Genomic DNA, 46,484 nt, shown 5'->3' on the forward strand with positions numbered 1-46,484 from the left:
GCCGGAACCGGACGGGCCGATCACGACGACGACCTCACCGCGGGCGATGCTCAGGTTGATGTCCTGGAGCACGTGCAGCGCGCCGAAGTGCTTGTCGACGTTGCTCAGTACGACCAGGCCGTCAGTCGCCCGGACCGCTCCCGGGTCGTTCTTGGTCATTGCCACCACGTTCATGGCCTTTTCGCTCCGTCCTGTCGGGAATCAGGACCCTAGGAGGAGACGGGCCGGAAGTCATCAGAGCTGAGGATAAATTGAGCTTCATTTCGGAGGTCTACCCTTTGGGGCAGTTCTGATCTCCGAAGTTACTAGTACCTTTCTCGAAGCCATCGCCCGTGCTTTTCACAGGCCTGTGAGGACCGCGGGGCCGGCGGCCGAGCCGATATGCCCCGGCACCGGCCGGGGCATATCGGAATCCGTATCACCCCTCGAACCAGAAGGTGTCGTTGCAGTCGAGGTCCTTCTGGCCGTTGGCGCGGTTCCAGAAGGCCACCTGGAGTTTCACCAGCTCCGGCGCGTCCGCCTTGGCGGTCCGGACGTACTCCACGCCCGATCCGCGGGTTGTGGTGGCGTCCGACCAGGCACCCACCAGGTCGCACAGGGCGGGCCACTGCTGGTGCGTCTGGTCGGTCAGCTCGATCTTCTTTTCCGTCGCGATCTTCAGGAACTGGGCGTCCAGCGCCTGCTGCATGTCCGCCCACTGCCGACAGGCCTCGTCCACGCCCTTGGCGTAGTGATCTGACGTCCAGTCCACGCGGCTGAAGTACCGGGGGAAATTCGGGTCACGAGCCACCAGCTCCAGCTGGTACGCCTTCGCGACGATCTTGCGGAAATCGTCACCGGCGTTGTAGATGAGCATGCTGCGCCGGGGGCTCAGCTCGAAGTTCTTCGGAGCGCGCCAGTTGTCCTCGACGCCTTCGATCTGGACGAACCTGCCTTCCACCGTGCACGTCCAGACCATCCGCTTGACGATCCCGTCGGTGGTGTACTTCCCCAGGCTTCCGCCGCCCTCGTTGCACTGGACGTCGTGGCTGGCGAAGACGAAGTGGTCCCCCTTCCTCCCCACGCACTCGGGCCACGCCTCGCGCGCGACCAGGGCCCGCAGGTCGGTCACGAAGAGGATCTCGCCCCTGCGGAACCTGGCCTCCGGGTTGATCTGCTTGTCCAGACCCGCGCGGACGCTGGCCAGTACGCTGGCGCCCGAGTCGACGGCCGCCTTCGCCCGCTTCAGCTGGTCGACACGGGTCGACTTCCTCTTCTCGCCGCTGCTCCTGGCCAGATCCGCGACCCGCCGCTTGACGTGGTCGGGGAACTTCTCCTCCGTGGTGAAGTCGACCGCGGCCCCGTAGATGCTGTTGGCCATGCCGGCGACGCCGCTGATGGCCGCGAGCGGGAGGCTCGCCTCCCCCAGCACCTGCCCGATGGGACCGACGGCCTGGGCGCCCTGGGTCATCGTCGCCGCCATGTGCCACTGCTCGGCCTGGGTGAGCAGCCCCTCCGCCTTGTTCGTGGCCGCTGCGCCGATCTTCGTGGCCTTGAAGGCGTTCTTGATGGGGTCGACCCTCTTGATCTTCATCGTCACCCCCGTGTCGATCCAGGCGTCTCGGTCCTTGAGGGCCTGCTTCGCGCCCTTCTTCTCGACCTTCGCCGCGCCCTTCTCCAGGGCCGCCGCGCCGAGCCCCACCAGCATGGAGAAGGGGCCGATGATCGGACTCACGGTCGCCGCGGTGACGCCGGTCGCGGCGGCCGCACCGTGCAGGGCCAGTGCGGCACCCGCGTACGTCGGATTGACCTTTCCCAGGACCTTCACCACCTGCTTGGTGGCGATCTTCTTGAGCTCCTTGTCGTAATCCTTGGCGAGGGCATCCGCCTGTGCCACGAACACGTTCATGGATCCCTGCATCAGGTCGTACCAGTCCGGCAGCTTCGGCATGTGGACCTTGATCAGCTTCTCGTACTGCTCCGGCAGCACCTTGCCCGCACTCTTGAGGTCGGCCTCCTTGTGCAGCTGCCACACGCGCAGGCCGCCCTCCTCGGCCCGGTACAGCCCGTCGAGCAGCCTCCCCTGCTCAAGGGAGATCTTCCTGAGGGCGTCCGCGATCGGCACCAGGTTCCTGAAGTGCTTCAGTTCGGCCGACTTCAGCGAGATGCCGTCGTCCGGCTGCGTGGAGTCACCACCACCGAGGCGGTCCCGGAGCGTCTTCTTCTGCACCACGTGGTCCAGCACTTCCTGGGGGACCTTGCCCAGCTGGTCGGCGAGCTGCAGGTACTGGACCACGTACGCCTTCGCGATCAGATGGCTCTCCTTGTGGAAGGAAAGCTGCTCCCAGACGCGGTCGCCCTGGTCGGCCATGCGCCGGGCCGGGGAGATGTCCGTGTAATTCCGCTTACAGAACTTGGCGAAGTCTTCGATGAGAGCCGAGACCCGGTCGTCCGCCGCGCTGTACATGCGGACGAACTCCTTGTCCTCGCCTTCGGGCTTTCCGGCGCACAGTTCGTCGAACAGCCGCCGATAGGAGATCAGCCAGTTGATGTCCACGGTGAGCCCGGGAGCGAAACCCGGGTTTCCGGACTCTATCTGGCCCTCGACCCATTCGGCGAAGATGGGGTTCCAGTCGGAGCAGACCAGATCCCGGCCGTGCTTGAAGTCGGTGGGCTTCCCGGCGGGAACCTTGTTCCCTCCGATCCATCGAGCCCTCTCGAATTCCATGGCTTCCATTCACGTCCCTTTCCTTGGAGACGTCATGCTCCCCTGCCCGCGCACCCCCTCGTATCCCAAAGGGGCGGACCTTGGCACAGGGGTGAGTGAACGCCCGGCCGCCCCGCGCGCCGCTTCCGTCGGCACGACGCGGGGCGGACGGACGGCCGATAATGAGGGTTCCCGACCGGGGAGGTCACATGGCGGGCAACGGCCACTCCATTCGGTTCGCGCCGCCGACGTTCCGGCGCCCGGACGTGCCGTCCGGGGCAACGGTGTCCACCCTGATGCGCGACAACGCATGGCTCGCGCTGCGCATCCAGAGCGCCGTACGGATCGGGGTCACGCTCGCGCTCTTCATCATGAACATGACAGTCTTTCCGCCGCGCGACCATCCGTCGATCGTCTACGCGATCATGTGGTCCTACGTGGCGGTCAACGTGTTCCTGCTGTTCGCGCAGTGGGACCGGATGACGCCGTTCCGCGCCGCGCTCTGGCCGATGGTGCTGGACCTCACCGCGATGACCACCGTCCTGGTGCTCTCCGGCGGGTTCCCCAAGGACACGTCGAACTACATCACGCTCTTCGACGACCTCTATTTCCTCGTTCCCATCGTCGTCGCCTTCCAGCTCGTCCCCTACGTGACCGCGTTCGCAGGCATCGCCTCGGTGGCCGTCTACATCGGGGCCGCGGTCAGCGCCGCCCCCGCCCCCAACTGGGTGTACCTGATCACACACGCCTGCTTCATCGCCATGGTGTCCCTGTGCTGCGTGCTCTTCTCCGCCCTCCAACGGTCCAGGGTCTCCACCATCGGAGCCCTGGTCCAGCAGCGGTCGGTGCTGCTGAGCCAGGTGATCACCGTGGAGGAGGACGAGCGGCGGAAGATCTCGGAGGTCCTCCACGACGGCGTCCTGCAGAGCGTCCTGGCTGCCAAGCTCGACGCGGAGGAGATCAGCCAGGCCGCACCCGGCGAGGACGTCACGGAGCACCTGCGCCGCCTGGAGTCCGCCCTCGCCGATGCCGCCCGCCGGCTCCGTTCGTCGGTGACGGAGCTGCACCCCGAACAGGTGGAACTGGCCGGGCTGGAGCGCGCCCTGCGGTCGCTGTTCGAGGAAGGGGCGCGCAGGGGTGGCTTCGTACTGGACTTCGCCTGCCGGCACAACGGCCCCACTCCCGTGGACGAGCTCGTCTTCCGGGCGGCCGGCGAGTTCCTGTCGAACATCGTGAAGCACGCGGAGGCGCAGCAGGTACGGGTCCGGCTGGACATGTCCGGAGAGGTGGTGCGGCTGGAGGTCACCGACGACGGCAAGGGCATCGCGCCGGGCCTGCTGGACACCAAGGCCAGGGAGGGCCACATCGGGGTGTCGTCGCAGCGGGTGAGGGTGGAGGGAATGGGCGGACGCTTCACTCTGGAGAACGTGCTGCCCCACGGAACGTCCGCCGTCATCGAGCTGCCGGCGCACCCGGCGGACGCACCGTGAGCGGACGTCCGCGCTGCTTCTCCTCGCCGACGTCTCCGGGCCTCCGGCGCGGCCGGCCGCGCCGGAGGCCCGGCGCCTCAGGACGGGGACACGGCCGACACGGCCCTCAGTCGCCCGGAGAGCGGAAGGCGACCTCCCGGCGGGTGGCCTCGTCGATCTCGGCCAGGGTGAGCAGAGGGGTGGCCTGGGTCAGGAGACCGCCGCTGGCCTTGACGGCGAGGCTGACGGCTGCCATGGAGACCAGGTCGGGGAAGTCGAGCACGATGACGACGTCGTGTTCCCCGAAGGCGAAGTACATGGCCTCGACGGTCCCGCCGAGGTCGGTGACGACCTGCTCGACAGCGGCCCACCGGCCGCTCCCGCCCTCCTTGAGCAGACCCGTGGCGCCCTCGGGCGTGTAGGTCGCCTGGATCAGGAATTTCGGCATCAGGACGCTCCTTGGCCTTGCCGGTCCGGTACGTACGAGGTCCTTCCCGCCGTCGCGGCCGCTGCCGTCCGCCGCGGTGCGGATTCACCTGTTCGCGCGCGGACGGGGCACCGACCGGTACGCGGCACTAGGTCGTCCGAAGGACCGGAAGTCCGTCCTCGGCGTGACCGGAGGCAGGAGGCCGGACAGGGAAGCGGGTGAAAGGCTCGCGGTCCACCCAGTAAGGAATGTGAAGATGAGCCTTCCCAGGATCGTTCTCGTACACGGGGCCTTCGCCGACGCCTCCAGCTGGAGCGGCGTGGTGCGCAACCTCCAGGACGCCGGTTACGAAGTGACCGCCCCCGCCAACCCGCTGCGCGGCCTCGCCCAGGACTCCGCCTACCTCGCCGGGTACCTCAAGGCGCTCGACGGCCCGATCGTCCTGGTCGGCCACTCCTACGGCGGCGAGGTCATCACCAACGCCGCCGAGGGCCTCGACCACGTACGCGCCCTGGTGTTCGTCGCGGCCATCGCCCCGGAGGTGGGTGAGAGCGCGAACGACATCCTGGAGCTCTTCCCGGGCAGCGAGCTGCCCGCGGCGCTCGACGCCCTGCCCTACGCCCGGGGAGGCGGCGAGGAGGGCACCGACCTCTCCATCAGGCCGGGCTCCTTCCGCTCGGTGTTCGCAGCGGACGTCGACCCCGCCACGGCCGCCGTACTGGCCGCGGTGCAGCGCCCGGTGGAGGCGGCCAGCCTGTCCGACGACAGCACCGGCGCGGCCTGGAAGGACATCCCGTCCTGGTACCTGGTGGCCACGCAGGACCGGGCCATCCCCGCCACCGCACAGCGGTTCCTGGCGCGGCGGGCCGGTGCCGACACCGTGGAGGTGGACGCCTCGCACGCGGTGGCCGTCTCCCGCCCGGACGAGGTCGCCGACCTCATCGTGACCGCCGCGAAGGCGGTCGCGTAACCCCTGGCGGCGATGCGCAGGAGCGTCGCCAGGCACCCGGCGACAGCCCACCGCACCCGACGCGCGGTGTCACTCGGCGGCCGGCCGGGCAGGCGGGCGGGGCGGAGCCTGGCGCGGCACGCACCGAGCGGCCAGCCCGGCCGCGACGAGGTACGCGGCCGCGCCGACGGCCATGCTGAGACGCACGCCGTCGGTGAAGTCCTGGGCGGAGGCGAGCAGTGACCCGCCCAGCGCGACTCCGGCCGCGCTGCCGATCTGGCGCGTGGTGTTGAACAGGGCGGAAGCGGTGCCGGCGTGGCTCTCCGGCGCTGCCGCCATCACGGTGGAGGTGGCCCCGGTGAGGGCGAACGACGTGCCGAAGCCCGTGGCCATCATGGGGACCACCAGCAGGAGGTACGGCGGGTCCGCCCCGGCCGCCACCCAGCCGGCCAGGCCCGCCGCGCCCACCAGCATGCCCGTGATCACCAGGGGGCGGTGGCCGGTACGGCGGGCAAGCCGTCCCGACAGCGCCGAGGCGAACATCGACATCGCGACGGCGGGGAAGAGCGCCAGGCCGGTGTGCAGGGCGCTCAGGCCCCGCTCGTGCTGGAAGTACAGGCTCGCGGTGAACACCATGCCGTAGAAGGCGAAGTTGAAGAGCAGGCCGATGGCGGCCCCGCCGGCCAGCGGCCGGGAGGCCAGCAGCGGCAGCGGCAGGGCCGGCGAGCGCGCCAGGTGCTCGCGCAGGGCGAACAGGGCGGCCGCCACCGGGCACAGGGCGGCGGCGGTGAGCACCAGGGGCGCCGTCCAGCCCAGGCGCCCGGCCTCGTTGAGTGCGGTGGTCAGCAGGGTCACGAAGGCGACCAGCGCGCACTGGGCGGGCCAGTCCACGGAGCGGCCCGGGTTGCGCGGCGAGGCGGGCACGTGACGCAGTGTCAGCAGAATGCACAGGACCCCGACCGGCAGGTTGACGAAGAACACCCAGCGCCAGCCCACCGTGCTGACCAGCAGGCCGCCCAGGAGCGGCCCCGCCGACGCGGCGATGCCCGCCATCGAGCCCCAGAGTCCGAACGCCCGGGCCCGGTCGTCCGGCGAGCGGTAGACCTGCTGGAGGAGGGCGAGGGAACCGGGCACGATGAGCGCGGCCCCGACCCCCTCCAGAAGCCGGGCCACGGTCAGGACCACCACGTCGGGGGCCAGGCCGCAGGCCGCCGACGCGGCGCTGAAGAGCACGACTCCGGCGCAGAACACCCGGCGGTTGCCCAGCCGGTCTCCCAGTGCCCCTCCGGTGAGCAGGAGGGCGGCGAAGGTGAGGGTGTAGCCGTTGGTGACCCATTGCACCGCGGTGAGGGAGGTTCCCAGGTCCCGTTCCAGCACCGGTACGGCGACGTTGACGGCGGTCACGTCCAGGATGACCATGAAGTAGCCCACGCAGACCGCGAAGAGCGGTGCCAGCCTGCTGTTCCCGGGGGGCCGGCGCTGCGCCGGCGGGCTGGTTCCACGCGTCATTGGGGCATGGTAGGACGATCACCGGCCCGCATCCGAGCACGCCACATGGCGCCGGCCGTTCGCCTTCGGTACGGATCACGGCCCCCGGTCGGCGGTCGCCGCGGGGCCGACAGCCATCCGGCCGCGGAAGGCCCTCTCCCCGGTCCGCGCGGGAAGCCGATCACGCTTCCCGCACAGACCGTCCGACCCTACGGAGGAGGCGGCGTCGGGTCGGCGGGGGTGTACGCGGCGTCCCGTCCCACCGGTTCCGCGTTCTGCCTTCACGCTATCGACGCCCGTACCGCCGGGCGAGGGGGAGCCCCGGAGTCCGGCCGAAGGGGGGACGGGCGGGTCCGCGTACCGCGTCGTCCCTGCGGCCGCTCGGACGGGGTGCCGCGTCCGTACCGGCCGCCGGGACGGTCAGAACTTCTCCCCCGGCGTCGCGGGTACGGCCTGGCGGCCGGGCTGGAGGAGCAGTCGGTAGCTCTTGGGCACGTGGGTCTTCTCGTCGACCGTGTACGCCGGGGAGATGACGAGGAGACAGGGGAACGTCCACATCTGGCCCCCCATCACTCCTCTGAGGTCCTCCATCCCGAACGCCAGCGTGCGGTCCTGTGTGGGCCAGGCGACGGCTTCGGTGCGCATGCGCTCCCACCCCTCGGCCGGGACTTCGACGTCCCCGAGATAGTCGGTGCCGTCCCACATCTGCACCTGGAGCCGGCTCGCCAGGAAGGTGACCGCGGCGGCGAGCTCGCCCTCCGGGGTGGCGGGCGGACAGGCGGGCGCGGGGTTCTCCCGGGTGGCCGGGGGCCGGTTCCGCATCTGCACCTGGAGCCGGCGCGCCGGGAAGGGGACCTCGGCGGCCGCCTCCCGGGTGGCGGACGGGCGGGCGACCGCGGGGTGCCCCGGCGTGGCCGGGTACCGGTCCCGCCCCGGCTGCACGTACAGCCCGGCCGTGACGGGTACCGCTTCCGGACGGATCACGAGCAGACAGGGGAACGTCCACATCTCACCGCCCATCGAGCCCCGGAGGTCCTCCATCGTGAACACCAGCTCCTGCCCCGACGTGACGAGGGTCGCCGTCGTGCGAAGGCGCTCCCATTCCTCGTCGGAAACGACGACGCCCTCCAGGACCTCGGAGTTGTGTCGGATCCGCACGCCGGCCCGCTTCTTGAAGGCGTTGACCGCTGTGTTCAGCGCGGTCCGAGCCCCGTCATCCGCGCTGTCCGCGGTGCGCTGCCACTTCGTCGGCCCCCTCTCCTCTTCTTCCGGCCGGCTCTGGCCCCGCTGCGCCCGGAGTGCCTCGCGGACGGCGCTGATCTCCCGGAGTCCGTCGATGCCCTGGTAGAAGGCGCACCGCCGGTGGAAGGATGCCCAGTTCTCCTTCACGGGGACGCGCTTGTACTCCACCGCCGCCTCGATCACCTGGAGGAGGTCCTTGTAGGGCTTCACCAGGTCGGGGACGTTCTCGTCCAGGAAGCTCCAGAGCGCTGCCGACGGCTTGTGGCGCTGCTTGCGCTTCTCGTAGCAGAGGCGGAAGGCCACGTGCGCCTCGGGCATGTGCCAGGGCACCTGCCGGACGGCCTCCATCAGGGCGTTGCGGGCCGTGACCGCCGCCGTGCGGATGTCCGACCTCACGTCGTTGTCCTCGGCACCGCCCAGGATGCAGAGCACGGCGCGCTCCTCGGCGTGCCATATCGCGTCGGCCACCGACCACAGGTGCTCCACGCCGCTGCCTTTGATCGCGGCGACCTGTTGGGCGGTCACCGCGATCGATATGTTCTTGAACCCCATCAGCCCGTCCGGATCCTTGGAGTTCTTCACCAGTTCCAGGGCGGCGTCGGGATCGAGCGCGTACTGCTCCATGATGCGCTTCTCCTCCCGGGCGAGCTGCACGTCCTCCACGGAGCGGATCTTCTTGTCGGTCCGCCGTCCCGTCGACGAGCAGCAGATCAGACGGAGTTCGATGTCGTCCTTCGCGCGGGCCAGCTTCGTCACGAGCTCCGCGAGGCTGCACTCCGTGTCGAGGAACAGGGTGCCGCAGCCCTTGGTCTTGGTCCGGGCCTCTGTGCGGAGGGTTCCCCTGAGCGGGACCAGCCGCATGTTCGGAAGAGGCGCTGCCGGAGGGTAGGTGTGCGGCAGCCCGGAGGCGTCCTTGGCGTACTTGATGGCCGCCTGCGGACCGATGGTCTGGCCCGGCTCGGTTGCCATCGTGACCGTTACGTTGGCGGGCACCAGGTACGTGGGCGGGCCCGGGACGCCCTCGTCCGACATCACCACGCCGTCGTCCATCTTGCCGTGGCAGAGGAAAGTCAGAACCTTCATGTCATCCGTTGTCTCGTTCGGGGTGTCTGCAGGGTCGACCGACCGCGGCGTCGGTTGCACGGTACGTTCCGGGCCTCGCCCGCCCACGTGCCGAAGGGGAAGGCCCGCAGGCAGACCTGCGGGCCTTCCCCGATACCCCTGACGACGCTGCGACAGGGCCACGCCGGGCGTGGGCGGAACTCAGGACGAAGGAGGAAGAGGAGAAGAAGGGGAGGGATCGGCGGGGGCGCGGACATGACGTCCTTCGGACGTCACGAGGGTGCCGGGGGCGCGCAACGGAGTGGCACCACCTGCGGAGCCGGGGCCACGGGCCACCATGGGCGCGCCGCCGTGCAAAGGAGTCCCCGGATGTCCCGTCCTGCCTTCTTCGACGCCCATTTCCACATCGTCGACCGGCGGTTCCCGCTGTTCGAGAACGACGGCTACCTGCCGGGGGAGTTCACCGTCGCCCAGTACCGCCGGCGCACCGCCGCGCTGGGTGTCACCGGCGGCGCGGTCGTCTCGGGTTCCTTCCAGCGCTTCGACCAGGGCTACCTGCTCGACGCCCTCGCCGGGCTCGGTCCGGGCTTCGTCGGGGTCACGCAGGTTCCGCACGACGTCCCCGACGCCGAGGTCGTCCGTCTCGCCGCGGGAGGCGTGCGCGGAGTACGGTTCAACCTGCGGCGCGGCGGCTCCGCAAGCGTCGAGCACCTCGACCGGCTGGCGCGCCGCGTGCACGACGTGGCGGGCCTGCACACCGAGCTCTACGTCGACGCCCGCGACCTGCCCGGCATCGCGGACACCCTGGCGGCGCTCCCTGCGGTGAGCATCGACCACCTCGGCCTGCACGCCGACGGCCTGCCGCACCTGTTGTCGCTGGTCGAGCGCGGGGTGAAGGTGAAGGCAACCGGCTTCGGCCGGGTCGACCTCGATGTCGTCGAGGCGATGCAGGCGGTGCTCGCGGTCGACCCGACCGCCCTGATGGCGGGCAGCGACCTGCCCTCCACCCGGGCCCGCCGGGCTTTCGCCGACACCGACCTCGACCTGGTGGCGCGAGCGGCGGGAGAGCACGTGGCCGCCGTCCTGCACGACAACGGCAGGTCGTTCTACCGGGTGGGGTGAGCGGGCCCGGCCCGTCGGGGTCCGCGCGGCCCGGCGGCCGCGGCGCCCTGCGCGAGGACGCCCTCCACGATCAGCCACTGCGCCGCGTTGTAGGTGGCCAGGACGAAGATCTGGGCGGCCCCTCTGGCCCTCGTGCCCGTCAGCAGGGTGCGGCGCAGCAGGATCGCCGTGTCCGAGACGGCGAACAGCACCACACCGGCCGGGAGCCAGGTCCGCCGGTCGGCGGCGGGGCGGACCAGCGGGGCGACGGCGTTCGAGAGACGGGCGGGGCGGGGGTCCTGAGCCAGTGTCAGCGTACCGGCGAGGGTTGCGGCGTAGCCGGCCAGGACCGCGGGCACGCGGGTGCGGCCGGGCTCCCGCCGGGCCGCCAGCAGGCCGGCCGCCGCCGCCCATGCGGCCGCCGGCAGGGCCGCGCTGCGCGGGTGCGGTCGGCCACCACGGCGTACCAGGAGCGCGGTGTAGAGGAGTTGCATCGCCCCGAAGGCCGTCGCGCCACGGATGATCTGGTCGTCCTCGTCGGACCGGGACATGTAGTAGTCGCCCACCCCGGCGGCCAGCAGGCCGGCGAGGATCAGCCGGCGCTCTGTCGGCGCCAGTCCGCGCCCGCGGCGGAGCGCCTTGAGCCCGAGGAGCGGGACGGCGACGGGCTTGGTGAGCAGTTGGAGGGTCCGGTTGCCGGTGTGGGCGGCCCAGATCTCCCCGAGTGCGGCGGCCTGGAAAAGGCCCTCCTCCACCACGCGCCTTGCTCCGCCGGGCAGCTTCACGCCGTTCTCCCTTCCTGGAACGTCACGGCTTCGATGACGCAGGGGGCGCGGGCCGCGCGGAACGCCGTGGGGCCGGCCGTCCGCGCAGCATCGTCACACACCGGGGCCGGCACGCCGTACACCCTTTCGAGCCAACAGGATCACGCCGCAGGGCGGCATTCCGGTCTGCCCTGACGGCTGGCCGTCCGCTGCTGACCAGGAGGGGCGGCGGGGGCAGGGTACGGAAGGCATCCGTTTCCGGACCCCAGCAGGAGGCAGCCCCCACCATGACAGACCTGTACGTGCTGACCCACGGCGGAGGCCCGTCCCTCGGAGAGCGCCCGCGCGTTCCTGCCGGGATGAGTGTCGTCCTGTACTCGGCTCCGGGCGTCAGCCTGTCGCTTCACGAGAGCCAGCTCATCGTCTCGGGGGGCGCCGGTGCACCCGAAGGGCGGACTCGTGGGCCGGGCTCCTTCCTGGCCAACCAGTCGATCGGACCGGTCAGCGACTTCGAGCTCTCGACGGTCCTCGCGTTCCTGAGTGATTGCCGCGGAGAACTCGTCACCGTGCCACGCGAGATGAGGCTGTGCGACGCACCGGCGAAGTGCAAGGACAAGCACACGTGCCGGGGCCTTTTGGCCTGGGCTGCAGCCCAGAACAGGACGGTTCACCTCCTGGGTTGCCGGGGAGAGAGCGAGTCCGACGCGTCCCATGCAAACCCGCTCAAGCACAGTACCGACCAGTTCCTGGCGAAAACCTACGCGGAAAGCTGCTCGTCCTGGCATGCCATGGGGGAGACAGACAGGGCGGCATACCTTGGATTCGAGGGCGTTCTGTACTGGTACGAGGTGCACTGTTGCATACTCAGAGCCGGGGCACACCCAGGGGAATTCGGGATGCTCATGGAATACCAGACGTCGATGCCGAGAACTCAGCGGGACGCATTCTCCAGCCCGAACATCGACTGGAGCGGGTGGCCTTGGGCAGAGGAATTCAAAGCACAAATCAAGAAGGAACAAGAATTCCTGAGCGGACTGGAGCGCGACTTCTCTGCGACACAGTGGGAAACCCTGAGCGAGTTCGGAAAGGTCTCCGCCCTGCGGATACTCCAGCAATGGGGCCCCGACTACGCCAGAAACCTGCGGCAGCAGATCACCGAAGCCGGCCTGAGTGTCCCTGATTGTTGAACCTACCTGCCCCGAAGGCACCCGACAGGCCGCAAAATCCTGCCGAAGGGTTGGCCGAAAGAGCGCGTGGACTGCGACTCCTCGGCCGTAAAGTAGCTTCGCGGTTGAGATCCGAATGTTTCCGGTTCAGCCTCCAGCCCGCTTTACCCATCGGACCTCTGAACAACAACAGAGTCCCCGGCCGTTAGGCGCCAAGTTGATCCAGATCACCGAATTCAGAGCCGTCATGAACTTCGCCCTGCGCCGATCTCATGCTTTCTCCAGCATTTCCGGCCGCGACTTCCTGGCGAGATTCCAGACGAACGGAGACCAGCTCACAGACGAAAGCGCATTCAACGCGTTCTCCGATCAGGTGTACTACGCCCTCGTCGGCTACCAGTTCCAGGGCGGCTTCTATTCGGCGAACCTGCTGCAGGGCGCGCAGGAATTCTTCGCACAACGCGTTCAGACCGACGCGTATGACGACGACGTGATCAGCCCCTGGTTCCACGGCGTCGCAGCCGTCATCCTCGACCGTGGAGAAAAGAAGGGGGAAGGCGGTCCCACGATCATCCACCAGGTCGGCGACGGGCAGGAGCAGTACCTCGTCGTCGATCCGTTCGAGGAGACCCGTCGGCTCCAGGAGCAGGAGGCTCTGGCGAAGAAGCAGCTGGCCGACGCCCGGCGCCGGGAGCGCGACGAGGCCAAGAAGAAGAGGGACGGCAACGAGGCCGCTTTCCGCCAGGAACGGAAGGGCTGCAAGGGCTACCCGGGTTACGACGAGACACTCGACGCCCGGGCCATGTCCATCCTGTCGACCGCGGGCGCGAACAATGTCACCCTCGACGACATCGTGGTCATGCCGGACGCCACAGGACTCGGTGTCGGCGGCAACCCTGCCATCGCACTCATGCTGCCGGAGACGATCGACACCATCCGCGACGTCGTCATGAGCACCCATTACCCCAAGCTGGTCGAAGGGAAGAACCCTCACGAGGTCAACATCGACGTCAACGGCTGGCTCGACCGCTTGAAGATCGGGACGATCGTCATCGCCGCTTCAGCCCTCGACGACGACTTCGGCCTGGGCGTCATGTATCACGAAGCCGGGCACAAGGTGACCGGGGAAAAGGGCGAGTGCGGGATGGTGTTCGCCTGTGAACTGACGCTGATCGAGAGGCACCTCGGCAGGCCGTTCGCCGTGGACTGGTTCACCAGGGTGCGCCAGCCCGGCTACCTGCGCCAGCACGGCCTGAGCACACAACCGGGCTGCGACGTCTTTGCCGAGAAGCTGAGGAAGCTGCTGCCCGAAGTCCATTTCTACAAGGAGTTCAAGCAGGTCTACGAAGCCGCCACCGGAAAGGATCTCGTGCTGTCCGAGGAGGCCCAGCAGAAGTTCGCGGAGGAGAGGGCCGCGCTCGCCCTGCCCGAGGTCGGAAAGACGGTGACGGGCAAGGTCCCGGCCCTCCTCTCCTTCTTCCCGAAGTGCGAGAAGTCCCAGCAGTCCATCAAGCCGGCCGGTTCCAAGAAGGGCGATCAGGTGACCTTCGCCGGATACACCTGGCTGGTGGAGAACAAGACACCGAGCGGCGAGTACACGCTCAAGCGCCTGACCTGATCTCCGTCCGAGGGGCCGGTCCGGCCGGGCCTCGGCTCCGGCCAGACCCCACCTCGCGGAGAACGACGGAAACAGGACGCCGCCTGCGGTGGCTCCAGGACCCCCTCACCCGTACGCGAGCGGGGGATCCAGCCTGTTCGGCCTGCGGCCCGAACGTTCGGAACGGGGCCACCGGTGACGGTGGTACGCGGGTCGCGAGGGCCGTGGGCGGTCCGGCCCGGCCGGGGGCGGCCGGGCCGGGCCCTACATTGGCGACACCGGCGTCCGTACTGACAAGCGAACGGACCGCGCATCCAGAAGGAGCAGCCCATGGGACGCCACAAGACCCCCATGACCAAGGGATCGCACGTCCTGCCGACAGGGAGCCGGCTGGTCGCCTCCGTCGCGGTCGCAGCCGCGGCAGCCGGTGCCCTGGCGGCTGCCCTGGTGCCGGCCGCCACCGCGCAGCCCGCCCGGGCCGCCGCGCCCGCCCCGGCCGTCGCCGCCGCTCATGCCGCCGCGGCCCCGCCCGCGCCGGAGGCCAAGGCCGCGCCGGCGGTCCCCCGAAAGGCGGCCGTGGTCCCGGCCACCCACACGTCCCCCGCCGCCGCGGCCACCCCGCAGATGAAGCCCGCCGCCGCGGCCACCCCGCACGAGAAGCCCGCCACCACCGCCACCCCGCACGAGAAGCCCGCCGCCGCGGCCGCCTCGCGCGCCACCCGGACGCGCGCCGCCGCCCCGGCCGGCCTGCGCGGTGACGGCGCTGCGGCGATGTCCCCCGCCGAGCAGCTCAGGCGCGCCGAAGCCCTCCAGCAGAAGCTCGGCTCCTTCTCCCCCTCCGAGGTGCTGAGCCTGGTCAACGAGGCCCGCAAGCAGGCCGGCAGCCCCCCGCTGAGGCTCGACAGCCGCCTCCAGGCCCAGGCCGAGAAGGCCGTCGGGTCGATGCCGGACCAGCCCACGAAGGCCGGCGCCGTGCACGGCACGCAGGTGCAGCAGCCCGGCGCGACGGATGCCGCTGCCGTGAACGTCAGCAGCAACCAGGTCGGTGCCCAGGCTGCCGTGAACGGCTGGCTCAAGGACCCCGCCGAGCGTGCGAACCTGCTCAATCCCGCTTTCCGCACCATGGGCGTGGCCGGCTCGACCAAGCCGGCCGTGATCTGGTGGGTGCAGCTCTTCGGGAAGTAGTCCCCAGGCCCCGCAGCGCAGCTCCGCCCACCTCACGGACCCCGGCGCTCGTCCCTCGGCCCCCGCTCCGCCGCTCTCCGCGGCCGGGCGGGGGCTTCCGCGCAGGTGGGGGCCGGCCGTCCGCCGATCGGCGGACGGCCGGCTCCTCCGCTCTCCTCCCGTGACCGGCCGGTCCGCCCCCGCGGCCCCGCGCCTACGGTCGGACCAGATGGCCTTGCGGAGCGGTGTGAACCTCCCGCCCGGCACGGCCCCCGCCCCGCCGGCCCGGCGGAGGCTGTCCGCTCCGTACGCGCCGGTCCGGCGCCCGGGGCTCCGAGCAAGCGGAAGTGACGACAGATGCGCGTGCAGCGACAAGGCCGGCCCCGGCTCCGCAAGGCTCCCCCGCGGCCCCATCGCCCCGGTGGGCCGGCGCAGCAGTCGGTCCGGCCGGGAGCGGCCGAGACCGACGGCGCCCGGCAGAGCGGTCCCGAGGCATCGGAATCCCGGTCCCCCCAGGCCCCGGGCAGGCGGTTCCCGCGGCTGGGGGACCTCCGGGTGCGTACCCGCCTCCTCGCCGTCATCGCCATCCCCCTGATCGTGGCCACGGTGCTGGGTGCCCTGCGGGTGGACGGCGCCCTGGGCGTCGCGGCCCGGTACGAGCAGTTCCACGAGGTGGCACAGCTGGCCCGGACCGGCACCACGCTGGTCCAGCAGCTCCAGCACGAGCGCGACGTGACCATCGACCCGGCCGCCCGGAGCGCCGCCGGCGAGAACGGCCTGGCGACCGTACGGCAGCAGACCTCGAAGCTGGAACGGCAGTTCCTGGACGAGAGCGCGCAACTGTCGCAGACCGGGCAGCTCAAGACCCGCCTGGCGGCGGTGAGGGAAGCCTTCGCCGCCCTGCCCCAGATCCGTGCGCAGGCCGACCGCGACACCTCGGGATCGGTGACGGACACCAACTACCTCGGCCTGGTCATGTCGCTGCTCGGCATCGACAACGAACTCGACGGACAGCTGGCCCAGTCACACTCTCAGGGCTGGGGCCTGTACACCCTCTCCCTGAGCACCTCAATGCTCTCCAGTGAGCGGGCCCTGATGTCGCAGGCCGCGGCGAACGGCCAGCTCAACCCGACCGAGCGGGCGTCGCTGCTGGCCACCGTCAAGATCCGCGACATGGCCCAGCGCGAGTTCACGATGGCTGCGCCGCCCGCCGACCGCGCGGCCTTCGCGAAGATCAACGGCTCTCCGCAGGCACAGGCCGCCGAGAAGGCCCTCCAGCAGATGCTGGCGGCGCCCCAGAAGCTGGAATCCGGACCCGCCCTGCCGGACACCTGGTACAAGGACTTCGGCGGCCGCGTGCACGCCCTCGACCAGCTGGCCGTCAACGTGTCGGACCGGCTGGTGTCGGAGAGCAAGGCACAGTACGACGACGCCATGGACCAGGCCCGGCTCGACGCCGGCGTCACCGCGGCCCTGCTGGTCGCCGCCCTCGGACTCGCCTTCGCCGTGTCGCGGAGCATCTCGCAGGGACTGACGCGGCTGCACGAGGCGGCGACCGACGTGGCCGAGGTGCGGCTCCCGCACCTGATGCGCGACCTGCAGGACAACCCGCTGGCGACCGTGGACCTGAAGGCACCGCCGAGCGGCATCACCACCCGCGACGACATCGGCGACGTGGCGCAGGCCTTCGACGCGGTGCACCGCGAGGCCGTCCGGCTCGCGGGTGACCAGGCACGACTGCGCGAATCCGTCAGCACGCTGTTCCGCAACCTCTCCCACCGCAACCAGAGCCTGGTCCAGCGGCAGCTGTCCATCCTGACGTCCCTGGAGCAGAACGAGGACGACGGCGCCCAGCTCAAGCGGCTGTTCGAACTGGACCACCTGGCGGCCCGGATGCGCCGCAACAGCGAGAACCTCCTCGTCCTGGCGGGCGGTCACAGCATGTCCCGGGCCTCACGCCCGATGTCGCTGCTCGACGTGGTGCGCACGGCGATGTCCGAGGTGGAGCAGTTCGAGCGGGTGGGCACCCTGGCGCTGCCGCCCGTGTACGTGGCCGGATACGCGGTGAGCGACGTCGCCCACCTGCTGTCCGAGCTCCTGGAGAACGCGCTGATGTTCTCCAGCCCGCAGACGGAGGTGCAGGTCGGCGCCCAGCAACTGCCCGACGGACGCGTCCTGGTGGAGATCCGCGACCACGGCATCGGGATGGACGCGGCCCGGCTGGAGCAGGCGAACAGCCAGTTCGCCACGGGCGAGACGCTGACCCCGGACGCCTCCGAGCACATGGGCCTGTACGTGGTCGGCCTGCTGGCCCGCCGGCACGGCGTCGAGGTCACTCTGCGCGCCGCCGCACCGGGAACCTCCGCGCTTGTCATCCTCCCGCAGGAACTCGCCGTGCGGCTGCCCGCAGCCGCGCTGGAGGAGGCGGACGGGGACACCACCCAGCAGCTCCCGAGGATGCGACCCGTGACTCCGGCCGCCGGGGGCCCGACGGCGATCGGTGACCCGATGCCCGAGTACCCGGCGTTCGTGACGGCGCCGGCGGTTGCCGCCGACGACGCGGACTTCGGCCCGGAGCCGGACTTCGGCCCGGAACCCGACTTCGACCCGGCCACGGATTTCGACCCGGAACCCGACTTCGACCAGGAGCCGGACTTCGACCCGGAACCGGACTTCGGCCGGGCCCGTGACTGGTCCGCGTCGGCGCTGCCGCCGCTGACCGTCCCCGTCCCCCTCGCCGGCCAGGCGGAAGGTCCGCGGGACCACGCGACGGACGCGCCGGGCGCCGGCGCGGCCTCCGTGCCGGAGCCGCAGGGATACGCGCCGCAGGCCTCCGCGGCCGGCCGGGCTGCCCCTGGAGGTCTGCCGCGCCGCGTCCCGATGGCCATGCTCAAGCCCGGCAGCGTGGCAGCGCCCGAGCCCTACGCCGCGCGGCCCCCGGAGCCGCAGGCCTTCGCCCCTCACCCGCGCGAGGCCGCGCCCGACGCGCCGGCGTTCCCCGACACCCCCGCCACAGCGCCCTTCCCGGCAACCTCCGAGCGGCTCCGCAGCCGCCTCGGCGCCCTGCACCAGGGCATCACCCGTGCCGACGACGAGGACGCGCCGCAGACCCCGGAGAGGGGACAGGAATGAACGGCACCCCCCGCACCGCCCCGGCCTCCGGCGAGCCGGCCGTGCCGGCCGCCGAGAGCCTGGACTGGATCGTCAACCGCTTCACCGAACGGGTCGTGGGAATCCGCTCCGCCGCCGTGGTGTCGGCGGACGGGCTGCTGCTCGCCTCGTCGGCCGGACTGGCCGACGAAGCCGCCCGGCTGGCGGCCGTCAGCAGCGGGATCGTGGCCCTGAGCAGCGGCGGGGCACAACTGCTCGGCCGGGGCCGGGTGGCCCGTACGGTCGCGGAGATGGCCCACGGCACCATCGTGGTCATGGCGATCTCGGACGGATCGCTGCTCGCCGTGCTTGCCTCCCCCCACTGCGACCTGGGCGTCGCGGGCTACCACATGGCCCGTCTCGCCCGGCAGTGCGGCGAGGTCCTCACCCCCGCCCAGCGGGGTCCGGCCGCCGGCGGTGCCACCGCGCCGGCGTCCGGCCCGCCACCGTACGCCCCCGGAGCCGCGGCATGAACACGGCCTTCCCGGGCCCCTCCGGCCCGGACGCCGAGGCCGAAACCTTCGGCCCACGGCCCTACACCCTGACCCGGGGCCGCATCCACGCCAGCCGCCGGCTGCGACTGGAGACCCTCGTACAGACCGCGCCGGGACTGCAGGACCACCGCACCCTGCTGCCCGAGCACCAGCAGATCCTCGCCCTGTGCGGGCACCCTCGCTCGGTGGCGGAGGTCTCGGCGCTCCTGGGCATCCCCCTCGGCGTCGTCCGCGTCCTGGTCGCCGACCTGGCGGACCACGGCCTGCTCCGGGTCCACGAACACGACGATCGCAGCGCTTCGGCAACGATGCTGGAGCGGGTGCTGCGCGGACTCGAACGCCTCTGATGCCGTACCCAAGGAGAACCCAGTGAACACGACGGGCAGCCGCCTGATCACCAGTGCCAAGATCGTCGTAGCCGGGGGCTTCGGCGCCGGCAAGACCACGTTCGTGGGGTCGATCTCCGAGATCGAGCCGCTGCGGACCGAGGCCGTGATGACCGCGGCGTCGGAGGGGGTGGACGCCCTGGGGCACACCCCGCACAAGCGCACCACGACCGTCGCGATGGACTTCGGACGCATCACCCTCGACGAGGAGCTGGTGCTGTTCCTGTTCGGTACGCCGGGCCAGGACCGCTTCTGGTTCATGTGGGACGACCTGGTGCGCGGGGCGGTGGGCGGTGTGGTCATCGCCGACACCCGGCGGCTGGAGGACAGTTTCGCCGCCGTCGACTACTTCGAGAACTGCCGGCTGCCCTACGCCGTGGCGCTCAACCCCTTCGACGGGCGGCGCACCCACTCCCCCGAGGAAGTACGCGCCGCGTTGGGCGTGTCCGGCTCCGTGCCCGTGCTGTACACCGACGCCCGTGAGCGTCGGGACGTACAGCAGATGCTGATCGAGGTCGTCCGGCAGGCCATGCGGGCGCACGCGGCGCACGTCTAGGCCATGGGCGCCTGGATCCGCGACCGCGCGCCGGCGGCAGTGACCAGAGGGACCGAACGGACCGACATGGAGGAGCTCCAGTGAACAGCACAGCAGCCGTGACCGCCGACCTGCAGGCCGGCTTCGCGGGCTTCGTCAGCCGTACCCCCGGCGTCGAGGAAGGGGTGGTCGCCTCCGCGGACGGGCTGGTGGTGGCCTCGTCCACCGGCCTCCCCCGGGACCGGGCGGACCAGTTGGCCGCGCTCGCCACCGGCCTGGCCAGCCTGGCCGCGGGCGGATCCGCCCTGCTCGGCGGTGGCGAGGTGTTCCAGACCCTGGTGGAGATGGACGGCGGTGTGCTGTTCGTGACCGCTCCGCCCATGGGCGGAGCGGTGGCGGTGGTCGCCTCGCCCGGCTGCGACCCGGGCGCCGTGGGCTTCGAGCTGGCGCTGTACGTCCAGGACCTGCCGGTGTTCTGACCGACTGCCGGCGTGACGTCGCACGCGTGATCGCCGGACGGCCGCCCTGGAGCGGCCGGCCGGCGATCGCGCGTGTGCGGTCGCCGTCCGGATACCCGCCAGCGGCGCCGGCGGCGGACCGCCCGCGGTCAACCGATGCGCACTCCGTGCTGGGGGACGGGAGGCTGGATTCGCCCGTTGGGTGCGGGCTCGGGTTGGTTGCACGTCAGCGCGATGTCCGTGACGCGTGCTGCGGGCTTGCCGCCGATGCGCACGGTCGCGCTGCCCGTCGTGACGGTGCCCGTGTTGGTGGGGGGAGGGAACTGGGGTGCGAACGTCTGCGGAGCCGGCGGAATGTGCGGGGGGCTCAGGGTCACCGCGGTGCCCAGCGTCGCCGCCGGCTTGCCGCCGATGCGCACGGTGGGGCAGCAGCCTCCCGTGAGGGTGGCCTGGTACGGGAACGTCATCGGCACCGGGACGGGGGGGTTGGGCGGCGGCGGGATCAACGGGTGGAGGTGGCTGCCGGTGACCTTGTCACCGAGCCGGGCAGCGGGGAATCCGGGCACGTCTGGCCTGCCTTTCTGAAGGGGGATCGGATCGGGGGCGGAACAGCCGACGGGACCGGAGGCGACGGGCGCCTTGAGGCCGCGGCTGCGGGGGGTCAGCCGTGGGTGACCTTGGCGGGGAACAGCGCGGTGGGCGTGCAGCTGCTGCTGGAGGACTCGCACTGGACGGCTACCACCATCGTGTCGCCGGGCTTGAACGTCACGGTGCCGGAGAAGCGGGCGCGCTCGGTCGTCGGCATGGTCGCCAGGTTCCGCTTGAGCAGCACCGTGCTGTTCTTGCGGATCTCCAGGGTGCCCTCGGCCCCCGCCTGCTTGGTGAGGATCACCTCGCTGACGGCAATGGTCTGATCCGGCGCGACCACCCGGCTGCTCGTGAGGAAGCCCGGGCTGTCCTCGCTGCCCCGAGCCTGGATGCGGATGTTCTCCGAGGTCGGCTCGTCGTCCTGGGCCGGCGGCTTGGCGTTCGGGGCGGCCGGCGCCTGGCCCCCGGTCTGCCCCTGGCCCGACCCGGTTCCGCCGCCCGTCCCGCCCTGCTGCCCCGCCGGCGGGGCAGCTCCGCCGCCCGACGGCGCCTGGCCCCCGTTCTGCCCCTGCCCCGCCGCGGCTGCGCCGTCCCCGCCCTGCTGGCCGGGCGGCGGAGCGGAAACACTGGGGGACGGCGGGGTGGCGCCCGGGGAGGGCGGGACCTGGCCGGTGCCGGCTCCGGTCTCCGGGTCGGGGCGCCCCCCGGTCACGGCCTTGGACGTCGGCTTGTCGTCGAAGAACGCCGGCCCGAGCACGGCCAGCAGGACCACCCCGGCGATACCGAAGGTCACTGCCTTGGGGAACCAGCGCGGCAGCATGGCCGGTTGGATCACCACTCCCGCGGTCTCCAGCTTCGTGCCGTCCGAGGCGGTCAGGCCGATCTCGACGGGGACGGTCTTCGGCTGTCCGGTCAGGAAGCGGCGCTTCATCTTCATGCGGACGGGGATCAGCACAGTGGTGCCGCCCTCGACCACGGTCTGCACCGGTTTGAAGCGGAAGGCGACCGCCCCGCTCTCGTCCTTGCCCGTCAACTGGACCGTGACCGGTCCGTTGCCCAGGTTGTCGACGGCCAGCTTGGTCCGTGCCACCCGCGCGCCGCGTGCCGTGCGCGGCACCAGCTCGGCGGCCACCTCCGAGAAGCCCAGCACCTCGACGGTGCCCTCCTCGATCACCGAACCGTCGGTGTCCTCCTGGGCCATGACCCGCAGGGCGAAGGCCTTCGTCCCGCACGGCACCTCGGAGGAGCGCGGGGGCGCGAAGGTGAGGACGGCCACCGCGTCGTCGCCGGGGAAGACGTTGACGGTCTCCGGTTCCACGGACGCCCATTCGGCCGCGTCCCCCAGCACGTCCAGCGTGAAGGTGTCAACGGTGCGGCCGTTGTTGTGCAGGCGCACCGTGCAGGTGGCACTCCCACCGGCCTCCACGGCGACGTCCCGTTCGTCCAGTGACGCGATGACTCCCATGCACCCACTCTCATGCCCCCTCCCCGGTACGGGCACCGGCCACCGGTCAGGACGAGGGGCAGATCCGCTTCGCGTTCGTGCAGACCTCGGACATCGCCGGGCCGAGGGGAGCGCCGGGAGCGGAGAATGGCGCCATGGATGTCAGAGAAACGACCATCACCCCGCCGGAGCACTGGAACGGGCACCAATTGCTGGAATTCGACATCGGATGCAACGAGATCAGGGACGGCCTGGTCTCCTTCCGTCCGGACACCCTCGCGTTCCGTTTCACCCCCCGTCCGCTGACCGGACGCCTGGAGTGCACGGTGGAACTCAGGGAATACCTGGGAGGCGCCTTCGGCGGCAAGGTGCTCACGACGGCGACCACGACCATCGATCCCGACCAGACGTTCGACACCTGGCTGAGCTTCAGCGGGTTCGGCTGGTACGACGCACAGATGACCCGGCCGATCGGAGCGTGCCACTACCGGGTGTCGCTCGACGGCACCGACACGGTGCGGGTGGCGATCGACGCCACCGAGCGCCTGGTCTGAGGGCCTCCCGGCAGCCCGCCGTGCTCCGTTCCGTGCCCTTTCCGCACACGTCGGCGTCCTGAACGGACAGTCCTTCGCACCGGTTCCTCTAGCCCTTGTTTAACCTCCTCCGGCACACACTGAATTCACGAACCCCACCTGGGCGCCCCGCAGGGAGTCCCTCCGGGGGTCTCCTCACTTCTCCGCATCGAAGAGGGAATTCATGTCGAAGAGGATCACTGTTTTCGTTCAGGCTCTGGACTCCATTTCCGAGCTCGGGGTCATCGCCGCCCTCCGGATCCGGCCCGAAGTGCACATCGTGGATCGTCAGGACGCCGACGCGGAGGCCATCGCCGTCCTCGTGGTCGATGAGATCGACGACGACGCCATCAGCCTGATCAAGGCGACGCGGGGGCGGGGCGTCCGGCGCATCGTGCTCGTCGCCTCGTCGCTTGAGGACAGCGGCGTGTTCGCCGCGGCCGAGGCCGGCATCAGCGGCCTGGCCCGACGCAAGGACGTCACCGCCGATGGGCTCGTCCAGGTGATCAGCTCGGTCGACCGCGGAGCCGGGGTGCTCCCGCCCGACCTGGTCGGCAGCCTTCTCAAGCAGGTCTCCAAGCTCCAGCACCAGGTGGCCGCCCCCCGTGGTCAGCGCTACTCGGGCATCACCGACCGCGAGGCGGACGTCCTGCGCCTGGTGTCGCAGGGGCTGGACACCAACGAGATCGCCCAGGAGCTGTGCTACTCGGAACGGACCGTCAAGAACACCCTGCACGCCATCAACAACCGGTTCAACCTGCGGAACCGCCCGCACGCGGTCGCGTACGCGATCCGCGAGGGCCTCATCTGACCGGCGTGGAACAGCTCGGTGCCCGCCGCGGCCCGTGGGCCGCGGCGGGCACGGTGGTGACAGGTGCTGTCACCCTGACCGGACGCACCGGAACGGAACCCCTCAGGGCCGTCGGTCCGCCGCCTGCCTCCTGCGGAACCTGCGCAGTTCGCGACGGGACCTCCGACAGGTACGCCAGTGACGGTAGATCAGGGACAGCATGACACCCATCAGTTGCTCGCAGTCTCGTCGGGGGGCGGGAGGGACGGGGTGGCCTCAAGCGCACCCCGGGGTCCGCAGCGAGACCCGGCCGACGGCCGCCCCGGCGGGCGGCGGGACCCGGCGGGCCCGCCGAAGGACACGGTCACGCGCGCTCCCCCGGAGGGCGACGCGCCCAGCACGAGGCGACCGCCGGAAATGGTCGCCGTACGCCGGGCGATGTCCAGACCGAGGCCGCTGGACTCGCCGGTGCTGCGGCCCCGCTCGACCACCCGGTGGTCGGAGAAGCCCGGTCCGTCGTCGTCGATGGTCAGTTCGGCCCCGCCGCCGGGGAGGGCGCACACGGTGATCCGCATGCCCGCCGCTTCCGGAGTGTGGGCGAACACGTTCTCCAGGAGGACGTCGACGGCGGCCTCGAGTTCCGTCTGGGGTACGTAGACCTGGCAGTCGGTGTCCCGGACCGTCAGCTCACAGACCCGCCCCTGCTCTTCGGCGAGGACCGCCCAGAAGGCCACGCGCTCCGAGATCACCGTGTCCAGGCACGCCGTCAGACCTCCCTTGGCGGCGATCGGCTTGCGGGCGTGCCGGATGACGCGGGTGACCTCGCCGTTCAGTTCCTGGAGGCTGTCGAGCAGCCGGTCGGCGCCGGGCTGGTCCTTGAGCGCCTCGGCCTGGAGCATCAGCGAGGTGATGGGGGTGCGCAGCCGGTGGGACAGGTCGGCCAGGGATTCGCGCTCGTTGGTGACGAGGGCTCCGATACGGGCCGCCAGGGCGTTGAGCGTCCCACCGAGCTGTTGCAGCTCGGGTGGGCCGTCGCCGCTGTAGCGGGCCTCCAGCTGTCCTTGGCGCAGGCTGGCCGCCACGTCGGTGAGTTCGCCGGCCGAGCGCACGACGGACCGGGCGAGCCGGTCGGAGAGGAGCACGGAGACGGCGGGGAGGACGAGGGCGGCAGCCCCGAGGGCGCCCACGACGCGCAGCGTCGCCGCGGCCGCGCCGGCCTCGTCGACCGCGACGTCGATCTGGGCCTGGCCACCGGGCACGGCGACGGCCAGGCTCGCGACCCGCGCCTCGGCGCAGGTCCACTGCTCCAGATCGCCCGGCCGGTCGGGGTCCGGCTGCGGGAGGCAGGGCACCGCCTTCCCGTAGCGTGCTCCTGAGGGCATCACGACGGTGGCGCGGACATTGGGCCGCTGGTCGGCGATCCAGGACCTGATCTGGCCGGTGTCCGACCCGGCCGACTCGCGCGTGAGGGTGGCCAGGGTCTGGGCCTGCATCACCGCGTCGTGGTCGGCCTGGGCGAGGTGGGCGTAGCGTGCGTAGAAGATCAGGGGAATGCCCAGCAGGATCACCGCGAGCAGGGTGCTGAGCGCGCTGACGAGCGCGAACTTGCGGCGCATGCTAGGCCGCCGGTTCGACGATCTTCACCCCGACGCCGCGGACGCTGTGGAGGTAGCGCGGCTCGGCAGCGGTCTCGCCCAGCCGGCGGCGCAACCAGGACAGGTGCACGTCGATGGTCTTCTCGCTGGCGCCGAAGGCGTCGTTCCAGATCTCGCCGAGGAGTTCGTCCTTGCTGACCACGCGCCCGGCGTTGCGGGTGAGATAGGCGAGCAGCTTGAACTCCTTGGGCCGCATCTCCAGTTCCTGGCCGTCCAGGGTGGCGGTGTGGGCCTGCATGTCGACGGTGAGCCCGCCGACGTGGTACGTGCTCTCCCGGCGCCGCTCGCCCGTGCGCCGCAGCACGGCGCGGATCCGGGCGTCGAGGTGCTCCGCGGAGAACGGCTTGATGACGTAGTCGTCCGCGCCCAGGTCCAGGGCGCGGACGATGTGGCTCTCGTCGTCCCGCGCGCTGGCGACGAGGACGGGCGTGTTCACCGTGGCGCGGAGCATCTTGAGGACGTCCAGGCCGTCGATGTCGGGGAGCCCGAGGTCCAGGACGATCACACCGCCCGGGCCGGCCGCTGCCGCGTGGCTGAGGCCGTCGGTGCCGCGGGCGACCGCGTGGACGTCGTACTTCAGCTTCCGCAGGGAAGCCGAGAGGAACTCACGGATCTCCGCGTCGTCCTCGATCACTGTCACGCGCGTCCAAGCCATGTGCCCGTCTCCGTGCCTCGGTGGCACCGGTCCGGTGCCCTCGTACACCAGAGTGCGTCCGAAGCGGGCCGACCCGAATCCGTTGAACGTCGGACCGGCCGGAGCACGCCCGCCCTCCGATCGGGGGACCGGACGGGTACGGATGGCGGGCGGTGTCAGTCCAGCAGACCGCGGCGCATGCCTTCGGCCACCGCGGCGGCCCGGTCGCTGACGCCGAGCTTCTCGTACAGGTGCTGTGCGTGGGTCTTGACGGTGCTGGGCGCGAGGAACAGCTTCTGCGCGATCTGGGGGATGCTCATGCCCTCGGCGAAGTCGCGCAGGACCTCCAGTTCCCGGGTGGTGAAGACCGGGCCGCCGGACTGGGCGCGCATGCGGATCTCCTCGGCGACGCCGCCCGCGAGCTCCGGAGGGATCACGGTCTTGCCCGCGGAGGCCTGCCGCACCGCCTCGACCAGCTCGGTCCGCTTGGCGTCCTTGAGCAGGTAGCCCGCAGCACCTTCCTCCAGGGCACGGAAGACGAGTTCGCTGTTCTGGAACGCGCTGACGATGACCACCCTGGTGTCGATCTTCCCCTGGACGACCGAACGCGTCACGGCGATGCCGTCGAGGTCGGGCATCCTGAAGTCGATCAGGGCCACGTCCGGCGTCAGATCCCTGATCATCTTGAGGGCCTCGCGCCCGCTGGACGCCTCGCCCACCACGTCGATGGTCCCGCTCCAGGCCAGCGCCCTGCGCACACCCTCACGGTAAAGAGGATGGTCGTCCGCGATGACGACCCGGATGCGTTCCGTCATGGAGGGATCACCTCGGGATCCGGAGGTTCCGCCAAGGCATGGGCCACTCTCCCGAGGATAGTCGCGAGATCGACGAACGGCCCGGCGGCAGGCGGGCAGGTCAGGGCCATCCGCGCTGCCGGGCGGTCAGGCCGCCCCAGATGCCGAACGCTTCTTTGTTCGATTCCGCATACTCCCGGCACGCGTCGCGCACGGGACACCCCCGGCACGTCGTGAGTGCGAGCGCGGACCTGGCCGTGCCCTGGACGTAGAAGGCCTCGACGTCCATGCCGCTGCACGCGGCGGCATCGGTCCAGTCCCCGATGCGGCTCGTGCCGAACCCCATGACGGCTCCTTCCTGCTGTGCCCTGTACGGCCCGGCGTGCCCGCCGTACACCGGATCCCGCGGGGGCCCGCGGCGTGGGCGCGGGGTCACCGGCCGCGACGCTATGGCGCCGGGCCGGAGCCGGCATCGCCCGGACGGCGCCCCGTCCGGCCAGGGACCGGCCGGACGGGTGGCGTAGTCACAGAGGCCGGGAACGCTTCCCGTCCAGCAGCGGCGGCAGCAGGTGGATGCGTGGCCTCGGCTCCGGGGCGGGGGGCTCCGGACGCAGGCCCAGCATGTCCAGGAGCACCGCGCAGTCGGCGGCGTCCCGGGACCGGGACGCCACGACCACCCGGGCGGCCTGCTCCTCCCTCTCGTCGGCGGGGGAAACGCGCAGCATGTCCTGCTGGAAGATGTCGTGTCGGATCATCGCGTGCCACCCCTCCGTCAGGCCTCGGTGAACGCACCGCGCAGGAGCGCGTACGGGTTGATGTGGCTGGAGTACGTGTCGGGCGCCGTTCCCAGCTCGAAGTGCACGTGCGGACCGGTGCTGTTGCCCGTGCTGCCCACGGTGCCTATCTGGGTGCCGGCCTTCACCTTCGTGCCGGGCGTGGCGGTGATCGAGCTCAGGTGGGAGTAGGACGAGTACCAGAGCTGCTTCTCGCCCTTGACGACGACGCGGTGCTCGATGACCACCTGGTTGCCGAAGGCTCCGTTCCATCCCGCCTTGACGACGACCCCGCGCGCCGCGGCCTCGACCGGAGCACCGTGCGCGGCCGCGAAGTCGACGCCCGAGTGGTATCCGCGCGCCCAGGCGCCGCCCTGCCGGTAGTCCGCGGTCACGTGGCCGTCGACCGGCTGCACGACCTTCGCCTCCTCGGGCTTGGCGGGCTTGGCCGGAGCGGGCTTGGCGGTCGCCTTGCCGGGGATCACGAGCTTCTGACCGATCCTGATCAGCCCCGGATTGTCGATCTGGCCCTTGTTCGCCGCATAGAGCTGCTGCCACTTCAGCCCGTGGCGCTCCGCGATGCCCGCCAGGGTGTCACCGGCCTTGACCGTGTACGTGCCACCACCGCGGCTCACGCCGGCACCGGGTGCCTTCGCCTGCGGCTTCGCCGCCTTCTTGGGCTGGCCCGCTGCCGCGGCCGCCGCCTTCTCGGGTTCCGCCTTGTGCCCCGCGATCCTGCCCGCACACGCTGCCCACGCGTCCGGACCCTGCGCGGCGAGGACCTTCTCGGCAATGGCGATCTGCTGTTCCTTGGTGGCCAGGTGGGCCACGGGGGCGTACTCGTCGCCGCCGAAGGCCTTCCACGTGCTGGGGGCGAACTGCAGACCACCGGAGTAACCGTTGCCGGTGTTGATCCGCCAGTTGCCGTTGCTCTCACACTTCGCCAGTGTCTCCCAGGCGCTCAGGGGCGCTGCCTCGGCGGTACCGCTGAAAGCGAGGGGCAGGACGATGCCCACACCCGTCGCCCCCGCAGCGGTGGCCACGCGCTGCGTGGGAGTGGGCTTCGGTCGGCGCCGTCGGCCGGTCCCTTTTCCGAGCATCGTTCTTCCCCTCTGCGCGCGGCGCGCGCAAGCCGTCTGATGGTTTGTCACCTCCTCACCGCGGCGTCCGCAGTACATGGGAAGAGGCACGGGACCACGCTAGGTTCCGCTTCCTTAAGGGCCGCCTAGCCGTGTGCCGTCCGCTCCTCAACGCCCGCGCTGCCAGGGGCCCAGGGACTCAGAACAGGTATCCGCGCACCGCGCTGTAGAACTCCAGCTCGGAAACCGCGACCGCATTGCCCGGGCGGTCGCCGAAGGCGCCCGTGACCCGCAGCTTGACCCAGGTGGCCCTGCCCCGCGGGTCGAGCTTCAGCGACTGGGGGTCGGCCTTGTCCTGCAAGGTGACCGTCTGCTTCTGGCCGTTGGAGTACTCGACCTCCAGCTGCCGCGCCCGGTCGTAGGACTTGAAGTCGGGCTGTGCACCGTTGCGCACCACCAGGTGGGTCAGGTCCACCGGCTGGTCGAACTTGAGCATGAGGCCCTGCGCGCTCGCTGCCGAGGTCAGCCAGAAGGTGTCCGACCAGTTGTCGAAGGCCAGGGACCCCGAGTGCCCGGGATCGCTGGCACCCGGAAGGTCCTGGACGTCCACGGGGTTGACGGGCGAGAAGTCGGGTTTGACGGTCGCCTTCAGCCGGGTCTGGACCTCGGTCGCCTGGGACGTGACCGCATGGCGGAAGGGGTCGTGGACCAGGTACAGCGTGGTCGCCGTGAGGAGAGCGGCACTGCCCACGAGACGGGCCGGTCCCACGAGCGAGGTCACGCTGAAGCGCCGCTTGTCCCGTACGCCGGCCTGCCCGGGCCGCTGACCGGCCTCCAGGACGACCGGCCCCGGGCGCAGCCTGGCCAGCAGCCGTGGCCACCAGGGCTGGGTCGCCAACTCGGCCTCTTCGAGCGACGATCCGCACCTGCTGCAGAACTTCCGCTCGTCGTCGTTGTTCTCGCCGCAGTCGGGACAGACGAGGTCGCCGGGCAAGGCGGCCCGGCTCGCCCGCTGTCGCTGCGGGACGGGCCTCCGCGCCTCGGGCTCGGCCGGCGCTACGAGTCCCGGTTCGGTCTCTTCCTCCTCGTCTTCCTCCTCGTCTTCCTCGTCCTCGTCGTCGTCCTCGTCGTCGTCCTCGTCGTCCTCGTCGTCCTTCAGCAGATCGGCGAGCCAGTCGTCCTCATCGTCGTCACTGTCCTCGTCGTCCGCGTCGTCCTCGTCGTCCTTCAGCAGATCGGCGAGCCAGTCGTCGTCGTCCGCATCCGCATCTGCCTCACCGTCCGCGTCGTCCTCGTCGTCCTTCAGGAGATCGGCGAGCCAGTCGTCCTCGTCGTCCGCGTCCGCATCCGCGTCCGCATCACCGTCCTCGTCGTCTTTCAGCAGACCGGCGAGCCAGTCGTCCTCGTCCTTCTTGCTCTCCCCCTTCTTGCCCTTCTTCTTGTTCTTCTTCTTGTCCTTCTTCTTCTTGTCCTTCTTCTTGTCGTTGCCGTCCTCGTCGTCCTCGTCGTGCTCGTCGTGCTCGTCGTCCTTCAGCAGATCGGCGAGCCAGTCGTCCTCGTCGTCGTCGCCGTCCTCGTCGTCCTCGGGCGCGGCCTTGCCGCCGGGCCCATCGTTGTTCTTGAGCAGGGACGCGAGGAACTTGTCGTCCTCGTCGTCATCGTCGTCGCCGATACCGGGGAACCCCGCCATGCCAGGAGGCCTGCCCATGCCCGGTGGACCGCCCATGCCAGGCGGCCCCATGCCCATGCCGGGCGGCGGACCCATGCCCAGGCCCGGAGGCGGCCCCATGCCGGGGGGCGGGCCCATGCCCATGCCGGGGGGACCCATGCCCATGCCCATGGGCATGCCGGGGACGCCGGCCGGTCCGGTGCGGCCCGGCAGGGCGTCGCGCTGTCCGACGTCGGCGTACAGACCCCGCTGGAGCCGTTCGAGCGCCGACGGCGGAGGTCCCTGGGCCTTCTGCTCGGCCTCCTGCCGCAGGTCGTCGGGGAGGTCGATCTTCTGCTTCTTGCCGGTCCATTCCAGGAAGGAGCCGCACGAGCCGCAGAACGTGTCGGTCGCGCCGTTGTTGAATCCGCACTTACGACAGGTGGTCATGGTCCGTCAGCTCCACGGCACGGTGGACGTGCGCCGGTACCGCGCCGGCCACCAGCGCCTCGACCGTTTCGCGGTGGGCGGCCAGAGCCCTCGGGAGCCTGACGACGACGGCAGGCTCCGCGCCCCGGGGATCGCACCCCCCTGCCTGGTCGGAGAAGCGCACCCCACCGCTCTCGCGCACCTCCAGCCACGCGCCCGTCAAGGTGTGCAGCGCGCTGCGCAGGCCCGCGCAGGTTCCCCGGACCACGAACGACTCCGCTGCGTGCTTGACGCGGGCACGCCGGGCTGCTTCGGGCAGGGTCTCCTCCACCGCGACGCCCAGCCATCCGGCGAGCCAGGGCAGGAAGTCCACCGGTGTGGTGTCCGGGTCCGCGTACGCCTCCAGCGAGTCGAGGACGGCGACCGCCGGGGCGAGCACGTCGTCGAGGCCGGCGGTGAACCGCTGGGCGAAGTCGTCCTCCTGGTACACGGCCGGCAGGTACCTGCCGATCGGGTACGGGGTGACCAGATCGGTGACCGTTCCCCTCATGCCCCGCTGCTTTCCACGAGGACCTGGTGTTCGAAGGAGAAGACCAGGCTGTCCCGGTCGAGCGTGACCCGGTCGGTCTCCTCACCGCGTACACCGGTGACGGGGTTGGCGTTGAACAGGCGCACCTCCTCGACGATGCCCACGCCCTCGACCCGCTGGAGGACGGCGTACAGGTCGCCGGCCTGCACCGGGCGGCCGAAGGGCCAGCCGGTGCCGTCGGGGCCGCCGGTGACCGGGTTGAGGTAGCGGTAGAGGGCCGTCAGCGCGTCGTCGGTCACCCGGTCGGCCTTCGCGCCCTGTACCGCGCGCAGCCGGGCCACGGCCGTCACGCCCCGGTACAGGGGCGGCTCCACCAGGACGGTGGTGCCGACGAGCCGTCGCTCGTCCAGCCGACGGGCGACGGTCTCCAGCGTGCTCTGCCGGGGCTTGAGCGCGGCGAAGCGGGCCGGGCCCGGCTCGTCGGGCATCCCGGGCACCACGAGCACCTTCACGGTCCCGGCCGGCAGCCCGGCCTCCTGCGCCGTCAGGCAGCGCACGCGGGCCAGTTCGGGGGCCGCCTCACGGGTGATGACCTCGAAGTCCTCGGCGGTCACCGCCCTGCCGCGGGTGTGCATCAGCATCGGGGCACGGGACTTGACCTCCTCGACGGTCTCGCCGTCGACACCTCCCGTGGCAGGTACGAGGTTCTCCACGCGGGCGATGAAGGGGATCGAGGACTTGAGGGTCTGGATGGCCCCCTGCCCGACGTTGCCGACCGCGCCGCCGCCGGTGGCGTACCGGCTCAGCCGCACCGTGGAGTCCTTCGGGGGCACGGCGCCGTAGCGACGCATCGTCCCGTCCGGCTGGCGCACCACGGGTCCGAAGCAGACCGTCCCGTGGGTGCTGTCGATGACGTAGTGCGGGTCATCGGGGCCGCTGTCGGCGAAGTGGTCCACTTCGGTCCACCGCGTCCAGCCGTCATCGCCGCTGACCTCGACGACGGCCGGCACGGCCGTGGCGAGGATGGGCGCGTGCGAGGCCTGGAAGCGCTGGTTGCTCGTACCGTCGGAGACGCCCAGCTCGTCGTCGTGGACGATCTCGGCGTGCACCGCGTCGACCGTTCCGCCGATCACCGACACGTCCATCGCGTCGATGACCGGAGAGGTGCTGTACGCGGGGCAGTCCTTCCGGGGGGCGGTCACCCGTGCGCGCAGCCAGCCCGCGCGCCGCCCGTCGAGGATGCTGGCGTGGTGTCCGGCCGGCACCTGCAGGACGATCGAGCCCGGGCGGTTCAGGCCGCCCGTGGCGTCGGAGTGCACCCGGCACGCCTGCCAGTCGTCCCCGTCCCAGGCCTCCCACACCAGCGGCGGGTGGTCGGGGTCGACGCCCACGCCCTGGATGGTGCAGGTGAAGTCCAGGCTGACCAGGGCCCGCGGGACCGCGTCGGTCAGGCCCACCAGGAGGCAGTCGTCCACCGCGGGACTCTGCGCGCCGAAGGCGGGGAAGCCCAGCTGGAGGCGGTGCTGCTCGTCGCGGGCGAGCAGGGTTCCGGCTTCCGACTCCAGGGTCATCAGGTGCTGCAGGCCGGCCGCCGGCAGGCGCAGCTCGTGCCGCGTGGCGAAGACCACGGACCGCTCGGTTTCCGTGCGCAGGGTGGCCACGTTCGTGCCGGCCGGAACGGACACCGTCGCTGCGGGCGGGGCGGACAGCCAGAAGGTGACCGGAGCCTGCGCCGGAACGGGCGGCAGCAGCCGGGCACCGAGCAGTTCGAGGAACTTCACGTACATGCGGTCCGGCACCCGGTTGAGCCGGAACAGCAACTGGTCGGTCATGAAGGCGAAGGTCTCGATGAGGGTGACGCCGGGGTCCGAGACGTTGTGGTCCGTCCATTCCGGACAGCGGCGCATCACCATGCGCTTGGCGTCGTCCACCAGGTCCTGGAACCGGCGGTCGTCGAGGTCGGGCGACGGAAGCGCCATCAGTAGTCCTCCTCCTCGTCGGGGATCGTGTAGAACGGGAACACCAGGTTCCGGCGGTCGTTGGTCGCCTTGATGCGGTACACGATGTCGATGTAGACGAGGCTCGGGTCGTCCGGGTCGCTGGTGGCCCGTACACCGTCGACGTCCACCCGGGGCTCCCAGGCGATGAGTGACGTACGCACCTCCTCCGAGAGCATCGCCATGGTCTGGTAGCCGGTGTCGCGGAAGACGTAGTCGCGCAGCCGGCAGCCGAAGCCGGGGCGCATGGGACGCTCGCCGGGGTACGTCGACAGGATCATCTTCATCGCCTGTTCGAGCTCGGTGTCGCCCCGTACCAGGGCGATGCCGCCGGTGGCGCCCACCCCCAGGGGGAAGGCCCATCCGGCGCCTATGAAGTCGTCAGCTCTGTTCGCAGCCATGGTGTCCTCGTGTCACGGTGTCAGTTGAGGTCGATCGTGGTGCCGGTGACCTTGACCTTGGCGCCCTTGATCTCCAGCTCGCCGTTGCTCTGCAGCGCCAGCTTCTTGGAGGCGTTGACGCTGATGTCGCCGCCGGTGACGTTGACCGCACCCTTGGGGCCGGCGTCGACGGTCACGGTGCCGCTGCCGTCGGTGGAGATGGTCACGGTGCCGCGGTTCCTGCCCTTGCCGGTCTGCGGCTTGCAGACGAGCTGCACCTGGCCGGTGGTCCTGTCGATGGTCAGGCCCATGTCGTTCGCCTGGGTGGCCAGGACGATGGCGGACTGCTCCGTCAGGGGCGACCGGTTGGGCGGGATCTCGACGAACGCGAGCCTGTTGCCACTGCTGCTGACCAGTCCGCGGCGCATGACCGAGGCCGTCTCCCCCTTGCGTTCGACCGCGGGGCCGCCCAGCGTCAGGGTGCTGGCGCCGTTGCGCATGCCGCCGATGACGACCGGCCGGTTGATGTCGTCCCATTCGAAGGCGACCAGGACCTCGTCCCCGACCTCGGGCACGAACATGACGGCGCCCTTGTTGCCGCCGGGCTGCACCACGCGCACCCAGTCGGTCTCGAAATCCGCGGAGAGCAGGGGCAGGCGCACCTTCACGCGGTTGCGGCCGGTGGGATCGGCCACGCTGGTGACGATGCCGCACATCATGCCGCGTGCCCGCCGGTCGGCGTCGTTGTCCCGGCTCACGGCCCCGGGCATGGAGTGGTCGTCCCGGCCGGTGACGAAGAACTCGGTGTAGTAGCCGCCCTCGTCCTCACAGAAGATGTGGCGCGCATTGGTGACGACCCAGCTTCCGCCGAACGGCTGCGGCACGCCGTCGACCTGGACGACCCGGCCCGCCTGGATGGCGCTGTCGCCGAAGGCCCGTCCTTCGGCCTCGGCCGAGGCCGCGCCGACCCGCGCGGCGACGCCCGCCGCAAGTGCCTCCGCGGCAACGGCGATGTCGGCTCCGGCGCCCACCGGGCGGTCCACGAGGAGGTGGGCGTCCTGGGAGCCGGCGAGGCCGCCCAGCCCGCCGGCACCGGCGAGCGCGCCGAGCGCGCCGCCGCCGGCCGCGGGATCCGGGGTCACGGGCCGCACCGCCGCGGTGGCGACCACCACGTCGGTCTTCTCCTCGTCCCAGGTGCGGACCTCGACCTGGGTGGGGAGGGTCTGCGGCGCCGACAGCCGGGTCTGGAAGGAGATGAGGTTGTCCCGGAAGGTCAGGACGGCCGGGCCGGTCGTGCCGGCGGCAGCCGAGGCGGCCGCGTCCTTGATGCCGGAGAGTGCGGACGGCCGCTTCCCGCCGGGGGTGCCGGTGGCCGTCTCGGGCGCGCGGAAGTGGAGCTTCTTCCCCGTCACCACGACGTCGAAGCCGTTGGCCCGGGCGCGGGCCTGGAGGAAGTCCCAGTCGGTCTGGGCGATCTGCGCCAGGTGCCGGTGGACGTACTGCGTGTCGTGGATGGTTCCCGGCTCCAGCTTCGCCTCCGCCGCGATCCGTTGGACGATGTCGGAGTCCTTGGTGTTCACGAAGGTGCGCGTGCGGCGGGCCCGCTGCAGGACGTGGGACAGGTCGTACCCGCGGACGACGATGTAGGTCATCATGTCCTCGCAGACCGCCTCCAGCGAGGTGACCTCGCCGCGGATCAGCGGGGGCGCGGTCAGCGGGTCCGCCCCGCTGCGGATCTCGACCTGGTGACCGACCGTGAGGTCTTTGGCAGGCAGGCCCAGGCCCGTGCTGTCCTGGAAGGTGATCTCGAACATGTCGGGCAGGTGCCGGTGGGTGTCGACCACCACCCGGATGATCATCTGCTCCAGCTGGGCGGAGACCGGCTGCGGTGAGAGGGCGCCCGCCTTGACGATGGCGCGCACGGTGGCCGGGCTGGTGACGGGGGACGTCGCCCCGGGCGCGGCGGCCGACGGCTTGGGGATGGGCACGTGAACCTCCGCTGTCAGTCGAGCTCGTGCGGGCTGGGCAGGTAGACGGTGGTCCCGGGCCGCATGCGCAGGGGGTCGTCGATGGCGTTGGCGTCGGCGAGCCGGCGCCAGTGGGAGGTGCTCCCGTACTGCGTCCTCGCGAGGTTCACGAGGTCCTCGCCCTCGGTGACGGTGTAGCTGCGCCGGCCGGGCAGACCTCCCGAGGTGGGGTTGGTGGGGAGCGTGCCCAGCAGGCTGGGCTGCTCCTTCATGCTGATGGTGACGCGCGCCCGGATCGGCACCCCGGCATGGCTGAAGCGCGTGTAGTTGATCGACACGCTGAGGAGCACCACGTTGTAGCAGAAGCCCTGCATGGGGGGTCCGTAGATGAACCGGACGACCGGGAGCCGGTTGACGGCACCCGCGTCGACCACGCCGGCCTTCACGAGCGAGCCGCCCTTGGCCAGGGCGGCGGCGCCGGCGACCTGCCCCAGGGCACCCGAGCCCGGGCTCATCCAGTTGAGCAGCTGGTCGCACAGCTCCTTCGTCTCCGAACCCGAGAAGACCACGTCGCTCACACTGATCTTCAGGGCCTCGGCCCGCTGGAAGGACGTGCCCGTCTCGCCGTTCTTGTTGCCGTTCTGCGAGCTGCTGCCGTGGGACCGGTAGGCGACCTCGCGGCTCATGGTGATCTTGTCGGGGTTGAACAGGAACGGGACCGCGCCCGGCATGGGCGGTTCCGAGCAGATCAGCACCGCGGTGGTGTTCGTCATGGCCGACTCCTAGAGGAACCCCTGGTGGGCGAGTTCGAGCGTCTCAAGGGCGATCTTGTTGGTATCGGCGTCGAGGTCCGGCCCCTTCCAGCTCTTGGGGAAGACGCTGCGCAGCTGCCACTGGTAGACGGGCTTGTTGTGGGCGTCCATCAGCTCGATCTGCATGCCGGTGCCCTGGTACTCTTGCTGGCCGAACTCGTAGCCGTACCAGTCCTTGGTCACCTGGCGCAGCCAGGTCTCGACCTTCTTGGTGTCGTCCTTCTGCACGGCGCGCACGAGGGTGATCGAGCCGTACTTCAGCCGCTTGGGCAGCAGGACGACGTTCTCGTAGTTGCCGCCGCACTCGATCTCCTCGTGCTCGAAGGAGACGTTCAGACCGCGGCACGAGGACCAGTACCCGAGCTCGCCGAAGGCGTCCACGGTGACCTTGAAGCGCATGGCCATGCCGAACATGGCCTTGTCGACGTGCCATTCGCCCTTCGCCCAGCGGGTCCCCGAGCCGGTGGGCGCTGTCGCCATCTGCACCATGGCTACTGCGTCGCCATGTCGTCGTCGAGGAATCCGAGGTGCTGGAGCTCAAGGGTCTCCAGTGCGACCTTGCTCTGGCCGGCCTCGAAGCTGGTGATGGACCACTTGACCGGGATGATCCGGCGCATGGTCCACGAGATGACCTTCTTGTTGTGGGGGTCCATCAGCGTGATCTCGCCCCCGTTCGCCTTGCTGCCGAACGAGTTGCTCGACAGCCACTTCTTGACGGTCTCCGAGTCCTGGCAGGCCGCCCGGGTGAGCTTCAGGGGGGTGTACTCGGTGAAGCCGGGGAAGAACCAGCGGTCGTTGCCGGCGTCACCGGCCCGGTAGTCGGCCATCTTCCACTGCACGTCCAGGCCCTGGACCTGCGCCCAGCTGCCGAGGTCGTACGACCCGTTGTCCACGGTCACCGAGAACCGGTTGGCAAGGGCGAGGGTGCTTTCGTCGTTCAGAGGCATGCGCAGGTCTCCTACCTGTACTTGGTTCCGTTGCGCTCGCGGTGCACGGCCGAGGCGCGGCGCTGGTCGCTGTTCCACTTGTCGCGCACCCGCCCGTAGAGGCGGTGGGCCAAGGCGTCCAGCTGGTCTTCCCCGAGTGCGTCGATCTGGAAGACGGCGGCCTTGCCTTCGGCGTCTGCGGCCGCCTCTCGGGCTTCCGCTTCCGCCGCCTTCTTCTTCTCGTCCGCGTCCGGCGGAGAGGGCGGGTGGACGAATCCGGTCGCGGCCGCCGTCCACAGCGAACTCTTGACCTCCTGCCAGAGGTCGATCCCCGGGCCGGCGTCCGCGGACGCCTCGGGTCCCGAGTCGTCCCCGGACGGACCGATGGACGGCACGAAGGCCTGCGTCGGCGAGGGCTGCCGTACGTCCGTTCCGGTACCGGCTTCGGTGGGCGGTGTCCCATTATTCGCAGCGGCCGCCTTAACGGACGGCTGCGCCAGGACTGCGGGTACGTTGTCCTGCTGCGGGCCTCCCACCGGGGGCGCTGCGGGCTTCGGGCTCCCGTTCGGCACGGGCGGGCCGACGGGGGCGAACACCTCGCCGCTCTCGGCGCCCGCGTCGCCCGCGGCCGGGCGGCGGCCCGAGAAGAAGTCCCGGACCTCGCCCCGGCGCTTGCGGTCGAACGTGATGCCGAAGCCCGAGGCCAGCCCCTGGACGACGTTCAGGCCGACCTCGCCCTTGAGCCAGTGGAAGTCCTGGGGCCCGGACACGTCGTCGTCGTTGTCGTCCGCGACGAGCCGGCCCCGCCGCGCGGCCTCTTCGAGGCGGAAGTCGATCGCGTCCTTCAGCGCCAGGTCGGTCTGCAGGTCGGAAGCGGTCAGGAGCTTGTCGCCACGGGTGTTGCGCTGCTCGAAGTTCTTCTCGGCGAGGAAGTCGTTGATGATCTTCTCGCGGTGGCCCTGCACGAGGCCCCTCCTGTGACGGAAGTCGATCATCTCCTGGTGTTCGGTGTTGTTCAGGAGATCGGCTTCGGTCAGGGCCGCGCGACCGTCGTTCCTGTGACGGTTGGCGTGGTTGAGCTCTGCGAGGTACTCCTCGATGATCTCTTCCCGGGAGGCCCGCTGAACGCCGTCCATCAGCCCGCTCCCCGCGGTCCAGGACACGTCCGGACCCGAGTACGCCGGTTCGGGCGCGGGTGCCGGGGCCGGCTCCGGCTCGGGCTCGGGCTCGGGCGGCGGGGCCGGGGCGGGCGGGGCCGGCGGCAGCACGGGCGCCATCCGGGCGATCATGCGCCGGATCTCCTCGGGGTCGGGACCCGAGGTGACCGGCCTGCGGTGGACCAGGGGCGCCGGCGCACCGGGATCCCCGCGGAAGTAGCGCTCGGCCGAGATCGCCTCGGCCTCCAGGGCCCGGCCGGCCGGTGAGTTCTCGGGCGGCAGGCTTCCGCCGTACCGCTTCTGCTGGGCCACGTGGGTCAGCTCGTGGGCGATCAGGCCGCGGGTTCTGGCGGAGTCCAGGGCGGAGGCGGTGTTCGGGAGGTAGACCTCGCCGTTCTTGGTGAAGGCCTGGGCCGCCATGTCCTGGGCCATGCGCGTGACGTGCTCGCCGGTGTGCAGCGGGGTCCCGGTGACGTCGACGCCGTGCAGCTCGGATACGGCACGGGCCAGGTCGGCGGGGGCTTCCGGGGCGGGCGGGGCCGACCGGGGGGAGCGGTGGCGCAGGGGCGGCCGGGCGGGCGGCTCGGCGGGGACGGGGCCGGCCGGGGGGCCGGTGTCCGGCAGGGCCGGCGGGGCCACGGCCGGCGGTTCGGCGCGGTACTCCGGGGTGGTGGGGGCCGGTACGGAGCCGGAACGCGGCTCGGCGCCGCGGTTCGGGTCGGCCGCGGGCGGGAGCGCCTCGGCACCCGGCGGGGGGCGCCCCTCCCCCTCCATCGGGGCGGCGGCGTCCGGCGGGGCGATGTGGGACAGGGCCGTGCCCAGCCCCAGGCGGCGGCTCTGCCCGAGGTTGCGCCGCTGGGCCAGGTGCGTACGGCGGGCGCCCGGGTCCGCCCGGGGGTCCGGGTCGGCCGCCTGGGCAGCCATCGCCTCGGGGAACACGGGCGCGACGTCGCCGGGCAGCGGGAAGAGCAGCGAGGCGAGGTCGGTGTCGGCCCCGATGGGGCCGGCGTTCATCCACGTCGGGGGATGGGTCGACACCGTGGCGGGGCGCGGCTCGCCGACGCTGCCCTCGGTGACGCGGGTGAGGTCCGCGGCGGGTTCCGGCGCCGGCGCGGCGGCGGCCCGGCGCACCAGGGGGGCGGGCAGGTCCGGCGCCGGGGCAGGGGCGGACTGCGCCGCGGGGGCGGGCCGCTCGGCAGCACCGGCCCGGGCCGGTTCCGGCACCGGTGCGCCGCCCCTGCGGGTCGGGCCGTCGAATTCGGGGGCGGCGGCCTCCGGCAGCCGTCGCGGCTGCAGGTGGCGCAGCGGTACGGCCTTGGCGAGGCCCTCCACCCGGCCCACGAGCGCCTCGGCGCCCCGGCCCGCGGTGCCGGCCCGGTCCGCGGTGTCGCCCCGGTCTGCGGCGGCCGTGGCCAGCATCGCGCCGGCCGCCCGCAGGGTCTGGTCGGTGTGCGGCGCCGCGGTGAGCCGCCGCGCGGTCCCGGCCGCGGTCAGCGGACCGGCGAGCGGGGGGAGTTCCCGCCATGCCGCGGGTTCGGTCGGCGCGGGCGGCGCGACCACGGCAGGAGCGTGGTCGACGGGAGCCTGGTCGACCGGAGCGTGGTCGACCGGAGCGGGTGCGGCGGAGGCCGGGGGGTGGGCGGCCGGGCCGGACTGCCGGCCGGCGCCGGTGGAGCTGCCGCCGCGGCGGCGGAAGGGCCAGTTCATCTCGTTCCTCGTCCGCACGGGGCGGAGGTCATGGGCGGTGGCCGGGGGCCCGGTCGGGGAGGATGCGGCGGTCCCGGTCGGGGAAGGGTGCGGCGGTCCCGGCCGGTGGGGGCGGGGGCGTCCTCCGCGAGGGCGGGGCCACCGCCGCCGGTGCCGTCACCGGAGCGGTCACTCCTCGGACAGCTGCCGGTTGATCCTGCCGATCTCCTCGATCATCCGGACCCGGACCGGGTGTTCCAGAGCGAGCACCGCGTCCAGGGACCAGTGCAGGTAGTACGCCACGTACGCAGCCTCTTCCCAGAGGCGGTCGGCTGCGTACGTCAGCATTCCCCCGGGGCATCACCGGAGACGTCCACCGCGAACTCGTGGCTGCACTCGGGGCAGGCCACCGCGGCTTCGGTGGTCCCCTGCTGGTTGATGCGGCGGTAGAGGTCCTGCAGGAAGGCCAGGTCGGAGGCGAAGAGGTTCTCGATGACGTAGCCGGTGACCTCGGGCAGGTCACCGAGCGCGATGACGGTGCGCTCCAGCAGCAGGACGGTCAGGTACGCCGGATTGCCGCGGACGCGGGAATCCGACTGGGGGCTGATCTCGTCGCGGGCGGTTGCCAGGCGCATCACGCCCTCGCGGTGGACCGTGCCGTTCTGGTCGACGTATCCGCGGGGCAGGGTGAACGGGTATTCGGTGCGCAGGGTGGTGTCGATCATGCCGACACCCGCTGGATGCTCTCGCACACGAGGGTGGTGGTCTCCATGAGGACCTCGGTCGCGCCGGCCTTCAGGGCGCCGATCTCCAGCTTGGAGGGCCAGGCGTTGAAGAGGTAGTAGCGGGCCACCGGCTTGCCGTCGAAGCTGTACATGACCAGCGAGCAGCTGCGCCGGGCGGTGGTGATGTTGCCGGCGAGCACCGACTGGTGCCAGGCCCACAGCTCCATGCCGCCGGTCTTGCCGCGGCGCAGCACGACCGTGGGCGGCTTCGCCTTGCCGGGCAGCTTCTTGAAGATGACTTCCTTGTCGTTGGAGGACAGGTAGTCGACGGGCTCCACCTCGGTGGTGATGCCGGAGAGTTCGGAGAACGAGGCGATCTCGTGTCCGTCGATGGTGATGGAGAAGCGTGCCGCGGTGAGGGCGTCGTGGTCTCCGAGTCCTGCCGTCATGGCGGTCTCCCTTCATGCGTGTACGGATGGGGGTGCGGGGCGTGGCGGCCCGCCGCGCCCGGGCGGGGCGCTCGGCGGGCCGCCGGTCGGACCGTGCTACTCGTCGAGCGAGGCGCCTTCGGAGTACTGGGAGATGCGGAAGACCACGAACTCGGCGGGCTTGACGGCCGCGATGCCGACCTCGACGGTCAGGACACCGCGGTCACGGCTGTCCTCGGGGTTGTTCTCGTCGTCGCACTTCACGTAGAAGGCGTCGTCGGGCGTGCGTCCGTAGAGCGCCCCGTCGCGCCAGACCCCGCGCAGGAACATCGTGATCGTCCGCTTGACGGAGTCCCACAGCTTGGGGTCGTTCGGCTCGAACACCACCCAGTTGGTGCCGCGGAGGATGGAGGTCTCGACGAAGTTGAACAGGCGCCGGACGTTGAGGTAGCGCCACTCGGGGTCGCTGCTGAGCGTCCGCGCTCCCCAGACGCGGATGCCCTGGCCGGGGAAGACCCGGATGCAGTTGACGCCGATCGGGTTGAGCAGGTCGTGCTCGCGGCGGGTGATGGCCAGTTCAAGGTTGAGGGGGCCTCGTACGGTCTCGTTGGCGGGTGCCTTGTGGACCCCGCGCGTGTCGTCGCTGCGCGCCCAGATGCCCGCCATGTGTCCGCTCGGCGGTACGAACCGGGGCTTGCCGGTGGCGGGGTCCATCACCTTGACCCACGGCCAGTACAGGGCCGCGTACTTGGAGTCGTAGCCGGCCTCGTCCACCCGCCAGTCCCGCACCTGCTGGGCGTTGAGCCCGGCGGGGGTGTCGAGGACGGCGACGCGGTCGGACATCAGCTCGCAGTGCGCGATGACGGCGAGCTGGACCGCCTTGGCGCCGTCCCGGTCCAGCAGACCGGACTCGAGCGCGGCCATGGCGTCCGGCACGGCCACCATGGTCACCTCGTCCACGGCCTCCAGCGCGGCGATGCCGGTCCGGGCCAGGGCATCCCCGATGAAGTCCGCGGGGCTGAGGGTGGCGGCCGCGGGGGCGGCATCCGCACCGCCCGCGCACTGCGCCCCTTGCTGGGCGGGCGCGCCGGCACCGTCCACCGGCTCCAGGCGGATGAGCTTGGAACGCTGGTTGACCGCGGCTGCGGCCTTGGCGGGGGCGAGCTTGTCGAAGCCCTCCACGGGCCGGCCGTCCTGGAGGACGGTGAGCTTGAAGGAGCTGTCGTCCCGCTCGTGTGCCGGCTCCGTCACGACCCGCAGGCCGTTGCCGGCCGCGCCTGCCCGGGCAGCCTTGACCAGCAGCGCCGGAGCGCCCTGCGCGTCGTGCAGGACCGCCGTGGCGGCCACCGGCTCACTGACCTCGTCGGTGGCCTCGATGCGCACGATGTACGCGCTCCCACCCCCGTTGAGGAAGTAGCCGTACACGCTGTGCGCGAGGTGGGAGCCTTCCGTGAACTCACCGAAGGTCTGCGCGAACTGGGTCCAGTTCGTCACGAGCGTGGGCTCGTTGACCGGCCCCTTCTCGGTGAGTCCGACGAAGGCGCACACGGCCGTGCCGACTCCCTCGATGGGCTTGGACCCGGACGGGACTTCCTCGACGTAGACGCCTGGTGACAGGTAACTGGGCAATTCGTCCTCCGACGTTCGTTTCTCGTGGTTATACGATCACCCGGCCGAGGGCTCGTGAGCAGAAGCAAACGGGTGGCCCGGCGTCTCCTGAACCGCCCTTTCGGGAAAGCCCCGACGTGCAGGCCGAAAGGGCACCGGAAACGTGCAGCGCGAAAGGGCACCGGATCGGCATGGCGTCCTGTCCGTCCGCCGGCCGCGGGAAAAGACGGGGCGACGCAGAATTCCGGGCATGATTCTCAGCGACGCCACCACTTCCCTGCGCCGGCTGCTGCAATCCCTGCTGCCGGACGGCGAGCCCGTCTTCTCCGGCTCGCCGGACCACTGGCGGACGACGGCGGCCACCCGTCCGGCCGGCCTCGGCCTGTTCCTGCACAGGATCGAGGAGGTCCCGACCGGAATGGGCGGCGACTGGTACGACGTGCGCGACGGCGGGGGACGGGTCGTCGCCCGCGGCGGCCCGGCGCGCCGCTTCCGGCTCTCCTACCTGCTGTGGGCGTGGTCCGCGGACGATCCGCAGGAGGAGGAGCGCCTGCTCAGCGACGCCCTCTGCCTCCTCGCCGGGCACCAGACCCTGCCGGCCGCATGTCTGGCCGGCTCACTCGCGGACGGTCCGCCGGCCCGTCTGGCGCTGGCTCCCGAGGGCCAGGCCGGTCCGGGAGGCGTGTGGGGCGCCACAGGTCTGGGAACCCGCACGACCCTCCCGGTGGTCCTGACCGCCGACCTGCTGCCCGCCCTCACCGACCCGGCACCGCTGGTCAAGGAGCGCCGCCTGCACACGTCGCCGTCGGCGTCCCGGCGCGCAGGGGCGGGCCACGGCACCCTGTCCCGCGACGAGAACGGGGGGTGATCGGGGTGGAGGCGTACGTCGAGGACTACCGTTACGTCGTCAGGCTCCACGAGGCGAGCGAGCAGGCGTTCCACGACGCCCTGCACTTCGCCCGCATCATGTATCCGGGATCGGGGACGAGCCCTTGGAAGGGGCTCTTCGACGGCGCCTCGGACATCTACTACACGCACTTGGCGGACGACCGCCTCAAGACCGCAGTCACCGCCTTCTCCGGCGCTCCCGACTCACAGAACTCCCAGGCTCTCTGCCGGGCCATGGAATTCGCCCTCCGGCAGTTCACGAAGGAGTTCACGGAGAACCATCTCGCCAAACGGACCGAATACTGGCAGGCGGTCCGGGACTACTACGCGAGCAATCCCGGGATGACGCCGGCGGGCCGGTGCGACGACCTGAAGAAGGTCCACGAGGCGGTCGCCCGGTTCCTGGAGCAGCTCAACACGATCGCGCAGCTGATGGAGCGCAGTCGCCGGGACCTCTTCACCGGCTTCTGCGACGTCGACCTGCCGGGGCTCACGGCGGAGATGTCCTACTGGTCCGACTACATCGGCCAGTGGTTCAACCACGTCTGGTCGTGGATCCCGGTGGAAGGGAGCCCCGCCGCTCAAGGAACCAGCGCCCACCAGCAGACCGCCACCACGACCGCCTCGCCCCAGGCCACGGCCGCTGCCGGCCCCGCCGCCCCGCAGCAACAGCCGGCTGCCTCCGCACCGAGCAGGCAGCACTCCCCTTCGGCGCTGGGGGCGGTGACGGCCCCCAGCCGCCCCGTGGTCCCCAAGGTCGAAAAGGCGCCGACCCGCAAGAGCGCCGAACGCGGCATGGGCCGCAGGATTCGCATCCTCGGCCGCCTCTTCAGCCGCGAGACCGACAGCCTCGGCCCGGATGCCGAGCGGATCGCCAACGCGCTCAAGTACAACCGGATGACGATGCTGCTCCTGCTCCGCCGCATCCGAAAGGACATGATCGGGGTCGGCAGTGCCGTCGAGGAGTTCCACAAGATCGTCGGCGCCTCCGTCCCCTGGGCCAAGGACGCGTATCCAGCCCGCGTCGACGCCATGCTGCAGCAGCAGCTCAACGCCGCCGAGGACGCGGTCGAGGCACTCAAGGAGTGCGAGGAAATGATCAGGGACGGTGGCAACTCCGGAGCCCTGGTTCACGCCGCGGACGCGGCCGAGGAGTGCAACATCGCCCTCAGGGCGATCGGCAAGCACCTCGACAAGGCCATCGTCGACGCCGTCTCACCCCGTTTCGCCCTCCGCCTGCTCGACCAGAACAAGCAGGAGATCCTCGCCACCTCGCACCCGCGCGCCGTGCAGGATGACCTCAGGACCATCTCCGCGCTGGCGCAGAAGGCCGGCCGCAGGGTCCACAGGATCGTGGAGCGGATCAACCAGATCGTCACGGACAAGGACTTCACCCGCAAGCACCTCGCCTTCCAGGGCGTCGAGCGCATCACCGGCTACGCGGTCCGGCAGGAGTCGATCTCTCCACAGTGCATGAACATGATCGAGGACGACATCCGCAGGGCGAACAGGAAGGCGAGGACACTCACCCGCTGACCTCAGGGCCCGTCCAGCGGTGTGTGCGGGACCGCACGCTGCGGCAGTGGTTGCTCGCCCGTGTCGCGCAACGTCCACGCGTAGCGCAGGCGGGCTGTGGGCGGTCCCGGCCGGGGCGTTGCCGTGCCAGTCGAAGTCCAGGCCGATGGTGTACAGGCCCCCGGAACCGACGGCTTGGAAATTCTCAACCGAAGGGCGGCCGGTGCCCACCGCGACTCTCGGAGCCGGTCACGGTCGGGCGCAGCCTCGTGAACAGCGGCTCGAAGTCCGACCGAACCGATCGCCTCGCCCTCGTACGCCACGGCAGCGCCGCGTACGGCTCCGGGGCATCAGTACCACCCGTGCTGCTGCCAGAAGGTCCAGGCGCCCTGGGGGCTGCCGTAGCGCGAGTTCATGTAGTTCAGAGTCCATTTGAGCTGGGTCGTCGGGTCGTCGTGCCAGTTGGGGCCGAAGGAGGCCATCTTGGAGGCGGGGAGTGCCTGGCCGAGCCCGTACGCGCCCGAGGAGGCGTTGACGGCCCGCGGGTTCCAGCCGCTCTCGTGCGCGACGACCTGGTCGAAGGCCGCGTACTGGGTCGCGTTCGGTACCAGCTGGTGCGCGATCTGCCGGGGGCTCAGAGTGGCCGCCTGGGCCGGTGCCGCACCCATCAGCGCGCCGCCTGCGAGAACGACGGCCGCGGCGGCCGTGAGGCCCGCGGTGGTCTTCTTGCTGCGGAAGATACGGGGCATCGGGACGCGAGACATGAGGGGGCCTTCCAAGAGGGGTTCGTGAGAGCGGTCCGCGGTGCTCCGCCGGCTCCGGCCGGGGTTCTCGGACCGCTCACTCCGTTCTAGCCAGCGGCCCGGCGGCGGGCAAACACCTCTGGCTGCTAAGCCCTTTCGTAGCCGGGCGCGGTGCGCCCCTCTCGGCCGAAACGCGTCGGCGCGCAGGTGACGGCGGCAGTCAGGCTCCCGCGGCGCCGCTACTACGCACCTACGTACATGGACCAAAGTCCGTGACCCAGGTCACACCGAGGGCGGGTCGACTGGAGAAAGCCCAGGTGAGACGTGCCGGCCGAGCGGGTGGCGGACGCCTCCCCCGGCCGGTCCTCCGACCGGGGGAGGGGCGCGCCCGGCCGCGGTGATGCAATCGACCTTTGCTCAGGTTCCGCCGAACCGGACCCCGGGGTCGGCCTGAGAGACGAACGATCGCAGGAGAGTCCAGACAATGTGCGGAATCGTCGGTTACATCGGCAAGCGCGACGTGGCTCCGCTGCTGCTCGAAGGACTGCAGCGGCTGGAGTACCGGGGCTACGACTCGGC

General features: G+C 71.1%; 42 protein-coding genes and 1 pseudogene. 15 read left to right on the top strand and 28 right to left on the bottom strand.

Features of this window, described 5'->3' with window-relative positions:
• A pseudogene (locus tag ACIF6F_RS36480) lies at positions 1–174 on the bottom strand (amino acid ABC transporter ATP-binding protein); the annotation flags it as partial.
• 244 nt (positions 175–418) lie between these two features.
• A complete protein-coding gene (locus ACIF6F_RS36485; RefSeq protein WP_399957763.1) occupies positions 419–2,716 on the bottom strand; it encodes a hypothetical protein in 2,298 nt (765 codons plus the stop codon).
• Positions 2,717–2,982: 266 nt separating this feature from the next.
• Between ACIF6F_RS36485 and ACIF6F_RS36490 the strand changes: the two genes are divergently transcribed.
• Positions 2,983–4,176, top strand: a complete 1,194-nt coding sequence (locus ACIF6F_RS36490; RefSeq protein WP_399957768.1) for a sensor histidine kinase — start codon at positions 2,983–2,985, stop codon at positions 4,174–4,176.
• A 106-nt stretch (positions 4,177–4,282) separates the two neighbouring features.
• Here ACIF6F_RS36490 and ACIF6F_RS36495 read toward each other — a convergent pair whose 3' ends face one another.
• Positions 4,283–4,603: a GYD domain-containing protein gene (locus ACIF6F_RS36495; protein WP_399957771.1), complete on the bottom strand. Its 321-nt coding sequence runs from the start codon at positions 4,601–4,603 to the stop codon at positions 4,283–4,285.
• Between the two features lie 235 nt (positions 4,604–4,838).
• On the opposite strand from ACIF6F_RS36495, the gene ACIF6F_RS36500 reads away from it, so the two are divergent.
• Positions 4,839–5,552 carry an alpha/beta fold hydrolase gene (locus ACIF6F_RS36500; RefSeq protein WP_399957774.1) on the top strand — a complete coding sequence of 238 codons (714 nt, stop codon included), beginning with the start codon at positions 4,839–4,841 and terminating at the stop codon, positions 5,550–5,552.
• A 69-nt stretch (positions 5,553–5,621) separates the two neighbouring features.
• On the opposite strand, the gene ACIF6F_RS36505 is transcribed toward ACIF6F_RS36500, so the two are convergent.
• Complete coding sequence (locus ACIF6F_RS36505) at positions 5,622–7,040, bottom strand: MFS transporter (RefSeq protein WP_399957777.1); 1,419 nt, start codon at positions 7,038–7,040, stop codon at positions 5,622–5,624.
• 399 nt (positions 7,041–7,439) lie between these two features.
• Complete coding sequence (locus tag ACIF6F_RS36510) at positions 7,440–9,344, bottom strand: hypothetical protein (protein WP_399957780.1); 1,905 nt, start codon at positions 9,342–9,344, stop codon at positions 7,440–7,442.
• Between the two features lie 348 nt (positions 9,345–9,692).
• Between ACIF6F_RS36510 and ACIF6F_RS36515 the strand changes: the two genes are divergently transcribed.
• Complete coding sequence (locus ACIF6F_RS36515; protein ID WP_399957783.1) at positions 9,693–10,445, top strand: amidohydrolase family protein; 753 nt, start codon at positions 9,693–9,695, stop codon at positions 10,443–10,445.
• Here the strand turns inward: ACIF6F_RS36515 and ACIF6F_RS36520 are convergent.
• Positions 10,430–11,209, bottom strand: coding sequence for a lysoplasmalogenase family protein (locus tag ACIF6F_RS36520; RefSeq protein WP_399957786.1), 780 nt, complete (start codon positions 11,207–11,209; stop codon positions 10,430–10,432). The two genes, ACIF6F_RS36515 and ACIF6F_RS36520, sit on opposite strands and share 16 nt — an antisense overlap.
• Before the next feature lie 266 nt (positions 11,210–11,475).
• Between ACIF6F_RS36520 and ACIF6F_RS36525 the strand changes: the two genes are divergently transcribed.
• From ACIF6F_RS36525 to ACIF6F_RS36560, 8 genes are all read left to right on the top strand, one after another.
• Positions 11,476–12,375, top strand: a complete 900-nt coding sequence (locus ACIF6F_RS36525) for a putative adhesin (protein WP_399957789.1) — start codon at positions 11,476–11,478, stop codon at positions 12,373–12,375.
• A gap of 196 nt (positions 12,376–12,571) precedes the next feature.
• Positions 12,572–13,972: a hypothetical protein gene (locus ACIF6F_RS36530; protein ID WP_399957792.1), complete on the top strand. Its 1,401-nt coding sequence runs from the start codon at positions 12,572–12,574 to the stop codon at positions 13,970–13,972.
• A 309-nt stretch (positions 13,973–14,281) separates the two neighbouring features.
• Complete coding sequence (locus ACIF6F_RS36535) at positions 14,282–15,136, top strand: CAP domain-containing protein (protein ID WP_399957796.1); 855 nt, start codon at positions 14,282–14,284, stop codon at positions 15,134–15,136.
• Between the two features lie 534 nt (positions 15,137–15,670).
• Complete coding sequence (locus ACIF6F_RS36540) at positions 15,671–18,247, top strand: nitrate- and nitrite sensing domain-containing protein (protein ID WP_399957799.1); 2,577 nt, start codon at positions 15,671–15,673, stop codon at positions 18,245–18,247.
• Entirely contained in the window at positions 18,244–18,738 is a 495-nt protein-coding gene (locus ACIF6F_RS36545) for a roadblock/LC7 domain-containing protein (protein WP_399957802.1), read from the top strand. Before ACIF6F_RS36540 ends, ACIF6F_RS36545 begins: the two co-directional genes overlap by 4 nt.
• On the top strand, positions 18,735–19,106 hold the full coding sequence (locus ACIF6F_RS36550; protein WP_399957805.1) for a DUF742 domain-containing protein: 372 nt from the start codon (positions 18,735–18,737) through the stop codon (positions 19,104–19,106). The genes ACIF6F_RS36545 and ACIF6F_RS36550 overlap by 4 nt, the downstream gene beginning before the upstream one ends.
• A gap of 22 nt (positions 19,107–19,128) precedes the next feature.
• The gene (locus ACIF6F_RS36555) at positions 19,129–19,701 is read left to right on the top strand and encodes a GTP-binding protein (protein WP_399957808.1); all 573 of its coding nucleotides are present in this window, start codon (positions 19,129–19,131) and stop codon (positions 19,699–19,701) included.
• Between the two features lie 80 nt (positions 19,702–19,781).
• Complete coding sequence (locus ACIF6F_RS36560; protein ID WP_399957811.1) at positions 19,782–20,159, top strand: roadblock/LC7 domain-containing protein; 378 nt, start codon at positions 19,782–19,784, stop codon at positions 20,157–20,159.
• Between the two features lie 128 nt (positions 20,160–20,287).
• Here the strand turns inward: ACIF6F_RS36560 and ACIF6F_RS36565 are convergent, their stop codons facing one another.
• The gene (locus ACIF6F_RS36565; protein WP_399957816.1) at positions 20,288–20,704 is read right to left on the bottom strand and encodes a PAAR domain-containing protein; all 417 of its coding nucleotides are present in this window, start codon (positions 20,702–20,704) and stop codon (positions 20,288–20,290) included.
• A gap of 95 nt (positions 20,705–20,799) precedes the next feature.
• Positions 20,800–22,191, bottom strand: a complete 1,392-nt coding sequence (locus ACIF6F_RS36570) for a hypothetical protein (protein WP_399957819.1) — start codon at positions 22,189–22,191, stop codon at positions 20,800–20,802.
• A gap of 134 nt (positions 22,192–22,325) precedes the next feature.
• Here ACIF6F_RS36570 and ACIF6F_RS36575 point away from each other — a divergent pair, with 134 nt between their 5' ends.
• Positions 22,326–22,724, top strand: coding sequence for a hypothetical protein (locus ACIF6F_RS36575; RefSeq protein WP_399957822.1), 399 nt, complete (start codon positions 22,326–22,328; stop codon positions 22,722–22,724).
• A 202-nt stretch (positions 22,725–22,926) separates the two neighbouring features.
• Entirely contained in the window at positions 22,927–23,553 is a 627-nt protein-coding gene (locus ACIF6F_RS36580; RefSeq protein ID WP_399957825.1) for a response regulator transcription factor, read from the top strand.
• A 209-nt stretch (positions 23,554–23,762) separates the two neighbouring features.
• Here ACIF6F_RS36580 and ACIF6F_RS36585 read toward each other — a convergent pair whose 3' ends face one another.
• From ACIF6F_RS36585 to ACIF6F_RS36675, 19 genes are all read right to left on the bottom strand, one after another.
• Positions 23,763–25,148, bottom strand: coding sequence for a sensor histidine kinase (locus tag ACIF6F_RS36585; RefSeq protein ID WP_399957828.1), 1,386 nt, complete (start codon positions 25,146–25,148; stop codon positions 23,763–23,765).
• A gap of 1 nt (position 25,149) precedes the next feature.
• Positions 25,150–25,842 (bottom strand): response regulator transcription factor, encoded by a 693-nt coding sequence (locus ACIF6F_RS36590; RefSeq protein ID WP_399957831.1) that lies wholly within the window; start codon positions 25,840–25,842, stop codon positions 25,150–25,152.
• Positions 25,843–25,997: 155 nt separating this feature from the next.
• Positions 25,998–26,636: a response regulator gene (locus tag ACIF6F_RS36595; RefSeq protein WP_399957836.1), complete on the bottom strand. Its 639-nt coding sequence runs from the start codon at positions 26,634–26,636 to the stop codon at positions 25,998–26,000.
• A 100-nt stretch (positions 26,637–26,736) separates the two neighbouring features.
• Positions 26,737–26,961, bottom strand: a complete 225-nt coding sequence (locus tag ACIF6F_RS36600; protein WP_399957839.1) for a WhiB family transcriptional regulator — start codon at positions 26,959–26,961, stop codon at positions 26,737–26,739.
• A 178-nt stretch (positions 26,962–27,139) separates the two neighbouring features.
• Positions 27,140–27,370: a hypothetical protein gene (locus tag ACIF6F_RS36605; protein WP_399957842.1), complete on the bottom strand. Its 231-nt coding sequence runs from the start codon at positions 27,368–27,370 to the stop codon at positions 27,140–27,142.
• Positions 27,371–27,387: 17 nt separating this feature from the next.
• Entirely contained in the window at positions 27,388–28,431 is a 1,044-nt protein-coding gene (locus ACIF6F_RS36610) for a transglycosylase family protein (protein WP_399957845.1), read from the bottom strand.
• Positions 28,432–28,666: 235 nt separating this feature from the next.
• A complete protein-coding gene (locus ACIF6F_RS36615) occupies positions 28,667–30,565 on the bottom strand; it encodes an NADase-type glycan-binding domain-containing protein (RefSeq protein WP_399957848.1) in 1,899 nt (632 codons plus the stop codon).
• Positions 30,549–31,094 (bottom strand): phage tail protein I, encoded by a 546-nt coding sequence (locus ACIF6F_RS36620; protein WP_399957851.1) that lies wholly within the window; start codon positions 31,092–31,094, stop codon positions 30,549–30,551. The genes ACIF6F_RS36615 and ACIF6F_RS36620 overlap by 17 nt, the downstream gene beginning before the upstream one ends.
• Complete coding sequence (locus ACIF6F_RS36625) at positions 31,091–33,052, bottom strand: putative baseplate assembly protein (RefSeq protein WP_399957854.1); 1,962 nt, start codon at positions 33,050–33,052, stop codon at positions 31,091–31,093. Before ACIF6F_RS36625 ends, ACIF6F_RS36620 begins: the two co-directional genes overlap by 4 nt.
• Positions 33,052–33,471, bottom strand: a complete 420-nt coding sequence (locus ACIF6F_RS36630) for a GPW/gp25 family protein (RefSeq protein ID WP_399957857.1) — start codon at positions 33,469–33,471, stop codon at positions 33,052–33,054. The genes ACIF6F_RS36625 and ACIF6F_RS36630 overlap by 1 nt, the downstream gene beginning before the upstream one ends.
• Before the next feature lie 20 nt (positions 33,472–33,491).
• Entirely contained in the window at positions 33,492–35,438 is a 1,947-nt protein-coding gene (locus tag ACIF6F_RS36635; protein WP_399957860.1) for a VgrG-related protein, read from the bottom strand.
• 14 nt (positions 35,439–35,452) lie between these two features.
• Positions 35,453–36,190, bottom strand: a complete 738-nt coding sequence (locus tag ACIF6F_RS36640) for a LysM peptidoglycan-binding domain-containing protein (protein WP_399957863.1) — start codon at positions 36,188–36,190, stop codon at positions 35,453–35,455.
• A 9-nt stretch (positions 36,191–36,199) separates the two neighbouring features.
• Entirely contained in the window at positions 36,200–36,709 is a 510-nt protein-coding gene (locus ACIF6F_RS36645; RefSeq protein WP_399957867.1) for a phage tail protein, read from the bottom strand.
• A gap of 11 nt (positions 36,710–36,720) precedes the next feature.
• Positions 36,721–37,176, bottom strand: coding sequence for a phage tail protein (locus ACIF6F_RS36650; RefSeq protein WP_399957870.1), 456 nt, complete (start codon positions 37,174–37,176; stop codon positions 36,721–36,723).
• 11 nt (positions 37,177–37,187) lie between these two features.
• On the bottom strand, positions 37,188–40,019 hold the full coding sequence (locus ACIF6F_RS36655) for a DUF4157 domain-containing protein (RefSeq protein ID WP_399957873.1): 2,832 nt from the start codon (positions 40,017–40,019) through the stop codon (positions 37,188–37,190).
• A 168-nt stretch (positions 40,020–40,187) separates the two neighbouring features.
• Positions 40,188–40,346, bottom strand: coding sequence for a DUF6760 family protein (locus tag ACIF6F_RS36660; protein ID WP_399957876.1), 159 nt, complete (start codon positions 40,344–40,346; stop codon positions 40,188–40,190).
• Positions 40,340–40,723, bottom strand: a complete 384-nt coding sequence (locus tag ACIF6F_RS36665) for a hypothetical protein (protein ID WP_399957879.1) — start codon at positions 40,721–40,723, stop codon at positions 40,340–40,342. Before ACIF6F_RS36665 ends, ACIF6F_RS36660 begins: the two co-directional genes overlap by 7 nt.
• The gene (locus tag ACIF6F_RS36670) at positions 40,720–41,172 is read right to left on the bottom strand and encodes a phage tail protein (protein WP_399957881.1); all 453 of its coding nucleotides are present in this window, start codon (positions 41,170–41,172) and stop codon (positions 40,720–40,722) included. Before ACIF6F_RS36670 ends, ACIF6F_RS36665 begins: the two co-directional genes overlap by 4 nt.
• 96 nt (positions 41,173–41,268) lie before the next feature.
• Positions 41,269–42,780, bottom strand: coding sequence for a phage tail sheath family protein (locus ACIF6F_RS36675; protein WP_399957883.1), 1,512 nt, complete (start codon positions 42,778–42,780; stop codon positions 41,269–41,271).
• 229 nt (positions 42,781–43,009) lie between these two features.
• On the opposite strand from ACIF6F_RS36675, the gene ACIF6F_RS36680 reads away from it, so the two are divergent.
• Positions 43,010–43,627: a Pvc16 family protein gene (locus tag ACIF6F_RS36680; protein WP_399957885.1), complete on the top strand. Its 618-nt coding sequence runs from the start codon at positions 43,010–43,012 to the stop codon at positions 43,625–43,627.
• Positions 43,624–45,183 carry a hypothetical protein gene (locus ACIF6F_RS36685; RefSeq protein ID WP_399957888.1) on the top strand — a complete coding sequence of 520 codons (1,560 nt, stop codon included), beginning with the start codon at positions 43,624–43,626 and terminating at the stop codon, positions 45,181–45,183. Before ACIF6F_RS36680 ends, ACIF6F_RS36685 begins: the two co-directional genes overlap by 4 nt.
• A 329-nt stretch (positions 45,184–45,512) precedes the next feature.
• On the opposite strand, the gene ACIF6F_RS36690 is transcribed toward ACIF6F_RS36685, so the two are convergent.
• Positions 45,513–45,926: a transglycosylase SLT domain-containing protein gene (locus ACIF6F_RS36690; RefSeq protein WP_399957891.1), complete on the bottom strand. Its 414-nt coding sequence runs from the start codon at positions 45,924–45,926 to the stop codon at positions 45,513–45,515.
• Between the last annotated feature and the right edge of the window lie 558 nt (positions 45,927–46,484).

This window comes from Streptomyces sp. NPDC086023 (assembly GCF_044540325.1).
Lineage (GTDB): Bacteria > Actinomycetota > Actinomycetes > Streptomycetales > Streptomycetaceae > Streptomyces.

Excerpts from the sequence above, each read along its gene's own strand:
- ACIF6F_RS36535 (WP_399957796.1), top strand. The coding sequence starts at position 14,282 with ATGGGACGCCACAAGACCCCCATGACCAAGGGATCGCACGTCCTGCCG.
- ACIF6F_RS36510 (WP_399957780.1), bottom strand. The coding sequence starts at position 9,344 with ATGAAGGTTCTGACTTTCCTCTGCCACGGCAAGATGGACGACGGCGTG.
- ACIF6F_RS36630 (WP_399957857.1), bottom strand. The coding sequence starts at position 33,471 with ATGGCTGCGAACAGAGCTGACGACTTCATAGGCGCCGGATGGGCCTTC.
- ACIF6F_RS36490 (WP_399957768.1), top strand. The coding sequence starts at position 2,983 with ATGCGCGACAACGCATGGCTCGCGCTGCGCATCCAGAGCGCCGTACGG.
- ACIF6F_RS36655 (WP_399957873.1), bottom strand. The coding sequence starts at position 40,019 with ATGAACTGGCCCTTCCGCCGCCGCGGCGGCAGCTCCACCGGCGCCGGC.
- ACIF6F_RS36660 (WP_399957876.1), bottom strand. The coding sequence starts at position 40,346 with ATGCTGACGTACGCAGCCGACCGCCTCTGGGAAGAGGCTGCGTACGTG.
- ACIF6F_RS36515 (WP_399957783.1), top strand. The coding sequence starts at position 9,693 with ATGTCCCGTCCTGCCTTCTTCGACGCCCATTTCCACATCGTCGACCGG.
- ACIF6F_RS36495 (WP_399957771.1), bottom strand. The coding sequence starts at position 4,603 with ATGCCGAAATTCCTGATCCAGGCGACCTACACGCCCGAGGGCGCCACG.
- ACIF6F_RS36665 (WP_399957879.1), bottom strand. The coding sequence starts at position 40,723 with ATGATCGACACCACCCTGCGCACCGAATACCCGTTCACCCTGCCCCGC.
- ACIF6F_RS36625 (WP_399957854.1), bottom strand. The coding sequence starts at position 33,052 with ATGGCGCTTCCGTCGCCCGACCTCGACGACCGCCGGTTCCAGGACCTG.
- ACIF6F_RS36525 (WP_399957789.1), top strand. The coding sequence starts at position 11,476 with ATGACAGACCTGTACGTGCTGACCCACGGCGGAGGCCCGTCCCTCGGA.
- ACIF6F_RS36580 (WP_399957825.1), top strand. The coding sequence starts at position 22,927 with ATGTCGAAGAGGATCACTGTTTTCGTTCAGGCTCTGGACTCCATTTCC.
- ACIF6F_RS36505 (WP_399957777.1), bottom strand. The coding sequence starts at position 7,040 with ATGACGCGTGGAACCAGCCCGCCGGCGCAGCGCCGGCCCCCCGGGAAC.
- ACIF6F_RS36620 (WP_399957851.1), bottom strand. The coding sequence starts at position 31,094 with ATGAGGGGAACGGTCACCGATCTGGTCACCCCGTACCCGATCGGCAGG.
- ACIF6F_RS36585 (WP_399957828.1), bottom strand. The coding sequence starts at position 25,148 with ATGCGCCGCAAGTTCGCGCTCGTCAGCGCGCTCAGCACCCTGCTCGCG.
- ACIF6F_RS36690 (WP_399957891.1), bottom strand. The coding sequence starts at position 45,926 with ATGTCTCGCGTCCCGATGCCCCGTATCTTCCGCAGCAAGAAGACCACC.
- ACIF6F_RS36600 (WP_399957839.1), bottom strand. The coding sequence starts at position 26,961 with ATGGGGTTCGGCACGAGCCGCATCGGGGACTGGACCGATGCCGCCGCG.
- ACIF6F_RS36650 (WP_399957870.1), bottom strand. The coding sequence starts at position 37,176 with ATGCCTCTGAACGACGAAAGCACCCTCGCCCTTGCCAACCGGTTCTCG.
- ACIF6F_RS36615 (WP_399957848.1), bottom strand. The coding sequence starts at position 30,565 with ATGACCACCTGTCGTAAGTGCGGATTCAACAACGGCGCGACCGACACG.
- ACIF6F_RS36545 (WP_399957802.1), top strand. The coding sequence starts at position 18,244 with ATGAACGGCACCCCCCGCACCGCCCCGGCCTCCGGCGAGCCGGCCGTG.
- ACIF6F_RS36500 (WP_399957774.1), top strand. The coding sequence starts at position 4,839 with ATGAGCCTTCCCAGGATCGTTCTCGTACACGGGGCCTTCGCCGACGCC.
- ACIF6F_RS36595 (WP_399957836.1), bottom strand. The coding sequence starts at position 26,636 with ATGACGGAACGCATCCGGGTCGTCATCGCGGACGACCATCCTCTTTAC.
- ACIF6F_RS36605 (WP_399957842.1), bottom strand. The coding sequence starts at position 27,370 with ATGATCCGACACGACATCTTCCAGCAGGACATGCTGCGCGTTTCCCCC.
- ACIF6F_RS36640 (WP_399957863.1), bottom strand. The coding sequence starts at position 36,190 with ATGACGAACACCACCGCGGTGCTGATCTGCTCGGAACCGCCCATGCCG.
- ACIF6F_RS36550 (WP_399957805.1), top strand. The coding sequence starts at position 18,735 with ATGAACACGGCCTTCCCGGGCCCCTCCGGCCCGGACGCCGAGGCCGAA.
- ACIF6F_RS36485 (WP_399957763.1), bottom strand. The coding sequence starts at position 2,716 with ATGGAAGCCATGGAATTCGAGAGGGCTCGATGGATCGGAGGGAACAAG.
- ACIF6F_RS36645 (WP_399957867.1), bottom strand. The coding sequence starts at position 36,709 with ATGGCGACAGCGCCCACCGGCTCGGGGACCCGCTGGGCGAAGGGCGAA.
- ACIF6F_RS36570 (WP_399957819.1), bottom strand. The coding sequence starts at position 22,191 with ATGGGAGTCATCGCGTCACTGGACGAACGGGACGTCGCCGTGGAGGCC.
- ACIF6F_RS36680 (WP_399957885.1), top strand. The coding sequence starts at position 43,010 with ATGATTCTCAGCGACGCCACCACTTCCCTGCGCCGGCTGCTGCAATCC.
- ACIF6F_RS36670 (WP_399957881.1), bottom strand. The coding sequence starts at position 41,172 with ATGACGGCAGGACTCGGAGACCACGACGCCCTCACCGCGGCACGCTTC.
- ACIF6F_RS36575 (WP_399957822.1), top strand. The coding sequence starts at position 22,326 with ATGGATGTCAGAGAAACGACCATCACCCCGCCGGAGCACTGGAACGGG.
- ACIF6F_RS36590 (WP_399957831.1), bottom strand. The coding sequence starts at position 25,842 with ATGGCTTGGACGCGCGTGACAGTGATCGAGGACGACGCGGAGATCCGT.